The sequence below is a fragment of the Streptomyces humidus genome (genome assembly GCF_014649655.1).
GTDB classification, from domain to species: domain Bacteria; phylum Actinomycetota; class Actinomycetes; order Streptomycetales; family Streptomycetaceae; genus Streptomyces; species Streptomyces humidus.
This window is the reverse complement of the sequence record NZ_BMTL01000010.1, coordinates 57,672-114,159: the sequence shown is the minus strand read 5'-3', so window position 1 is coordinate 114,159 and position 56,488 is coordinate 57,672. Positions and strand designations below refer to the sequence as shown.

Sequence of the window (56,488 nt, the reverse complement as noted above, 5' to 3'; positions counted from 1 at the left end):
GGGCACCGGCATTCACCAAGTTGTGATCTTGGCGGCGGCGGCTACCGTACTGGACAGGACCGTCGTATGTATCGAGGAACCCGAAGTACACCTGCACCCGATCCTGCAAAGAAAGTTCATTAGGTACCTTGCGAACGAAACGAGCAATCAATATTTGATTGCGACCCACTCGGCGCACTTCCTCGATTTCAGCTATGCATCAGTGATCCACGTATCACACAATGGCAACCATACAGAGCTCATTCCCGCGCTAACGCCTGCTTCTCTGTCGACGATCTGCTCAGATCTAGGCTACAGGCCGTCCGACCTGTTGCAAACGAATGCGATCATCTGGGTCGAGGGGCCCTCTGATCGAATTTACCTGAAGCATTGGATCGGTCAAGTTAGTTCCGGGCTAATTGAAGGAATCCACTACTCCATCATGTTTTACGGTGGAGGCTTGCTCAACCATCTAACACCCGAAGATGAAGAAGTGTCGGACTTCATCAACTTGCGGCGTCTTAACAGACGTCTCGCGATTGTGATCGACAGCGACAAAAAGTCCCAGCGGGCTCACGTAAACGCAACCAAGAAACGCGTTTTCGCCGGGTTCGACAAGCCGAACGAGGGGGGGTTCGCATGGGTAACGCAGGGGTACACGATTGAAAATTACGTGCCTTTTGAGATTTTGCGTGCCGCGGTAGCAGACGTTCACCCTCAGGCTAAGGCGTTGCAGTGGCAGGGTGACCAGTGGGTGAACCCATTGGAGGTGCAGAGTCGCTCAGGTAAAGCGATCACTCCAGACAAGAACAAGATCGCACGCAAAGTCTGCGAGAAGTGGACCGAGACTCCGCCTGCCGGTGGACATCTGGGATCTATGGTTCACCGCTGCGTTCAATTCATCCTAGATGCGAATGAGGGTCTAGAGGAGACCGTCTAGCCACAACGCCAAGCCGCTCCGATCCCTATGCGACTCCTCCTTAAGGATCAAGGGCTTTAAATTCCGATTCACGCCATGCCTTACTGGCAGCGGCTAGCTGGGATTCCGATGGAGAATGTGTCAGCGAAGCTAAAAACCCGCGGGAACGCCGATGGCCCGCACCTCTTGGTGCGGGCCATCGATCCTCGCGTGGATCAGCTGATGGGCGGGCTGAAACGCAGAACCCAACCAGGGCTGGGCCGGTGGACGGTGACCTCAACGGCGCGGCCAGTCTTCGTGTATCCGGTGTGCGTGATCTGCAGGAGGTTGGTCCCGACCTCGACACCGAATGCTTCTGCCTCGACGGAAGTCGCCGCATAGAGCGCGACCTCCTCGATCGCTTCGGTCTGCTCGAACCCGGCGTCGCGCATCCGGCTGATGATGCCGCCCAGGCCGGGGTCGGGGTTCTCGACGCCGGCGGCCTCTGCCACGTCCAGAGGGACGTAGGAGTCGGCAAGCTGGACCAGGCGGTCACCGTCGTACATGTGCCTGGCGCGGATCACGGTCTGATCCGTGCTCGCGACACCGAGAAGTTCGGCAACCTGAGAGGGCGCGGTGTCGCGACGAATCGCGGTTTCCACGCGAGGGGTTCCCCCAAGCCGCTTGATCTCGGTCTCGAAGGCACCCCGGCTTTCGCCCGCCTCCCGGCGAGCCGTGCGGTAGCGCTCAGTGGCGTCGCGGACGATCGCGGTATTGCTGCTCACTTCGTTCTTTCCTCTCAGACTGCGGGCAGGTCGATGGGCCACTCGTAGCTGAGCGACCACAGAGTGATGGGCATAACGTGAACGCAGACCTCGACGGCTCTGCCGCTCTCGGTCAGACCAACATGGGTGATCTCGTAGACCAACCTGTCGGCAGACACTCCGAGTGACTCGGCTTCTTCCTTGCTTGGAGGCCGTACGTCGATGGATTCCTGGATCCGGGTCTGCTTGTAACCGAGTTCGGCCAGACGTGACTTGCTGCCGCCGTCCCCGGTGTCCTGCTGCTCAAGCTGCGTATCGAACGCCACGTCACCGGGGAAGTACGACGTTGCCACCTGTACGACCGTGGCATCGGCGCGCATCACCCTGGCCCGGACGAGCGCTTTCGCTGCGTGGTGGATGCCCAGAATCTGAGCAACCCGCTTCGGCGGCCGCTCTCGGCTGATCACGGTTGACGCCCCCGACGTCATCCCGAGCCTGGCGATCTCAGCAGCGAACGCGCCACGCGCGCCAGCCTCTTCCCGAGCCGACTTGATGTAGCGACCCGTACCGTCCCGGTGGATCTTTCCGAGGATCGGGGAGACGAAGGTGCCTTCACCCCTGCGGGAGATGATCAGGCCCTCGTCCTCCAGTACGCGGTAGACGTCGCGCGCGGTCTGGTAGGCGACACCTTCGGACTCCTGGAGTTCCCGCACCTTGGGCAGCGCGGAACCCGGGGGGTAGACCCCCTCCCGAATCTTCGTCCGAAGCTCAGCAGCGAGCCGCTGAACCTTCGGAACCTTGGTCTCCTCCATGCCTGACTCCCTCGATGTGTGACTCACGCGCCCCCAGTCTTACAGAACTAGTCCTAGAAGGATAGTCGGGATCACTTCGGGACCGATCGGACGCGCCACAGACTCTCTGAACTAGTTCTATTGACGCCCGCTCCGGAGCGTGCCTTAATCGTCACAGCGCACCGCAGAACTAGTTCAGCGGAGCGCAGGAGGGGCCCTTTTTGGGCTGCTCCGACCAGGGCGGAAGACGCTGCAAGACCGCCCGCTAAAGCCCAGGTGAAACAGGGTTTCGGCCCGTACTGGGGAGGTGGCCCGGCGACCGCGAGCAACGGCCGGAGAGTGGGGACACGGTCCCCCTTGCAGTGCTTTACCTCGTTGCCCTCGACCGACAGGAGATCCGATACGTCTACGACATCTTTGGGCGTCGCCGTGATGGACCGGCCGGCGTCGCCTGTGCAGTGACTCGGTCCACTCTCTTCAGCCTTCGCGGTGGCTCACGCCGCGCCGGTTGCCTCCCCTGACCGTCCGGTCCCGCGTCCAGCGGAGTCCGTACGGCCGGGGTCGAGGGGAGCCGGATCAACCGACTTCAACGGCGCGCGGCCCCGGTGCTGTAACACCGGGGCCGCTGTTCGGGCCGTTTCACCTGTGAGGGAGACCACGACCCATGGAACACATCGTGACTGTTCAGGACGCTGTTACGGCGTTCGCCGACTTCATGGAACCGACCAGCGCTGAGCTGGCCGCGATCGAGCTGGAGTCCCCCGTCATCGCGGCGGAGGTCGACCTGCTGGACGCGCAGATCATGACCCTTGACCGCCCCGTGAACGAGGTGGACGCGCGCCGGATCCGCCGGGCCCGTAACCGGGTGCTGGCGGCCCGTCGGGACCTGGCCAACGGCCCGGCCGGCGCGCTGCTGCCGGGGGGTGCCGCATGAGCGCCCCGGCCGAGAAGCTGACGGCGGCGCACGCTGAGGTGAAGGCGGAGATCGCCCGGACCGACGCCAAGACGGCGCTGCTGCTCGCGTTCGTCGGCGCGGTCCTGGCTGGCGCGTGGACGATCGCCCGCGATCTGCCGCTGAACGTTCCCGCCGGTATCGCGGGCGGTCTGGGCATGGCGTTGCTGGTCGGCGCGGCCGGTCTGCTGCTGTGGTCGGTGCGGCCGAACCTGGGTGGCCGGCACGGCTTCCCGCTGTGGGCCACCCTCGCCCCGGACGAGATCACCGCCACCGTGAACGGCGGGGACCTCGCGACGGACGTGGCCGGGCTGTCACGGATCGCGGTCGCCAAGTTCACCTGCCTGCGCCGCGCGGTCGACCTGACCATGGCGGGCGGTGCCCTGCTCCTGCTCGCCGTGCTGATCGCGGCGGGAGGTGCTCTGTGAAGGCGCGGACCGTACTGCCCGCCGTCGCGATGACGGCCGTGTCCATGGTGCTCACCCTGGCCGTGGTGATGATGTGGCTGGGCACCGCGATGCCGTGGCCGGTCGCCCTGGTCGTCGGCTTGGGCATCGACGGGGGATGGCTGGCCACCCTCGCCTACGAACGCAGGTTGGCCGCGCAGGGCGACCACAGCCGCGCGGTGACCGTGGTCGGCTGGTGCTTCGGCCTCATCGCCACCGCCGTCCTGGTCGCCCACGCGCTGACGGCCGACCACTCGCGCGGTGCGTGGCTGGCCGTGGCGTGGCTGCCGGTCGCGGCCAAAGCGCTGTGGCTGGTGCACGGATTGTGGGAGCGCACCGCGCTCACCCCGGTCGCGCTGGACGCCATCGCGGGAATCCAGCAGGAAGCCCGCGACGAAGCGGCCGTGGCCCGTGCCCGGCTGCGCGCCGAAGCAGCCACCGAGGAGACCCGGCTGACGGCCGTGACGCAGGCAGGCGCGCGCGTCGCACGCGTGCAGGCCAGGACCGCCGAGACCCTCGCCGGGGCGTGGTCGACGCTGGAGACCGCGCGGCGCGGCGAGGACACCGGACGGGCCCTGACCAGCGTGACGACCCGCGTCACACCCGACGTCACACCCGCGTGGGAGCTGCCCGTGTGGGGCCCGTCGGAGGCGGTCGCCGCGCTCCCGCCGGGCGACGGCAACGCCCTCTCCGACGCGGCTCTCGACGCGCTGGTCGACGAGATCCGGCACAGCGAGACCCCGGCTCTGTCCTACCGCGAGATGGCCATCCGCTTTCGCGCGGCCGGTCACTCCGCCTCTGAGATGCGCCTGCGCGCCGCGTGGAAGCGCGTCGTGGCCTACCCCTCCCGCACTGCACCGTGACTGTCTGAGGAGTCCTCACCATGGGCAACGCCGACACCCGCCGCCTGGACCGTGAGATCAGCAAGACCACCCGCAAGCTGGAAGCGGTCCGCAAGGGCGAGATGTGGCCGCTGACCAGTGCCGAACGCCGCGCCGTGATCGGTGCGCTCGCCGGCGGCTCCTACCGGGTGCTGCGCGGCAAGAGCACCGGCCGCGAGGAGAACCGGTTGGACTCCGTCGCGAGTGCCGCCGAGACCAGGCTGACCGCCGAGCTGACCGCGCTGCACATGGAGCGGCAGCGGATCGTGCGCGAGGCCGCCGCCGCCAAGGCCGCGAGGAAGTCGTCCGGTTGGTGGTGACACCCGCCCACCTCGCCTGAACAGTCCCGCCGGGACGGCCCCGCCCGTCCCGGCCCCCATCCTCCCGCAGCCTTTCCCGCCCCGCCGTGGGGTGTTGAGGAGACTTCCGCATGTCCGAGAACGTCGTTCACCTGCACAAGAACACCACCCCCGCCGCGCCGACCGTGCTCACCGTCGTGCCCGACCCGGCACCGCCGGCCCCGGTGCCGCTGTGGGTGCGCTCCGGCCGCGCCGTGAAGACGGCCGTCACGCACGACCGCACGAAGACCGCCGGCCGCGCGGTCGCCCGCCACTCCCTCTACGTGGCCGGTGGGGCGCGGATCGTGGCGCGCCGCACGTGGGACGGCAAGACCGCCGCCCGCTACGAGCGGTTCATGCGCGCGGCGGAGGCCGCGGGGAACATGGACGCGGCCATGGAGTGGGAGGAGCGCGCCCAGCGCTACCGCGACGCCCGCCACCGCCGCCGCATGGACCTCCTCCACTCCCCCCTCGACGCCGCCAAAGGCCTGGCGGTCGGCACCGGGATGGGCATCGGGTCCCTGGTCGCCCTCGGCATCGTGATGGCCATCGCGAACAAGGACGTCACCGACGTCATCACCCCCATCGCGGCCGTCATCGAGTTCATCAACCTGCTGATCACCATCGTGCAGGTGGTCTGGGGGCCGATGGTCTCTTTGGGCCCGTTTATGGCGCTGCTCGCGCTGTGGGCGGTCGGCAGTAAGCAGCAGGCCGCCCCCGCGTGGGCGATGCCCGCCAACGTCCGCTCGGGCGAGGGCGAGCCGATCACCCCGTCGATCGTGGTCAAGGCCCTGCGCGATCTGGGGGTGCCGGCGCTGCGTAACGCCATCAAGGAGATGGGCGACGCTGGCGCGTCCATGCTGGGTCCGATCCGGATCGCCGGATGCGGCGTGGAGGTCGATGTCACCCTGCCCTCCGGGGTGTCGACGATCGAGGTGCAGAACCGCCGGCGGAAGTTGGCGGAGAACCTGACCCGGCACGAGCATGAGGTGTTCATCACGATTCCGCAGGCCGCGCGGACGGTGCGGCTGTGGGTCGCCGACTCCGGCGCGCTGGATGAGCCGATCGGGCCGTCCCCGCTGGTCACGGACGAGACGATGACCGCCGACTACGCCAAGGGCCGCGCCCCCTGGGGTCAGGACCTGCGCGGCGACGCCGCATCGCTGAGCCTGTATCAGCGCCACCTGCTCATCACCGGATTGTCCAACCAGGGCAAGACCGTCGCCCTGCGCTCCCTCGCCCTGTGGATCGCCCTCGACCGGTCGGTGCAGTTCCTCATAGGCGACCTCAAGGGCGTCGGCGACTGGGCCATGTTCGACGGCCTCGCCTCGACCCTGATCCAAGGGCCGACCGACGAGCACGTCATGCAGGTCACGGAGATGGTCGAGGGCGCGGTGGAGGAGATGAACCGCCGTCTTCAGGCCCCTCCCGGCACCACGTTCCCGCCGCTGATCGTGGTGGTCGACGAGGCGCAGGTGGCGTTCATGTGCCCGGCCAAGGACGAGGACAAGCGGCCCTACGGCGGCTCGAAATCCAACTCCCGCTATTTCATGGCCGTCCGCAAGATCCACAACCAGGGCCGCGCCGTCAACGTCCTGATGTGGCAGGGCACGCAGGACCCCACCGACCAGAACCTTCCCAAGCTGGTCCGCGAGGGCGCGCACACCCGCGCCTCCCTCGCGCTGGGCACCGAGTCACAGGCTCGCATGGCGCTGGGCGACAAGGCGGTCGACGGCGGGGCCGCGCCGAACCTGCTGCGTCCCGGTCTGGACCGGGGAACGCTGGTCGTCGCCTCCGACGGCATCGCCATCCCCGCCGGGCAGGCGTCCATCACGGTGCGCACGCACTACATCGACGACGACGGCGCGACCGCCATCACGGACCGGGCCAAGGCCCTGCGCGACGGCGTCACCACCCTGCACGCCATCGAGACCGGCGAGGACCGCGACCCGCTCGCCGACATCGCCGCCGTCCTCGGAGACGCCTCCCGCGTCCTGACCGCCGACGTCCTCAAGCGGCTCACCGCGTTGAACGCGGACGCCTACGGCCGGTGGACGCCCGGTGACCTCAAGCGCGTGCTGGAGGACGCCGGCGCGGAGCCCTACAAGTCCGATGGCCGCATGGTCGTCGGACGCGACCGGGTCGCCCGCGCCCTCGCCAACCGCGACACCGACGGTTCCGCTTCCGCTCACGGATGAAGGGATGCGGACCCCGCCGGGGCAGGGAGGCAGGGAGAACTCCCTGAATCCCTCCCTGCCCCGCCTCCCTTGCCTTGACCTGCGCTGATGATCTCCCAGGGAGTCAGGGAGGCCCGCAGGTCAACACCCCTGAAACCCCCTCCACAACCCTTCCCCAAGGGGGTGGCTCCGCCTCCCTAACCGACCGCAGAGAGTCATTCCGCATACGCCCTGCACCATTCCGCCGCGCGCCCTGAAGGGGGCCCCATGCGCCGCTCCGACCCGTCCGGCCAACTCGCCCCGCACATCCCAGCCGACGCCTACCACCGCGCCCAGGCCACCGGCCAACCCATCGTCATCGTCGTCCACGCCACCGACCACCACGGCCGCCCGCTCAGCGCGTACTTGTACCCGCTCGCCGTCGCCACCGCAGGCGCGGTCGGTGTCTTCGCCACCGTCGCCGCGCTGCTCGCGCTGCTCGACTTCGCCGTGCACACCGCCGTCTCGATCGCCGCCGCCACCGGCCCGGTCAGCGTCGGCGGGATCACTCTCAAGCTCTTCGGCTCCAAGCGCTGAAAGGAACCCGCGTGTTCGAGATCAGGATCATCTGCGACCCCGCCGACACCGACCGCATCACCGACGCCCTACAGGCCGCATTCAAGACCGGACGGGTCACCGTCCGCCCCTCCCGCGACGGCGAGCGTCAGCGCCTCTACCTCGACGCCGACCACGCCGACGTGTGGCCCGACCCCGAGCAGGCCTACGCCGACGCCCCCAGCATCCACAGCGAACTCGGCTGGATCGCTCACACCCTCGGTACCGCCGCCTGCTACACCAAGCTGGAACGCGGCTTCTACCTGCGCAAGGCCGCCGTCCTCGACCGCATCGCGCTCGCCGACGGTGCCGACTACCGCGACGACGACACCGCCCACGTCGCGGCGAAGTTCCTGGTCGTGCTCGACGACGCACACGCCGACTGCGACCCGCGCGCCTACGTCCGCCAGCAGTACGCCCACTGGGCCACGAACGACCAGTAGCTACGCCAAGGGCGGCCCCTCCCTCTCGCCAAAGAAGCGGGGCCGCCCTTGTCCACCAGCACCCTTCACAGGAACTGGAGACATCCAGCATGACCCATGACGCACAATCCGCGCTGTTACGTGCAGCGCTGGACGCCGCCGAACGCGGATGGCACGTCTTCCCCCTGCGCCCTGGCACCAAGCGCCCCGCCCTCCACGGCGAAGCCTCCTGCCCCGGCACCGGGCCCTGTACCCGCGGGCACCGCAAATGGGAGCAGCGCGCCACCACCGACCCCGACCGCATCCGCGCCACCTGGACGCACGGCCCGTTCAACGTCGGCATCGCTACCGGCCCCTCAGGGCTGCTGGTCGTCGACCTCGACGTGCCCAAGGACAAGGGCAGTTCGGACGCGCCTGACGGCGCGGCAACCTTCGGGGCGCTCTGCGAGCGCGCCGGCCACGCCGTCCCCGCCACCTACCGCACCCGGACCGCGAGCGGCGGGCAGCACCTGTACTTCACCGCCCCGACCGGCGTCCGCCTGACCAACACGGCCGGCACCGTAGGGCCGTTGGTCGACACCCGTGCATGGGGCGGATACGTCGTCGCCGCCGGATCCACCACCCCCGCCGGACCCTACGAAGCCCTGTGCGCCCCTGAGACGGCCCCACTGCCCCTCTGGATCCAAAGCATCCTGCAACCCGCCCCCCGGGCGTCTCAGCGCCCCTCGTGGCCCGTGACGACGCAATCCCGAACATACGCGGATGTAGCACTCGCCAACGAGACGCGGAACGTGGCTATGGCCCAACACGGGGCGCGGGAAGCGACGTTGTTCCGAGCCGCCCGCGCCGTGGGGCGGTTCGTCGCGTGGGGCGACCTCCCCCGCCACACAGTCGAGCAGGCTCTTCAGGAGGCGGGTGAGGCGGCCGGGCTGTCCGCGTCCGAGTGCCGCTCCACCCTGCGCAGCGCCCTGGACTGGTCCATCGCCCACAACCAGCGCAGGGGGAATGCGGCATGAGCACCCCTCCACGCCCCCTCCTGAAGAGCATCACCCCCACTCCCACCGGGCCGGACGCCGCTACACAGCCTGTGGACGCGACGGCGGTAGGCAATCCGAAGGGCGTCGCCGAAGGCGTCCCCATTGCTGTTCGCTCTGACCCGCGCCATGGCGACGGCCGGTACCCCGTGGCGTGGCTGCGCATCAGCGCCCCGGCCCGGTACGGCGCGACGCCCACGGCCGCGTCGCGGTGCCTGTGCGGGTGGGACCGCCGCGCCGTCGGTCAGGCCCGCGTGCTCGCCCTGATCGAGGCGCACACCGCCCACCGAGACCTCTGTCCGTTGCGCAACCCCCAGGAAGGCAGGGCCGCCGCGTGATGGACACCCGCACCACCGACACCGAGGAACTGCCCGCACCTTCCAACCCCCTGGCCGTCGCCCGCCGCCTCCTGCCCGACTGGCAGAACGAGGACGGCAGGCTCGTATGCCGGCGCTGGCGCGCCTCCTGGATGCGCTGGACCGGCACTTGCTGGCGCGAGCTGGACGAAGCGCAGGTGCGCAAGGCCATGTACGAGCGGCTTGAGCACACCGTCTACAGCGCCCCCGGCAAGGACGGCCAGCCCGAACAGCGCGACTGGGCCCCGACGAAGCAGAAGATCAGCAACCTTCTCGACGCCCTCGGAGCGCTCACCCTCCTGCCCACCGACACCGACGCCCCCATCTGGCTCGACACCGACGCCGAGCAGGACGACGGAACCATCGTGGCCTGTGAAAACGGGCTCCTCAGGATCCGTGAGCGGACACTGCTGCCACACGGGCCGGGGTTCTTCAACCTCGTCTCCGTCCCCTTCGCCTACGACCCCGCCGCGACCGCACCGACCTGGGAACGCTTCCTGGCGCAGATCTGGCCCGACGACCCCGACGCCATCGCGGCCCTACAGGAATGGTTCGGCTACGTGCTGTCCGGCCGCACCGACCAGCAAAAGATCCTGCTCATCGTCGGACCCTCCCGGTCCGGCAAAGGCACCATCGCACGCGTCCTCAAAGAGCTGGTCGGAAAGGAGAACCTCGCCGGACCCACCCTCGCCGGCCTAGGCACGAACTTCGGACTGGCCACCCTGGTCGGCAAGCCGCTCGCCGTCATCTCCGACGCCCGTCTGTCCGGCAACGACAGCAGCCAAGTCGTCGAACGGCTGCTCACCATCTCCGGTGAGGACACCATCGACGTCGACCGCAAATACCGCCAACAGTGGACCGGCCGACTGCCCACCCGCCTGATGCTGCTGTCCAACGAACTGCCGCACTTCGGCGACTCCTCCGGCGTGATCGCCAAGCGGTTCGTCCTGCTGAACATGCGGGTCTCGTGGCTGGGCAAGGAAGACACCACCCTCACCGACCGCCTCGCCGCCGAGATGCCCGGAATCCTCAACTGGGCCCTCGACGGCCTCGCCCGACTCCAGCGCACCGGCCGGATCACGGAACCGAAGTCGAGCCGTGAAGCAGTCACGACCATGCAGGACACCGCCTCACCCACCAGCGCGTTCGTCCGCGAACGCTGCGCCACTGGACCCACGTGCAGCGTGCCCGTGGACACCCTGTGGAACGTCTGGCGCGAGTGGGCCGAAGACAACGGCGTACGCCCCGGCACCAAGCAGATCTTCGGCCGCAACCTCCTCTCCGTCGTCCCCCAGCTCAACCGCTCCCGGCCCCGCGACGCGTACGGCCGGCAAGTGGTCACCTACACCGGGATCACGGTCAACGTGTCCGAACCACATTTGCCTGAGTCGCGACTCATCGCGTCTCAGCGCGACTCAAGACCCCTCTGAGAGCCGCTGAGTGCCGATGAGTCGCGACTCACAGGAATGTGCATCCAACTTTCGGAGGACGCAGTGACACACCCGCTCCTTCAAGAGACCGGCCCCCGCGCCGCACTGCGCAACGGCCTCCCCGACCGGTATCTCAACCCCGACGACGTAGCCGAGATCTTCGACGTGCCAGTCGAGACCGTCTACCAGTGGCGCAAGAAGCGCACCGGGCCGCCTGGGTTCCGCATCGGCAAACACGTGCGCTACGACCCCGCCGACGTACGCGCGTACGTCGACCAGCGCAAAGCCGAGGACGCGGCAGCAGCGTAGGCCCGCCTCCACCACCCCACCGAGCAGGGAGAGCCGCGCACACGGCTCTCCCTGCTGCATGTCGACGAGAGGACAACTGCCACATGGCAGGCCACATCCAAGACCGATGGTTCAAAACCGTCTCCGGTCCCGACGGTCGCCCCCTCAGGTCCCAAACCAACCGCCATGGAACGGGTCTGCGGTATCGGGCCCGGTACGTCGGTCCGGACGGCACCGAGAAGAGCAAATCGTTCCGCGACAAGGAACTACGACTCGCCAAGCAATGGCTTGCGCAGGTCGAAGCAGACATGACCCGCGGTCAGTACATCGACCCCCGCGCCTCCCGGATCACGTTCCGGCAGTACGCAGAACGGTGGGTGCGGACGCATACGGGCGAGATCAACAGCCGTGAGGCTGCGGAACGTCGGCTCCGTCTGCACGCCTACCCGCACATCGGGTCGCGCCCTCTCGGCTCGTTCAAGCCCGAGCACATCCGGGCCTGGATCGCCGACTTGGAGGCCACGGTGCCGGCCGAGTCTCACCGCCGCATCATCGTCGGCACCGTCTCAGCGGCCCTGAGCGCGGCGGTCGACGACGGGCTGCTGAGCAAGAACCCCTGCCGCGCCCGCACGGTGCAGCTCCCGAAGCCCGGAAGGCCCCACGTGACGCCCTGGACGACCGCGCAGGTCTTCGGGGTGCGGGATGCCCTCGACCGCCGCCTACGGGCCGCTGTGGACGTCGGGGCGGGGTGCGGACTGCGCCAAGGCGAGATCTTCGGACTGTCCGTCGATGAACTCGACTACGAGCGCGGTTGGCTGCACGTCGGCCACCAACTCAAGCGCATCCGCGGTAAGTACGTGTTCGCGCTGCCGAAGGGTGGCAAGGTCCGGGACGTGCCGCTTCCCCAAGCTGTGGCGACGGCGCTTCGGGACCACGTGAAGGCGTTCCCTTCGGTCGACGTCACGCTTCCCTGGCGCACGCCGGACGGCCCCCTCGTGACGAAACGGCTCGTGTTCAGCGGTGTCGAGGGCCGGCACGTGCGCGTGAGTCACGTCAATGACCACCACTGGAAGCCCGCTTTGGCTGCTGCCGGCGTCATCCCTCAGGCAGAAGCCGGCGAGCGGTACGCGTCGGCGCGGGAGCACGGCATGCACGCTCTCAGGCACTTCTACGCCTCCGTACTGCTGGACGCGGGCGAGAGCATCCGGGCCCTGAGTTCGTACCTCGGTCACGCCGATCCTGGGTTCACGCTGCGGACGTACACGCACCTGATGCCGAGCAGCGAGGGGCGAACCCGGAAGGCGGTCGACAGGCTCTATCTGGCGTCCGATCCACAAGATCACGGCCCAGAGACGGCCCAGGCTGCCTGAGACGGCCCCGACGAGCGACAAAGGCGCTGGTCGGAACCGTTTCGGGCCGGATCACGCACACTTCATCTACTTCTGGCCCCTGTACACGGGCCAGGCGATCCCCATCGACTCCTGGCGCTCCCGGATGTGGCTGGACACCTGGGTCTAGCAGGGCAGACACGCGACGATGACCACGACGGGCACTCCGCCGTCGTAGTCGTTGTCGGTCGTCGCACGACCCCCGGGACTCACGCAGCCACACCGGCCTCACGGCTCGCAGGCTGACCGGGTAATGAGGTCATGCCGGACACGATGGCGGCGAGCCGACCCGACCGCACCGGGCACAGGATGTCGGGTCCGGCACAGTGGGACTTCCCTAGCGTGGAGAGCAGTTGAGGGAAGGACGGCCAGGAGTGCTGGAGCGCCTGAATCAGGCCATGGACTACATCGAGGACCACCTCGACGAGCCCATCGACGCGGCTGAGCTGGCCCGTATCGCCATGACGTCGGAGTACCACTTCCGGCGGATGTTCTCCGCGCTGGCGGGCATCCCGCTCTCCGAGTACATCCGCCGCCGGCGGCTGACGCTCTCCGGGGCCGAAGTGCTCGCCGGGGAGCGGACGCTGCTCGATGTCGCGGTGCGGTACGGGTACAGCTCGGGCGAGGCCTTCGCGCGTGCCTTTCGCGCCGTGCACGGGGTCGGCCCCGGCGAGGCGCGGCGGACGGGCGCGGCGCTGCACTCCCAGCCGCGGATGTCCTTCCGGCTGATCGTCGAAGGGAGCGGCAGCATGCGGTACCGGGTGGTGGAGAGGGACGGGTTCAGGCTCGTCGGCAGGGGGACACGGGTCCCGCTGGTCTACGAGGGCATGAACCCGGCCATCGTGGAGTTCGTCAGGAGCATCGGCAAGGAGACGCTGGGGCGCTGGAAGGAGTACGCGGGCGGGGAGCCCGGCGGTGTCGTGGCCGCCGTCAGCAACCATTCCGCGGACGATGCGGAGGGCACCGAGATCGACTACTTCCACGGGGTGGTGAGCGACGCGGAGGTGCCCGGCGCTTCGGACAGCCTTGACGTCGAGCCGGGGACGTGGGCGGTGTTCGAGTCCTCGGGCCCGTTCCCGCTGGCGGTGCAGTACCTCTGGCGGGACGTGTACACGCAGTGGTTCCCGTCGAACCCGTACCGGAGCCGGCCGGGTCCGTCGCTCTCGCGCACGCGGGTGTCCGAGGACGGCACGCACGCGGACGCGGAGGTGTGGATTCCGGTGGAGCGAGTCGGCGGCTGAACCCCGACGCCGGCCACGGCTTGCCGAGTCGCCCGCCGTATTCGTGCAGCCGCTTGTTCGGCTTACGCCCCCGCGAATGATCGAGGTACGGCAGAACGGTCTCCTGTCCGGCGCTGGTGCCCCGGTCGGAGCGGTGCATCATCCACAGAGAACTGGGTTTGATCCATGTCAAGCCGCGTTCACAGCTGACCCGGCGGGTAGCCGTGTCGTCCTCTTTCACTCGTTCGAGCGGTGCATGAGTGGCCTCCGCCGCTGGGCAGCCGTTCATCTGCGGCCCATCACGCCTGTACTCCGAAGCATGTTCCCGTTGGGCCGTCCGGCCCATTGCCCAGGCGAGTCCGGATGCCCAGAACCCTGCGGGGCGTTTCGCTGGTCTTTGGCGGTCAGCGGACAAAAGATGGGTGGACAGATCGTGAGAATCACAGCGATCCCGATGTCCGGTGGGAGTGCGCTCGCTGCGCCCATCGATCTGAACGGGACCGGGCGCTATGTGCACTGGGGTGTCATCCAGTTGTCCGTCGCGAACCTCGTGGTCATCGGCTTGATGGTGGTTGTCTTCGTGGCTGCCCTGCTGTTGCCCTTCCCCAGAGGCCGCAGATGAGCGGCCGGAGTGAGGGCGGCGCGACAGCGGAGCCGTACGAGAGCGTGTCCGCCGGGAGAGGCTGGACCGGAGCGGTCCGGCGGAGGGCGGTCACGGCTCTGCCCCCGGACAAGTTGCTGCCGGACACCCAGCCGGCGTACATGGCCTCGTGGATCTACGTCTTCGGCGTGCTCACCGTCGCCTCGCTGATCGTGGTGCTCGCCACCGGCGGGGTGCTCGCGTTGAAGGGGCCCGCGTGGTGGCACGTCTCCGCGACCGGGAAGTACGTGAACAGCCTGCACCTGTGGAGTGTCGAGCTGTTCATGTTCTTCATGGTCATCCACCTGTGGGGCAAGTTCTTCATGGCCGCCTGGCGCGGCCGGCGGGCGCTGACATGGGTCACCGGCGCGGTGTGCTTCCTCGCCTCGATCGGCACGGCCTTCACCGGCTACCTGGTCCAGCAGAACTTCGATTCGCAGTGGATCGCGGGGCAGGCCAAGGACGGGCTCAACTCGGTCGGTATCGGCGCGTTCTTCAATGTGCTGGACTTCGGGCAGATGCTGATGTGGCACATCGTGCTGCTCCCGTTCGTCCTCGGTCTGCTCACCGCCTGGCACATCCTGCTGGTCCGGTTGCGTGGAATCGTGCCGCCCATCGGGGCGACGGTTCCCGCAGAGAGCAGCGCGGTCTCGCCCTCGCCGGGGGGAACCGCGTAATGAGCCGACGACACGGGAAGTCCTCAGTGCCTGACCCAGCCGCGTTCCCCACCCGGCCGTACGACCTGGTCAAGGAGTTCACGGTCGCCTTGGTGGTGGTGGGGCTCCTCACCGTTGTTCTGGCCGCCGTCTTCTCGTCACCCGACGTCAAGCCGGTGACCCTGGCCTCGTGGTCGCGGGCAGCCGGCACGGACTTCACGGCAACGGCCGTGGCGGAACTCGGCGGCACCAGCGGAACGGCTGAGTACGGGCCGCCGTACAACCACACGCCCGGTGCGGCGCAGAAACTCGGCCCGGTAGGGCTGCAGAGCGCCGCAGGAGTCCGCATCCCGGTGGACACCGCCGAGGACTTCGTGCTTCGCCCCCTGACCAACGCTCCTGAACCGCCTGCCGTCAGAAGGGCCCTCGCGACCTGGGCCGCAGCTCCGGCCTCCCGGCAACAGGCATGGACCAAGGCCTACTCCGACGCACTGGCCAAGTCGCCCGGCGGCAACCCCGTCAAGGTCGCCGAAGGCGACTACGGCCCGGTGCCCGTCCTCACCGCGCGCCTTCTCGACCTGGCCGAATCGGGCTCCCTGGACGGGCAGTTGCAGGCCGACGGCAAGTTCTACCAGACGGATTACACCCTCCCTCTGCTCTTCCTCTCCGACGGCGCCCACCTGGAATCGCTGGCCCGTGCCGAGCACCTGGGCGGCGACCAGTGGGGCATGATGAACGAGACCGGAAACTACCCGGGCCAGGCGTGGCTGTGGCTCTACACGTTCTGGTACCAGATCGAACCGTTCAAGTCGTCCGGCAACGCTGACGCCCTGATCTGGGGCCTGATGGCCCTGCTCAGCCTGGGGCTGATGCTGATCCCCTTCATCCCGGGCGTGCGGTCCATCCCGCGCTGGACACGAGTGCACCGCTTGATCTGGCGCTCGTACCACCGTGATCAGGACGGTGCGGTGAGGCCCAAGGGGTCGGGAGGCTGAGGGTCGACCGCGAGGCACGTTGCCGTGACTCCTCCCCCTCGTGAACGAGGGGGTTCTCGCCGCTTTCTTGGCGTGCGGGATCGTCAGGCCCCCAATCCGGCATCCCGGAGGGGACCCTCGGGTACGGCACCGGCGCGTGGAGTCGCATCGGCGGCCGGAGTTCATGTACGTGGCCGGATACGCGGGGCTAACGATTGCGGAAACTGATGCACCGCAGGCCGGCCTTTGCGCTTACTGTGAGCCGGAGAAGAGCTTTCTGAACGCGTTCAGAAAACGCGGGCCGGGAAAGCCGCAACGGGGAGGGGTTCACAGATGCGCAAGGGGGCCAAGGCGGCCGTGATCGGCTCGGTCTTCGCCGTGATGGTGGGCGGGGCCGGGTACGGGGCCTTCAACATCGTGAACGCGCTGGACGGGGGCGGGGCCGCCGGGCCCGGGGACGGTGAACCGGCGGCCGTGAAGAGCGGGCCGCCGAGCGGGTCCGAGGTGAAGGACACCAGCGCCGCGTTCTTCGCGGCCTGGGCGAAGGGGCAGGCCTCCGTGGCCGCCGATCTCACCAACAACGCGGCCAGGGCCGAGCCGCTGCTCGCCTCCTACGGCGCCGCGCACATCACCGGAGTGAAGATCACGCCGGGCGCGGCGTCGGGCGCCGTCGTGCCCTACCGGGTCGAGGCGACGGTGTCGTTCGGGGGCAAGTCCAAGCCGCTCTCCTACGCGAGCCGGCTGACGGTCGTGCGGGGCGTGACGACCGGCAAGGCGCTGGTGGACTGGCAGCCGTCGGTCGTCCACCCGCAGCTGAAGAACATGGACGACACGCTCGTCACGGGCGCGTCGTCGGCGCCGCCGATCGAGGCGGTCGACCGCGACGGCAAGGTGCTGACCAAGGAGAAGTACCCCTCCCTGGGGCCGATCCTGGACCAGCTGCGCGCCAAGTACGGCGACAAGGCGGGCGGCAGGCCCGGCGTCGAGCTGACGGTCAGGCACGCGGCCCCGGGCTCGGCCGACACCGCGCTGCTGACCTTGGCCGAGGGCCGGCCCGGCAAGCTCCGCACCACGCTCAGCGCGGGGGTGCAGGCGGCCGCCGAGAAGGCGGTGCAGAAGTACGCCCAGTCCTCGGCGGTGGCGGTCAAGCCCAGCACCGGCGAGGTGCTGGCGGTCGCCAACAACCGCACCGACGGCTGGAACGCCGCCTTCCTGGGCGAGGTCGCGCCCGGCTCCACCATGAAGATCGTCAGCGCGGCCACCCTCATCGACAAGGGGCTCACCAGCGCGAACGGGCCCGCGCCGTGTCCGTCCTCGGCCGTCTCGGACAGCCAGACCTTCCACAACCTCAAGGGCATGAGGGCGAACGAGAACGCCACGCTCTCCGAGAGCTTCGCCCGCTCCTGCAACACGGCCTTCGTGAAGTTCGCGGACGACGTCCAGGACGGCTGGCTGAACGCCGAGGCCCGGGACAAGTTCGGGATCGGCCTCGACTGGAAGACCGGCATCCCCTCCTTCGACGGCTCGGTGCCGGTCTCCACCGGCCCGGACACCGCGGCCGGCCTGATCGGCCAGGGCCAGGTGCAGATGAACCCGCTGAACATGGCGTCGGTGACGGCGACCGCGATGACGGGCACGTTCCGCCAGCCGGTGATCGTCCCGCTCAGCCTCGACGGCCGCGAACCGGCGCAGGCGCGCGGGCTGTCGCCGAGCACCGTGCAGCAGCTGCGCTCGATGATGAACCGCACCGCGACCAGCGGCACCGCGGCCGACGTGATGGCCGGGCTCAGCGGCCGGATCGGCGCGAAGACCGGCTCCGCCGAGGTCGACGGGCGGGCCAGGTCCGACAGTTGGTTCACCGGTTACCGCGACGACGTCGCGGCGGCGGCGATGACCCAGGACGGCGGCCACGGCGTCGACGCGTCCGGCCCGCTCGTGGCGGAGGTGCTGCGGGCCGGCTGAACACCGCCGCACACGCGGGGCCTCAAGGGACGGGCGGGGGCCGGGCGGGGCCGGACAAGGGCGGGCGTCCGGTCGGGCGGCGGCGAAATCGGCGGACGGAAGCGAGCCTTGCGGGGTGGCTGACGTCACACGTGACGTCGCGTCCCCCGTGGGGACTCTAGGGTGGTAGCCGTCATTGGGGTCAACGAGGGCAACGAGGGCGCTGGGGCTGGGGGGAGAGCCCCTGGGGATCCGGAGGATCTGGCAGTGGGCAAGAGAAGGCGCGTCGAAGAACGAGGCAACAAGCGGCGTCCCGCCGTGGTCGGCGGGATGATCGCCGTCGTGGTCGGCGGCGCCGGGCTCGGCGTCTACGCGCTGTACGGCGGAGCGGCGGCCGACGACGGCTCGGCCGCGGCGGCCAACGGCAAGCAGGTGCCGCGGGTCCGGGCCGACGCGCCGTCGGCCACCGAGGCGAAGGCCCTGGCGGCCCGGTTCCTGACGGCATGGCAGAAGGGCGAGGCGGCCCGGGCGGCGGCCGTCACCGACGACTCGGCGGCCGCCACCGCCCTGCTGACCGGCTACACCAAGGACGCCCACATCACGGACGTCACCCTCACCGCGGGCAAGGCCGCCGGCGTCAGGGTCCCGTTCTCCGTGAAGGCCACGGTGAAGTACAAGGACATCGGCAAGCCGCTGGCGTACGACAGCGCGCTCACCGTGGTGCGCAACCCGAAGAACGGCAAGGCGCAGGTCGACTGGCACGCGTCCGTCGTCCACCCCGACCTCCAGGACGGCGACACGCTCGTCACCGGCGACTCCGGCACCCCGCCGGTCAAGGCCGTCGACCGCGACGGCGGCGAGCTGACGGCCGCGAAGTACCCCTCGCTGGGCACGGTGCTGGACGGGCTGCGGGAGAAGTACGGCAAGAAGGCCGGCGGCAAGGCGGGCGTGGAGCTCCAGGTGGTCCGCGGAAAGGCGTCGAAGGCGAAGAAGGCCTCCGACAAGACGCTGCTGGAGCTCAGCGAGGGCACCCCCGGCACCGTGCGGACGACGCTGAACCCGGCCCTCCAGGCCGCCGCAGAACGGCAGGTGGCGAAGACGGCGCGCTCGTCGGTGGTGGTGCTGCGGCCCTCGACGGGCGAGATACTCGCGGTGGCCAACGCGAGCCGCGGCTTCAACACGGCGTTCAACGGCTCGCTCGCGCCCGGCTCCACGATGAAGGTCATCACGTCGTCGCTGCTCATAGACAAGGGGCTGGCGTCGGCGGGCAAGACCCACCCCTGCCCGAAGACGTTCACCTACGGCGGGTGGAAGTTCCACAACGACGACGACTTCGAGATCAAGGGCGGCTCGTTCAAGGCGAGCTTCGCGCGCTCGTGCAACACGGCCTTCATCAGCCAGGCCCCCGAGCTGAGCGACGACAGCCTGACCAAGCAGGCCCAGCAGGTGTTCGGCCTGTCGATGAACAACTGGGCGATCGGCGTCCCGTCCTTCGACGGCTCGGTGCCGGTGCAGTCCAAGGCGCAGATGGCGGCTTCCCTCATCGGGCAGGGCGGGGTGCGGATGAACCCGCTGAACATGGCGTCGGTCGCCGCCACCGTGAAGTCGGGCGCCTTCCACCAGCCGTACCTGGTCGCCCCGTCGGTGGACGGCCGCACGCTGGCGTCGGCCTCGCGCACGCTGTCGCCGTCCACTCTGTCGCAGTTGCGCGAGCTGATGAACTACACGGCCGCGGCCGGCACCGCCGCCGAGGCGATGTCCGGCCTGGGCCCCGACTACGGCGCCAAGACGGGTTCGGCCGAGGTCGACAACCAGGACAAGCCCAACGGCTGGTTCACCGCCTACCGCGGGGATCTGGCGGCCGCGGGCGTCGTCCAGGCGGGCGGCCACGGCGGCGACACGGCCGGCCCGATCGTGGCGTCCCTGCTGCGGATGGGCGGCTGAGAGCCCGGCTAGCGCGGGACGGGCTGCTGGGCCGTCGCCATGTAGGTGCGGCGCAGGAAGCGCAGCAGCGTCTTCGACTCGAACTGGACGACCGAGACGTCGTGCGCGGAGTGGAACTCGACCACGGTCTGCACGCGCCCGCACGGCCAGACCCGCACCTCGCCGGTGCCGGCCGGGGCGCGCAGGCCCTGTTCCAGGAGGGTGCGGGAGAACGTCCACTCCCGGCGGTCGGGCAGCCCGACGCGCACGGAGCGAGGTTGCTCCGGGTCGTAGCGCAGGACGACCGGCACGGCCGTGTCCTCCGCGACCCGGTCGCCGTCGGTGACGATGTGGGCTCGCGCGTACTGTTCGACTACAGACATCGACCGGCCCTCTCACGCAGCGTGACCTGTGCGGAAGTCATGCATCCGCTTCCTCTCCAATGTCGCATATTTTGCGGATTGCGCCCTCCCGGACCGACATATCTCATCTGTGCGATACACGGACCCGAGCAGACCCGAGGGGACCCGACCCCGGGCCGGCGGCGGGCGGCCGGTCTCTCGAACGGGACGCATTCCTCGCTCTTGCGAATGGTTCGCATTAAGCCACTATCATCATCGGGTGCACGTACCCGACGGATTCATCAACGCCCCGACGTCCGCCGTGACCGGAGTGGTCGCCGCCGGCGCCATCGCCGTCAGCCTGCGCGGCGCGCGCCGCGAGCTCGACGACCGGACCGCGCCGCTCGCCGGTCTCGTCGCGGCGTTCATCTTCGCCGTGCAGATGCTGAACTTCCCCGTCGCCGCGGGGACCAGCGGCCATCTGCTCGGCGGCGCGCTCGCCGCGATACTCGTGGGTCCCTTCACCGGGATCCTGTGCGTCTCCGTGGTCCTGCTGATGCAGGGCATCCTCTTCGCCGACGGCGGGCTCACCGCCCTCGGCGTGAACATCACCGACATGGCGATCGTGACGACGGTCGTGTCGTACGCGGTGTTCCGCGGCCTGGTGAAGGTGCTGCCCCGCGGCCGCCGCTCCCTCACGGCCGCCTCCTTCGTCGCCGCCCTGCTGTCCGTGCCCGCCGCCGCCGTGGCCTTCACGCTCGTCTACTGGATCGGCGGCACCACCGACGTGGCGATCGGCAAGGTGGCCGGCGCGATGATCGGCGTGCACGTCCTGATCGGCGTCGGCGAGGCCGCGATCACCGCGCTGACGGTGGGCGCCGTCGTCGCCGTCCGGCCGGACCTCGTGCACGGCGCGCGCGATCTGCGGCAGCGGCTCCGGCTGCGGGTGAACGGCGAACTCGTCGACGCCCCGGCGGACGACGGGACGCGCACGGCGCCCGTGGCCGCCCGCGCCTCGCGGCGCACGCTGTGGGTGACCGGCCTGGTCACCTCCCTCGTCCTGGCCGGCTTCGTCAGCTTCTATGCCTCCGCGAACCCCGACGGCCTGGAGAAAGTCGCCGCCGACCACGGCATCGACAAGAGGACGGAGAAGCACGCCTCCTCCGACTCCCCGCTCGCCGACTACGGCGTCAAGGACGTCGCCGACGCCCGCCTCTCGGGCGGCCTGGCGGGGGTGATCGGCGTCGGCACCACCGTCGTCGCGGGCAGCGCGGTGTTCTGGGCGGTGCGCCGACGCCGCACGGGCGACGTGGCCGCGGCCTCCACGAGCGGCGTCTGACGCCATGGGAGCGGGACACGCGCACCGGCTCTACCGGCACGGACACTCGCCCGTGCACGGCCTGCCGCCGCACACCAAGCTCGCCGCCGCCTTCGGGTTCGTGGTCGTCGTCGTGTCGACGCCGCGGGAGGCGATGTGGGCGTTCGGCCTGTACGCCGTCCTGCTCGCCGCCGTCGCGCACCGCGCGCGCGTGCCGGCCGGCTTCCTGCTGAAGCGGCTGCTGATCGAGGTGCCGTTCGTCGCGTTCGCCGTGCTCATGCCCTTCGTGGCCGAGGGCGAGCGGGTGGACGTCCTCGGACTCTCCCTCAGCGTCAACGGTCTGTGGGGCGCCTGGAACGTCCTCGCGAAGGGCACCCTGGGGGTCGCCGCCTCCGTCCTGCTGGCGTCCACCACGGAGCTGCGCGAGCTGCTGCTCGGCCTGCAACGGCTGCGGCTGCCCCCGCTGTTGGTGCAGATCGCCTCCTTCATGATCCGCTATGGCGACGTCATCACGGACGAGATGCGGCGCATGCGGGTCGCCCGGGAGTCGCGCGGCTTCGAGGCGCGGGGCGTGCGGCACTGGGGGGTGCTCGCGAAGTCGGCGGGCGCGCTGTTCATCCGCTCCTACGAGCGCGGGGAGCGCGTGCACCTGGCCATGATCAGCCGCGGCTACGCCGGCTCGATGCCGGTGATCGACGAGGCGACCGCGACCCGGGCGCAGTGGTCGTACGCACTGACCCTCCCGTTCGCCGCCCTCGTCGTCTGCATGCTGGGATGGACCCTGTGACTGACCCTGTGACCGACGTTTCCCTGGACGTCTCCGGCCTCGCCTTCGCCTATCCCGACGGCCACCAGGCCCTGTTCGGCGTGGACTTCACCGTCGCGCGCGGCGAACGGGTCGCGCTGCTCGGGCCGAACGGCGCCGGCAAGACGACCCTGGTGCTGCATCTCAACGGCATCCTGAGCGGTGGGGCCGGCACGGTGACGGTGGCCGGGCTGCCGGTCGGCCGGCAGCACATGGCCGAGATCCGGCGCAGGGTCGGCATCGTCTTCCAGGACCCGGACGACCAGCTGTTCATGCCGACCGTGCGCGAGGACGTGGCGTTCGGACCGGCGGCGGCCGGGCTGAAGGGGGCCGCCCTGGAGGCGCGCGTCGACCACGCCCTCGCACAGGTGGGCATGGCCGAGTTCAAGGACCGTCCGCCGCACCATCTCTCCTTCGGCCAGCGGCGGCGCGTGGCGGTCGCGACGGTGCTCGCGATGGAGCCCGAGATCCTCGTCCTGGACGAGCCGTCCTCCAACCTCGACCCGGCCTCTCGCCGCGAACTGGCCGACATCCTGAGGTCGTTGGACGTCACGGTGCTCATGGTCACGCACGACCTGCCGTACGCCCTCGAGCTGTGCCCGCGCGCCCTGATCCTCAGCGAGGGCGTGATCGCGGCGGACGGCAGGACCGGCGACCTGCTCGCCGACGAGGCTCTCATGAGCGCGCACCGGCTGGAGCTGCCCTTCGGGTTCGACCCGCGCTCCGTGACACTGGGCGCGTGACGAACGGCGGACCCACCGCCGATGACTCGCGCTCCTCGGCGAGCACCTTGCCCCGCGCTCTGCTCACGTCCGGGTAACGATCGTTCTCGGCCGGCGGGGCGAAGGAATCGCAGGCTTGCCGGGGGCGTTCCCCGAGGAGTCGAAGGAGATCTCCGAGAGGACGTGCGGGCGTGGACGTGAACGGTGCGGTGGCCGAGGGCTTCGAGCCGGTCCGGGAGGCGTTCGTCCGCAACTTCGAGACGCTCGGGGACCGGGGCGCGGCGGTGGCCGTCTACCGGGACGGGCACAAGGTCGTCGACCTGTGGGGCGGCGCGCGGGACGTGGACGGCGAGGCCGGGACGGCCCCCTGGGAACAGGGCACCGCCCAGATCGTGCGGTCGGCGACCAAGGGCGTCGTCGCCGCCGGCCTCCTGCTGCTGCACCAGCGCGGCGAGCTGGACCTGGACGCGCCGGTCGGGTCGTACTGGCCGGAGTACAAGGCGGCCGGCAAGGAACGCACGCTCGTACGGCATCTGCTCGCGCACCGCGCCGGTGTGCCGGTGCTGGACCGGCCGCTGACCCCCGCCGAGGCCGCCGACCCCGATCTCGGCGCGGCGGCGGTCGCGGCGCAGACGCCCGTCTGGGAGCCGGGCGCCGACCACGGCTACCACGCGCAGACGTACAGCTGGCTGACCGGCGAGCTGGTGCGGCGGATCACCGGGCGGCCCGTCGGGGAGTGGATCGCCGACGAGATCGCCGGGCCGGTCGGGGCCGCCCTGTGGCTCGGGCTGCCGGCGGCGCAGCGCGCGCGGGTGGGGCGCGTGGGGCAGGTGGAGGCGCCGGCGCAGAGCGGCGCGCTCAAGACCCGGCCCAAGCCCGCCGTGGCCGCCGCCTACGCCGACCCGCACTCGCTCACCCGCCGTGCCTTCGCCGCGATCACCCCGCTGCCCGACGAGAACGACCCCGCCTACCGGGCCGCGGCCCTGCCCGCCTCCAACGGCATCGCCACCGCCGACGGCCTGGCCCGCTTCTACGCCTCGCTGATCGGTGAGGTCGACGGCGGGACACGGCTGCTGCGGCCCGAGACGACGGCGCTCGCGCGCGGCGAGCAGTCGTCCGGCCCGGACCGGGTGCTCGTGGTGAACACCCGCTTCGGCCTCGGCCACATGCTGCACAGCGCCGCGTCCCCCCTGCTCTCCCCCGCCTCCTTCGGCCACCCGGGCCGCGGCGGCGCCCTCGGCCTGGCCGACCCGGAGTCGGGGATCGCCTTCGGCTACGTCACCAACGGCTTCCGGACGAGCGTGACGGCGGACCCCCGCGCCCAGGCCCTGCTCCGTGCCCTGCGCACGGCGACGACCGCGCGCTGACACGCCCGACGCGGCCGTGCCGCCTGCCGCCGGCCGCCTACAGACGTCCGGGCCTCCGCGGCTAGACGTTGATCGAGTGGGACGTCCGCCCGGAGGCGTCGTCGATCTCCAGATGAGCCTTGGTCAGCAGCTGCATGGCGATCTCGTTGAGCGCGCGGGCGCCCGCGATCTCCTCCCCGACCCGGGGCTGGTTGGCGTCCACGGTGTGCCGTGAGGCATGTCCGTGCGCCCGGATCTCGGTCCCGTCCGGCAGACGCACCAGCGCGACCGCCCGTGTGTGCCGTTCGTCCTCCTCGAACTCCAACTCGACATGCCAGCCGACCGTGGTGTGCATGACGGCCATGACGATCACCTCCGAAGCTCCTGCTTCCAGAGTGCTCCTCCAGCCCGACACCCGCACCCACACCCACGCCCGCACGCTCCGCCCACGCACCCCGCCCGCCACTGAAGCGTGACGGGAGGGACGACGAAGCGCCCGGCCCCGGGGAGGGGTCGGGCGCTTCGCCTTCAGGCCGGGACGGCCCGGGTGGGGCTGTCAGTCACGGCCGCCGTGGTGACGGTCGTCGCGGTCGTGACGGCCGCCGTCGTGACGGTCGTCGCGGTCGTGCCGCCAGCCGCCGTGACGGCCGTGGCCCCAGGACTCGACGTCCACGACCCAGCGGCGGTCGTTGCGCAGGGTGGCGGTGTCGGAGTAGTTGTCCCACACCTCGCGGTGGCGGTCCTGGAACAGGTCGGAGCGGGTGTCGCGGCCCTCACCGGTGTGGACGCGGACGGTGGCGCGGGGCGCCAGCCGGTAGTGGCGGAAGGTGTAGGTCTCGCCGCGCTCGTCCGAGAGGGTCCACCCGTCCAGGTTGACCACGTGGCGGGTGGTGTTGGTCAGCTCGACCCACTCCCTGTTCAGCGAGCGGGCGGAGCGGTCGTTTCGGCCCGGTGCGTCGTACTGCACGGCACTGATCTCCACCTTCGGCCGGTCCTGGCGGGGGTGGTGGTCGGCCGCGGAGGCCGGCAGCGCCACCGTCCCGACGACGGCCGCGGCGATCGCGGCGGCGGCGAGACAGCGAGCGGAAACAGTGTTAACGGACACAAGGTCTCCTTGCGTGGTGCGGGTCACGGCCCGAATCGGCCGCATGGCCAAGACTCGACCACCGGCCGCCGTCAGCGCGCCTGATTGGCACCGCACGTTACGAACCGTCCACATTCCGGTGACAGTAGGCTTCCATGTCCATATATGTACTGAACGCTCCGAATCATTGGCAGCACTGCCCTGCGGGCCCCTGCCGCCGCCGGGCGTCACCCGAAAGTGGGTCACAGAGCGGACGAGGAAAAAGGAGGAAAAAGCAGGACGGACGAAGAAAAAGCCGGTGACGGCCCCGTGTCTCCACGGAACCCTCACCGGCGGTCTCTCTCAGGCGGTCTCGCGCCTCAGGCGCGCACCAGCTCCCGGTCGTCGTCCTTGGCGTCGCCGTCCTGGGCGCCGGCGGCCGTGCCCTGCGTCTTCAGGCTCTCGCCCTCGACGTCGACGTCGGGCAACACGCGGTCCAGCCACTTCGGCAGCCACCACGCCCTCTTGCCCAGCAGGGCCAGGACGGCCGGCACGATGGCCATGCGCACGATGAACGCGTCGAAGAAGACGGCGCTCGCGAGGCCGAAGCCGATCGTCTTGATGATCGCCTCGCTGGAGCTGATGAAGCCGCCGAAGACGGCCATCATGATGACCGCGGCGGCGGCCACCACCTTCGCGCTGTACCGGAAACCGGTCACCACGGCCTGACTCGGGCTCTCGCCGTGGACGTACGCCTCGCGCATCCGGGTCACGAGGAACACCTCGTAGTCCATCGCGAGGCCGAAGACCACGCCCACCATGAAGATCGGCGTCATCGACATGACCGGCCCGGTCTCCTCGACGCCGATCAGGCCGCCGAGCCAGCCCCACTGGAACACCGCGACGACGGCGCCGAGCGCGGCGAGCACGCTGAGCAGGAAGCCGAGGGCCGCCTTCAGCGGGACCAGGATCGAGCGGAAGACCACGATCAGCAGCAGGAAGGCCAGGCCGACGACCAGAGCGAGGTACGGGACGAGCGCGTCGTTGAGCTTCTGCGAGAAGTCGATGTTCATCGCGGTGGTGCCGGTGACGAGCACCTGCGCGCCCGTGCCGGACCGGATCCCGGCGCCCTGGTCGCGGATGGCGTGGACCAGGTCCTCCGTCTGCGCCGAGGAGGGCTTGGAGCCGGGTATCACGGTGATCGTCGCGGTGTCGCCGGCCTTGTTGAAGGCGGGCGGGGTCACCGTCACGACGCCCTTGAGACCCTTGATGCCGTCGGTCACCGAGGCGGCCGCCGCCTGCGGGTCGTCGCTCTTGCGGGCGTCGACCACGATCAGCAGCGGGCCGTTGAAGCCGGGGCCGAAGCCCTCCGAGAGCAGGTCGTAGGCCCGGCGCTGGGTGGTGGACGTCGGCTGTGAACCGTCGTCGGGCAGGCCCAGCTGCAACTGACCGGCCGGGACGGCGATCGCGCCCAGCCCGACCACGCCGAGCAGCAGCACGGCGGCCGGCCGCCGGACGACGAAGCTCGCCCAGCGCACGCCCAGGCCGGGCCTGGTCTGCCGGGAGGCGGCCGACGGGCCGGACGCCTCGGCCTCGGACCCGCGCGACCGGCGCTTCTCGCCCGTCGCCCGGACCTTCTTGCCGGCGAAACCGAGCAGCGCGGGAATCATGGTCAGCGCGATGAGGACGGCGACGACGACCGTGCCCGCCGCGGCGAGGCCCATCTTGGACAGCATCGGCACGCCGACGACCGAGAGGCCGGCGAGGGCGATCACGACCGTGAGACCGGCGAAGACGACCGCCGAGCCGGCGGTGCCGGTGGCACGTCCGACCGCTTCCTCGCGGTCGCGGCCCTCGGCCAGCTCGCTGCGGTAGCGGGAGACGATGAAGAGGGCGTAGTCGATGCCGACCGCGAGCCCGATCATCAGGGCGAGCGTGGAGGTGTTGTCGCCGAGGTCGAGCGCCTTGGCGAGGGCGGTGATGCCGGAGACGCCGATGCCGACGCCGACGATCGCCGTCAGCAGCGGCAGTCCGGCCGCGACGAGCGAGCCCAGGGTGACGACGAGGACGACCGCGGCGATGGCGAGGCCGATGATCTCGCCCGTCGCTCCCGGCTCGGCCCCGGCCTGCAGCGCGTCACCGCCGACGTCGACGGTGAGCCCGGCGGCCCGAGCGTCGTCCGCGGCCTTCTCCAGGGCGTCACGGGTCGCGTCGGCCAGCTCCATGCCGGGCGCGTCGTAGCGGACCGAGGCGTAGGCGACCGTCGCGTCCTTGCTCACGGCGCGCGTCGTGAACGGGTCGGCGACGGAGACGACCTCGGAGCCGCCGCTCAGGGCCTTGACGGTCCTGTCGACGGTCGCCCGGTTGGCGGCGTCCGTCATCTTCTGGCCCTTGGGGGCCTTGAAGACGATGCGCCCGGTCGCGCCGTCGGCGCTCGCCCCGGGGAAACGCTGTTCCAGCAGGTCGAAGGCCTTCTGAGCCTCGACGCCCGGAATGGAGAAGGAGGTGGCGCCCGGTGCGGGCGCGGTCGCGGCGCCGACTCCGGCGAGGGTCAGCAGGGCGACCCACATGAGGGCGATGAAGCCGCGTCGCCTGAAGGCGAATCGGCCGAGTTTGTAGAGGAACGTGGCCACGGAGGCGTACTCCCGGTCAGGTCGTGTGCGTGCAGGGCAGGGTTGACCAACCCGGCGCGAGGCAGGGGTGATCGGCCCGACGACGTGAGCGGTGACGTCAGGGTGGGCGGACCGTGGGGACGGTCAGGGGGTGGGTGCGCCGAGGGCGGGGAGGACCACGGCGTCGATGTACGAAAGGAGGAACGCCTGGGTCGGCGGCTGCTCGTCGAGCATGGTGCGGGCGGCGAACGCGCCGATCATCATGTGCGGCACGAACTGCAGCGCCGGGCAGTCCGCACGGACCTCGCCCCGGTCGACCGCTCGTTGCAGCACGCGGCCGAACTCCGCCATCTCCGGCTCGACGAGGTGCTCCTTGAAGGCCTTCAGCAGGTCCGGGTTACCGTGGACCGCCATGGCCAGACCCCTCATCAGCGCGGAGCTCTGCTCCATCTCGCAGTCGTCCGAACGCAGGGTGAGGGCGTGCAGGTCACCCCGGAGCGTTCCGGTGTCGACCTCGCCGACGGAGCCGCCCGGCTTGCCGTGGCGGACCGCCTTGGCCACCAGTTCGGCCTTGCCGCCCCACTGGCGGTAGAGCGTGGCCTTGCTGGACCGGGTGCGAGCGGCGACGGCGTCCATGGTGAGGGCGTCGTAGCCGACTTCGCGGAGCAGTTCGAGCACGGCTTCGTACAGCTCCGCCTCGCGCTCGGGGGTGATGCGGCTGCGACGCGCCGTTGCGAACTCAGTCATCCCGCTCCCCTTCCCCCTCCGACTCCGGACCGAACCGAGCCGGACCCGACACGGTTCCTCATGCGTACATCCCGAATCTAGCGCACTTCCTTGCGAAACGAAACCGTTTCGTACGTGCGCTGCCTCACGCGCGCCCGGTTCCGCACACATGTCATAAGTTGCCCGGGTCCATCCCCCGGAAAAGCATGGGGAGGTGAGCTATCTGCGCCTGCCCCATCTCCATGGTGACCTGTTGTGCTTCGTGGCCGAGGACGACCTCTGGCTGGCCCCGCTGGCCGAGCCGGGCCGAGCCTGGCGGCTCACCGTCGACCGCACGAAGGCCGGACACCCCCGCTTCTCCCCCGACGGCCGCATGATCGCCTACACGAGCTGGCGCAGTCTCGTCCCGGAGATCCATCTCGTGCCGGTGGAGGGCGGTCCGGGACGGCGGCTGACCTACTGGGGCAGCTCCGACACGCGGGTCTGCGGCTGGGCGCCCCCGGACGCCGACGGAAACGCCGACATCCTCGCCGTCGCCTCCCACGGCGAGCCCTTCTCCTACTTCACCTGGGCCTACAAGGTCACCCCCGACGGCTCCCCGGGCCGCAAGCTCCCCTGGGGCCCGGTCTCCGACCTCCAGGTCGCCGAGCTCGACGGCGAACGCCGCACGCTCCTGCTCACCGGCACCCCACCGCACGAGCCGGCAGCCTGGAAACGCTACCGGGGCGGCGCCACCGGCCGGCTGTGGCTGCACGGGCGACGGCTCCTGGAGGGCCTCGAAGGCCATCTCGCCAGCCCGCTCCTCGTCGGCGGCCGGATCGCGTTCCTCTCCGACCACGAAGGCGTCGGCAACCTCTACTCCTGCGCCCACGACGGCTCCGACCTGCGCCGGCACACCGATCACGACGCCTTCTACGCCCGGCACGCCGCCGGCGACGGCACCCGGGTGGTGTACCAGTGCGGCGGGGACCTGTGGATCGTCGACGACCTCGCCGCGGGCTCCGAGCCGCGCCGGATCGACGTGCGCCTCAACGGGCCGCGCGCGGGCCGCCGCCCCTACCAGATCCCGGCCGCCCAGCACGTGGACGGCATCTCCGTCGACGAGACCGGCCGGGCCGGCGCGGTCGTCGTCCGCGGCAGCCTGTACTGGCTCACCCACCGCGACGGACCCGCCCGGACGATCACCGACACCCCCGGAGTGCGGGTGCGGCTGCCGGAGATGCTCGGCACCCGCGGACAGGTCGCCTATGTGACGGACGCGGACGGCGAGGACGCCGTCGAGGTCGCCGATCTGCCCCGGGCCACGGGCCGGCGCGCGCCCCGCCGGCTGGCCTCCGGCAGGCTCGGCCGGGTGCTGGAGACGGCGGCCGACCCGCAGGGCGAACGGCTCGCCGTCGCCTCGCACGACGGCCGGCTGCTGCTCGTCGACCTCACCGAGGGGGAGGGGGACGCGGGAGACGCGGGCGGCGACGAGGTCATCGAGCTGATCGCGTCGGCCAACGGGCCCGTCCGCGACCTGGCCTTCTCGCCGGACGGGGGCTGGCTGACCTGGTCGCATCCCGGGATCGGGCGCTCCCTGCGCCAGATCAAGATGGCCCGAATGAAGGACCGGTCGGTCATCGACGTCACCGACGGCCGCTTCGAGGACGAGAACCCGGTGTTCACCCGGGACGGCCGGTACCTCGCCTTCCTCTCCTGGCGCGGCTTCGACCCGGTCTACGACGTGCACACCGGCGACCTGTCCTTCCCGCTGGGCTGCCGCCCCTACCTCGTGCCCCTCTCCTCCGCGACGCCCTCGCCCTTCGCGCTGACCCCGGAAGGCCGTCCGGCCGCCGGCGGGCTGGACCCGCTGGAGGACGACGGCGACGGCGCCGACGGGACGGTGACCGTGGAGACCGAAGGGCTGGCCAGCCGCGTCACCCCCTTCCCCGTCATCGCCTCCAAGTACTCGGCCCTGTGCCCGGTGGCGGGCGGCGGACTGGTGTGGCTGCGCTGGCCGATCTCGGGGGCGCTCGGCGAGACGTTCGCCAACCCGGACGACACGAGCGGACGGCCGACGCTGGAGCACTTCCACGTCGGCAAGGCGAAGAAGTCCGAACTCGTCGGCGACCTCGACTGGTTCGCGCCGAGCGGGGACGGCACCCGGCTGGTGGTGGTCGACGAGGGCGACCTGCGGGCGGTGCCGTCCACCGAGTCCGGCGACCCGGACTCCACGGTCTGGATCGACCTGCGGCGCATCCTGCACGAGGTGGACCCGGGCGCCGAGTGGCGGCAGTCCTACGACGAGGCCGGCCGGCTGATCCGCGCCTACTTCTGGGACCCCGGCATGTGCGGGATCGACTGGGACGCGATCCTCGACCAGTACCGCCCGCTGGTCGAACGGGTCGCCTCACCCGACGAGTTCGCGGACCTGCTGCGCGAGGTGCTGGGCGAGCTGGGCACCTCCCACGCGTACGTCACCGCCGCCCGCCGCAACGAGGGACCGCCCCACTACCAGCGCCTCCAGGGCCTCCTCGGCGCCAACCTCGTGCGCAGGGACGGCGGTTGGACGGTCCGGCGGATCCTGCCCGGCGACTCCTCCGACTCCAGGGCGCGTTCGCCGCTGGCCGGCACCGGGATCCGGGCGGGCGCGGTCCTCACCCACGTGGACGGCCGGGAGGTCGACCCGGTGACCGGCCCCTACCCGCTGCTGGCCGGCGCGGGCGGCACCACGGTGGAGCTCACGCTGGCCCCCGCGGAGGGCGGGACGGGCCGGCCCCGCCGGGTGGCCGTCGTCCCGCTCGTCGACGAGCGCCCCCTGCGCTACCAGGACTGGGTCACCAAACGACGCGCGGTGGTGAGGGAGTTGAGCGGCGGCCGGTGCGGCTACCTGCACATCCCGGACATGGGCGGCTCGGGCTGGGCCCAGTTCAACCGCGACCTGCGGATGGAGGTGTCACGGCCCGCGCTGATCGTGGACGTGCGCGGCAACGCGGGCGGTCACATCAGCGAACTGGTGGTGGAGAAGCTGACCCGCATGATCCTGGGCTGGGACCTCACCCGCGACGCCCAGCCGGTGTCGTACGCCTCCAACGCCCCGCGCGGGCCGGTGGTGGCGCTGGCGGACGAGGCGACCTCCTCCGACGGCGACATGATCACGGCCGCCTTCAAACTGCTCGGGCTGGGCCCGGTGGTCGGCCAGCGCACCTGGGGCGGCGTCGTCGGCATGACCGGCCGGCACCAGCTCGGCGACGGCACCGTCATCACCGTCCCGATGAACGCGGCCTGGTTCGACGCGTACGGCTGGTCGGTGGAGAACAGGGGCGTCGCACCCGACCTGGAGATCCTGCGCACGCCCCTCGACTGGGCCGAGGGCCGTCACGCCCAACTCGACGACGCCGTACGGCTGGCCCTGGACCTGCTCGACGCGAAACCTCCGGCGACCCCGCCCGGCTACGCCGACGTCCCCGACCGGTCACGCCCGAAACTGCCCCCGCGCACGACCTGAGCGCGGACGCGACGAGGGCGACGCGGGAGACGACACGAGGAGGGGCGCCCCGGGCCCGGGGCGCCCCCTGCTCATCGTTCACCGACCGCCGGAGCGGGGTGTCAGAAGCTCTCTTCGTCGAAGCCGACGCGCTCGTGCTCGCGCTCCTGCGGGCTGCGGCGCTCCGACGCCTCGTGCTCCGGACGCATGCGCTCCGACGACTCACGCTCCGGACGCATGCGCTCCGCGTCCTCGCCCGGACGCCGCTTGCCGCGCTGCTGGACCTGCTCCTTGGCCTGCTGGGCCTTCTGCTGGGCCTTCTGCTGCCACTGCTCGGGCTGGTCCTGGAACTTGTCCTTCATACCCATGTGGGTTCACTCCTGTGGGAGATGAGGGGGTGAGAGCCCCGTGGTGGGGCCTCGACCAGACTCACACGGGCGGTCACGCCACGCATGTCGATCAACCACGCTGCGTAGCCCTGGCCTGTTCGTCGGCGGAACCGCCCGCTCCCACCAGCCCGGTCCGCATCCCCTGCAACCGCGGTGCGAAGCGCTTCATCTCGCGCCGGCCGACGGTCCCGATGATCCCGGGCAGATACCCGCGCACCGCCTGCATCCCGCGCAGCCACCCCTGCCCGTACACGTGCGCGGAACGCCGCTCGATGCCGGCCACGATCCGGTCGACGGCCGGCCCCAGCGGGTACGTCTTGTTCGACGGCCACGGCAGCCGCTGCCTCAACTCCCGCATCACCGCGTCCTGGTCGGCCCCGCGCACCATGTCGGTGTCGGTCCAGGACAGATACCCGACGCCCACGCCGACGCCCTGGTGGCCGACCTCCGCGCGCAGACTGTGCGCGAACGCCTCCACGCCCGACTTGGACGCGCAGTACGCGGTCATCATCGGAGCCGGCGTGATCGCGGCGAGCGAGGCGATCTGCAGCAGATAGCCGCGGCTCTCCCGCAACAGCGGCAGGAAGGCGCGGGCCGTGACGGCCGAGCCGATCAGGTTGACCTCGATGACCCGCCGCCAGGAGTCCGGGTCGGAGTCCGCGAACGGACCGCCGTTGGCCACACCGGCGTTGGCCACCACGACGTCCACCTTGCCGAAGCGCTCCTTCACCTCCGCCGCCACGCGGGCCATCGCCTCGTGGTCGGTCACGTCGGCGTACCAGTGGCCGCTGTCGCCGTGCAGCCGCTCGGACACCTGCTTCAGCGCGTCCGGCTCCAGACCGACCAGCGCGACCTTCGCGCCGCGCGCGGAGAGCTTGCGGGCGAGCAGCTCCCCGACGCCCCGCGCCGCCCCGGTGACCACGACGACCTGTCCCTCGAGTTCGACCCTGCTCATGCGCCCTCCTCCTTCGACTGCGTGTACGTGGTGACGAGTTCCCGGATCCGTCCGGTGACCAGGTCCGGCGCCTCGACCGGCGTCATGTGGCCGACGCCGGGAAGTTCGGTGACGCCCAGGGAGTGCGGGAGCGCAGCGGCGATCCGGTGCGCGTGCACCGGCGGCGTCATCCGGTCGCCGGCGCCCACCAGCACCGCCGTCGGCACGCTCAACCGCCCCACGCCCTGGTCGAGATCGAGCAGGAACAGCACGTCGGACCAGGCGTGCCGCACCCGGCGCGGGCAGGCGTGCACGATCCGGGCGCACGCCTCCACCATGTGCGGGGCCGCTCCGGCGCCCATCGTCGCGTACTTCAGGATCCGCATCGCGACCGGCGTGACCGGCCCGAGGGGCGCCCTGGACCCGAGGACCCGCCGGGTCAGCCAGGTCCGCAGCCCGCCCGGCCGCAGCGGGACGACGGTGGACTCGGCGACCAGCCGCGAGGCGCCGGTGCTGCACAGCAGGACCGCGGCCGCGTGCTCCCGGAAGGCGTCCCGGCCGGCCGCCGCCAGCACCGTCATCCCGCCCATGGAGTGACCGGCGATCACCGCCCTCTCCCCGGGTGCGAGCGTCGCCCGCAGGACGGCTTCCAGGTCGTCGGCGAGGGCGTCCGTGCTGCACGCCGGGCTCGCCGGGGTGCGTCCGTGCCCGCGCTGGTCGTACGCGATCACGCGGTGGTCGACGGCGAGTTCGCGGATCTGGGCCGCCCAGAACGCCGTCGAGCAGGTCCAGCCGTGGGCGAGGACGACGGCGGGCGCGGCCTCGGCCCCCGAGGCCGGGCCGTGGATCTCCACGTGCAGACGGGCGCCGTCGGCGGAGACGGCGGTCAGCTCACGGACGGAGGCGACGTCACCGACGGAGGTCACGCCGTCACCCCCTCGTCCTCGGCGGCCTGCGCCTGACCGTCCTGCGCCTCGGACTGTGCCTGGGCGGGCTGCTCCTGGGCGGCCTTCGGCCGGGCGGACGCGCGCACGACCTCGTACTCCGCGAGGTCCACTCGGCGCGTGGCCCGCCGGAACTCGGCCGTGGTGCCGGGCCAGACGGTGGTGTTGCGGCCGTTCGCGTCCAGGTACCAGCTGGTGCAGCCGCCCGTGCTCCACACCGTCCGCTTCATACGGTCCTGCACCCGGCGGTTCCAGGCGTGCACGGCGCTCGGGCGGGCGTCCAGCGCGGCACGGCCTCCGAGGACGTCGAGCTGACGCAGGTAGTCGGCCATGTAGTTCAGCTGGGACTCGATCATCAGGATCATGGAGGAGTTCCCGAGACCGGTGTTCGGGCCGATGATCGTCATCCAGTTGGGGAACCCGGCGGCGGACGCGCCCCGCAGGGCCTGCATGCCGCCCTTCCAGCTCTCCGCGAGCGTCCGCCCGTCCGCGCCCACCACCCGGTCGGCGATCGGCATGTCCGTGACGTGGAACCCGGTGCCGAACACGATCACGTCGGCCTCCGCCTCGGTGCCGTCGGCGGCGACCAGGGTGGACCCGCGCACCTCGCTCAGGCCGCTCGCGACGACGTCCACGTTGGGGCGCGTGAGGGCGGGATAGTAGGTGCTGGACAGCAGGATCCGCTTGCAGCCGATGCGGTAGCCGGGGGTGAGCTTGGCGCGCAGGGCCGGGTCCTTGACGGCGCGGGCCATGTTGCGCCTGGCGAGCCGCTCGACGAAGCCGAGTTCGTTCGGGTGCTTGGTGAACGCCTGCACCTGGAGCTCACGGATGCCCCACAGCAGGCCGCGCCGCAGCCGGGCGGTCGCGGGCAGCGCCCGGTGCAGAGCTCGCTCCGCACCGCTGACGGCCCGGTCGACGCGGGGCATCACCCACGGCGGGGTGCGCTGGAAGAGGGTCAGCCGGGAGACGTCGGGCTGGATGGCCGGCACGATCTGGACGGCCGAGGCGCCGGTGCCGACCACGGCGACCCGCTTGCCGGCGAGGTCGTGGCCGTGGTCCCAGCGGGCCGAGTGGAAGACCTTGCCGGGGAAGGCGTCCAGGCCGGGGACCGCCGGGATCTTCGGATCGGACAGCGGCCCGGTGGCCGACACGACGACGTCGGCGAAGTAGCGTCCGGCGCTGGTCTCGACGTCCCAGCGCAGCTCCCGCGCGTCCCAGGTCATCCGCAGCACCTCGGAGTCGAGCCGCAGGTGCGGCCGCAGCCCGAACACGTCCGTCACGTGCTCCAGGTAGGCGCGGATGTGCTCCTGGCCGGAGAAGGCGCGCGGCCAGTCCGGGTTGGGCGCGAAGGAGAAGGAGTAGAGGTGGGACGGCACGTCACAGGCGCACCCCGGGTAGCTGTTGTCCCGCCAGGTCCCGCCCACGCTGCCCGCCCGTTCCAGGATCACGAAGTCCGTGATCCCCTCCCGGCGCAGCCGCACGGCGGCCCCCAGTCCGCCGAAGCCGGACCCGATCACCGCCACCCGTACGTGTTCGGTCATCCCGACACCTCCCAGCCGTGCCACACACGCGACTCTGCCAGTGAACACTGGCGCAATGGGAGCGTAGAACAGGCCCGTACCGATGGGTAGGGGCCCGGGAGAGGGAAAGTCACCCGCGGCACAACATAAGCTTCGCCCGTGACGGAGAAGCGCGAGTACCGGACGGAGGAGCTGGCCGCCCAGGCCGGCATCACCGTGCGCACCCTGCGCTTCTACCGCGAGCGCAAACTGCTCGCACCGCCCCGGCGCGAGGGCCGCATCGCCTGGTACGACGACCACCACCTGGCCCGGCTGCGGACGATCTCCGCCCTCCTGGAACGCGGCCACACCCTCACCGGCATCGCCGAACTGGCCGACGCCCTGGACCAGGGCAGCGACGTGGCCGAGCTGATCGGCGTCGGCGGCCCCACCGAGGAGGAGCCCGTCCGCCTCACCCCCGAGGAACTCGCCGCCCGCTTCGAGGGCCAGGTCACCCCCGAGAACCTCGCCGCCGCCCTCGACCTCGGCTACCTGGGCACCGACGGCGACGAGATCGTCCACATCAGCCGACGGCTCCTGGACGTGTCCTCCGCCCTCGTCGCCGAGGGGATCCCGCTCGCCGACGTCCTGGCGGCGGGCGTCCGCGTCCGCGAACACGCCGACGCCCTCGCCGGACTTTTCACCGACCTGATCCTGCGCCACGCCGCCGAGAAGGACCTGCCCCGCCTGCGCCCCCTGGCCCGCAGCGTGGTGGAGGCGGAACTGTCCCTGGCACTGGACCGACGGCTGCGGCGGGAGACCCCGGCGCAGGAGACCTGAGAACCGGCTGGATTCACTGACCCGCGAGGTCGTAGACGACGGTCACCGGGGCGTGGTCCGACCAGCGCTCGGCGTGCGTGGCCGCCCGCTCCACCAGCCCCTTGACGGCCTTGCCCGCGAGGCCGGGCGTCGAGACGTGGTAGTCGATCCTCCAGCCCGAGTCGTTGTCGAACGCCCGCCCCCGGTACGACCACCAGGTGTACGGGCCCTCCAGGTCCGGGTGCAGCTCCCGCACGACGTCCACGTAGCCGCCGTCCGCCGGGGCGAGGACCCTGCTCAGCCACTCCCGCTCCTCGGGCAGGAAGCCGGAGCTCTTCTGGTTGGCGCGCCAGTTCTTCAGGTCGGCCTGCCGGTGGGCGATGTTCCAGTCGCCGCAGACCAGGACCTCGCGGCCGTCGGCGGCGGCGCGTTCGCGCAGCTCCTTGAGGTGGGCGAGGAACTGGTCCATGAAGCGGACCTTCTCGTCCTGCCGTTCGGTGCCGACCTCGCCGGAGGGCAGGTAGAGAGAGGCGACCGTCACACCCGGCAGGTCGGCCTCCACGTAGCGGCCGCTGCCGTCGAACTCGGACGAGCCGAAGCCGACGCGGACGGCGTCGGGCTCACGGCGGGTGTAGAGGGAGACGCCCGCCCGGCCCTTCGCGGCGGCCGGCGCGTGCGTGACGTGCCAGCCCTCGGGGGCCCGGACCGTCTCCGGCAGCTGCTCCGGCTCGGCCCGCACCTCCTGGAGGCACAGCACATCGGCGGAGGTGTCCGCGAGCCACTCCACGAAGCCCTTCTTCGCGGCGGCACGCAGTCCATTGACGTTCACGGAGGTCACCGTCAGCACAACACTCTCCTAGACCTCACAGGCGACCCGGCAGGAAGGACCCCTCGTCCGAGGTCACGGTCAGCACCCCGGCACGATACCGGCCCGAGCCCACCGGCCGGACGCGGGCCGCAGGCCGCGGGCCACATGCCGCAGGCCACGAGCCGCAGGCCGTGCGGCATGTACCGCGGGACGCGCGCGTACTGCATGCGGCGGGCACGTACTGTGTGGGGCGTGAAAATACGTCCGGTCCCCTTCGACCACCCCGACGCGGTCAAGCTCAACGACGAGGTCCAGGCCGAGTACCACGAGCGCTACGGCGACGGCGGCGACGCGACCGTCCTCGCGCCCGCCGACTTCCGGCCGCCCCGCGGCGTCTACCTCGTCGCCTACGACGAGACCGACCGCCCGGTGGCCACCGGCGGCTGGCGCAGCCAGGACGAGAACGGCGAGGGCAACCAGGACGGCGACGCCGAGCTGAAGAGGATGTTCGTGGTCCGGGACATGCGCGGGCGCGGTCTGGCGCGGCGGATGCTCGCCGCGCTGGAGGAGGACGCACGCGGCGCCGGCCGCGTCCGGATGGTGCTGGAGACCGGCACCGAGCAGCCGGAGGCCATCGCCCTGTACACCTCCAGCGGCTACGAGCCGTGCACGAAGTTCGGCTACTACCGCGCGTACGAGTCGAGCCGCTGCTTCGCAAAGCCCCTCAGCTCCTGAGGTAGGCCGGCACCGCGAGGACCGAGCAGTGCGGGTGAACCGGCCGAGGGTGGGCAGGGCGGCGGAGGTGTGTCATGTGACGCTCAGAGTCCTGACCGCCTCCCTCACCACGACGGCAGCGGCCCCGCGCCTCACGCCGGGCCGCGGACACGGCGCCCGCGGCGCGGGGAAAACCCGGTGGCGGGCACGGACCGTCAAGGACGAGTATGCGACGCATGGATGACCGCCCCGCGCGATGGAGCACGGCAACCACCTTCCCCGACATGTGGGTCGACCCGGACGACGACCCCCGCGACACGCAAGGGCCGGGTCCGGAGGGGGAGTCGGCGACGCTGCGGGACTTCCTGACGGGCTATCGCCTGACGTTGCGGATGAAGTGCGAGGGCCTGGACGCCGAGCAGTTGGCCCGCCGGTCGGTGCCGCCGTCGACGATGTCGTTGCTCGGCCTGGTCCGGCACCTCGCCGAGGTGGAGCGGGACTGGCGCAACTGGATCACCGACGGCGATCCGCTGCCGAGGCTGTACGGCGAGAAGGACGCGGACTTTCACGGGGCGCTCGCGGAGCAGGCCCTGGTGGACGCCGCGTTCTCGGACCTGGAGCGCGAGCAGTCCGCGACCGACGCCGCACTGGCCGAGCACCCCGATCTGAGCGAGCGGGTGGGCGACGAGAGGATCGCCGTCCGGGAGCTGATGGTGCACCGGATCGAGGAGTACGCCCGCCACTGCGGCCACGCCGACCTCCTGCGCGAGCGCGTCGACGGAAGGGTCGGCCAGTGAGCCCGCCGATGGCGCACGCGCACCCGTCGGGCCTCGGTCACCCGAATCGCACCAACGCCGGTGCCGGCGCCCCGGGGCCAACCGTCATTCACGCAACAGGGCCTGACCGGACGGCGGCACCGTCAAAGCCGTAGACCACTGACGTCCATCGACCCGAACACCTTGGAACAGACTCCGGAAACGACGAAGATCCCGCCGATCATGAAGATCGGCGGGATCTCGTCAACCGCTCCCGAGTCAACTCAAGAACAGTCGTGCAGTGGACCTGTGGGGATTTGAACCCCAGACCCCCTCGATGCGAACGAGGTGCGCTACCAGACTGCGCCACAGGCCCTTGCAACGAGTGAAACTCTAGCACCCCCATCGGCCTGCTTGGAAATCCGTTCCCCGAGGCCGGGCAGGGGCGCGGGGAGGCCTCATTCGTTGGCGGCCAGGGGTCGCTCGCCGTCCTCGTACTGGTCGAACAGCGGGGTGCGGCCGCGTTCGCGCGAGCGCCGGGCCGAGGCCGCGCGCCGTGCGTCGCTGCGCTCGCCGCCCTCCTCGGACCTGTCCTCCGCGCGGTCCGCAGATTCCGGTTCCCCGGCCGGGTCGTCCCCTGCGTCGGCCGCCTCCTGGTCCGGCGCGACGGAGCTCGACCGGGCCGAACTCCAGGCGTCGGGCGCCGCGAGATCCACGTCGGACGTGGCGCGCGGGGCGACCGGTGCGGTCACGTAGGTGGGCAGCGGGACCGGGACCGGGTCCCAGCTCTCGCCGTGCCCGGGGCGGCGCTGCCGCTCGCGCTGCTGGTCGACCCACTCCGCGTGGTCGGTCTGCTCGACGAGCGCCCTGCGGTCCGCGGCCAGCGCCAGCAGGCCCGGGTCGGTCTCCGGTTCGGCGTCCTCGTGCGGCTCCTCTGCGCCGGCGTCGGAGCCGGTGTCGAGGGACGACGTGCTCGCCGGGGCCGGGGACGGGGACGGGGCCCGCCGGGGCCGCTGGCGCTCGCGCAGCCGCTGCGCGGCGACCTCGGCGCGCCTGCGGTCCATCTGGTACGCAAAACGGCGGTGCTCCTGGGCGCGCAGATAGGCGATGTACGCACTGAGCAGGACGGCGGGCACGCCGGGCGCCCAGAGGAAGGCGAGGCCGCCGACCGCCGCGACGATCGCGCCGAGCGTGAAGGCGAGGAAGAGCATCACCGTGGTGCGCCGACGGCGTGCGAGCGCCTTCGAGCGCTGGGCGCGCGCGGCGGACGCCTGCGCGGAGGACGTGCGCCGCGCCGACGGCCGTGCGGAGGAGGGGTGCCGTGCGACCGGCACACGTCGACCCGCCGGGGCCGCGCCGCCCTCGCGCGCGGACGCGGAGGCTGCGGAACTCGCGGGAGCGTGCGACCCGGCGGAAGCGGCCGCAAGGGCGTGGGCCGACGCCGACGCCGACACCGACGGGGTCGGAGCGGATCCGGAGGCCGCGGCCGCGGACTGCGCGGCGGCGTGGTCGCGGGCCGGCCCGGCGCCCTGTTCGCGCGGTTCGCGCCCGGAGTCGGATCCCGGTTCACGCACCGCCTCGCGCGCCCCCTCGGGACGTCCCGATCCGCGTTCGTGCCCGCGTTCGTGACCTCGCTCGTGCACCGGCGCCTTCGCCTGGGGCCGGGTCGGCGGCATGACGAAGCCCCGGACGTCCACCGATTCGGTGACGGCGTCCGGAGCGTCGGCGCCGGGCTCCCCCTCGGCGGAGCGCGCCCGCAGGTCCTTGGCGTACCGGCGCTCCATTCCCGCCCGTCCGGACAGCAGCCGGATGGCGGTGCTGAAGCGTTCCGTGGGACGAGCCTCGTTCAGCTCGTCCTGCCTACGGAGCCACATGGGCACCAAGTAGGCGGCCCAGGCCCCGACGATGACTGCGTAGATGAGGCCGCTGCTGCTCACGCCTCACACCGTAGAGGGGTTTACGTGAGGCCATCCGCCAATTGAGCCGGTGTGTCGCACGATCCGGCTGATATTTCGAACTTTTTTTGTGATCGATGCGATCAGCGGGCCGCCAGAGGTGCGAATTCCACGCCCCGGACAGTCACCACTCGATCACTGTCGAACATTTATTCAATCGAACAAATCGAACACTTATTCAATTCCCGGGATCCCGGTGATTCCCCGCGGCATTGCCCGGCGTGTTCATGGGCGCGCTCCGGTCGGTGGCCCGGAACTCGCCGGGCGCTGTCCGGGAGCGCGAGCGCCGCCAGCGGCTCAGCAGGCCCTCCGGAACCTCCTCCGACGTGAGGGCGAACACGAGGTGATCGCGCCAGGCGCCGTCGATGTGGAGATAGCGCGGACGCAGCCCTTCCTCGCGGAATCCGAGTTTCTCCACGACCCGGCGGCTGGGGCCGTTCTCGGGTCGAATGCAGACCTCGATGCGGTGCAGTCCGACGGTGCGGAAACAGTGGTCCACGACCAGGGCCACGGCCGTCGGCATCACCCCGCGCCCGGCGACCGACTCGTCCACCCAGTAGCCGACATGCCCCGAGCACATGGACCCCCAGGTGATCCCGGCGACCGTCAACTGCCCGACGAGCCGCCCCTGGTACTCGATGACGAAGGGCAGCATCCGCCCGGCGTTCGCCTCGGTCCGCAGGTGCCGGACCATCTGGCGGTACGTCGGCCGGTGCGCGATCGGCCCGCTGGGCGCGGGCGGCGGGATGGTGGCCTCCCAGGGGCGCAGCCAGTCCCGGTTGCGCCGGTTGACCTCGCGCCAGGCCCGCTGGTCGCGCAGCTTTATCGGCCGCAGGACGATGTCGCCGTCCCGCAGCTCGACGGGCCAGGATGGGCTGTTCAGCTCGCACCTCCCTGGCTCGGTCCCGGATGGTCGCCGCCGCGGATCTGGTCGACGGCGTGGATCAGCAGCGGTTCCAGGACGGCCAGACCGTCCTTCACCCCGCCGGTGGAGCCGGGCAGGTTGACGATCAGGGTGCCGCCCGCCACTCCGGCCAGCCCCCGCGAGAGGGCCGCGGTGGGCACCTTCTCCCGGCCGTACGCCCTGATGGCCTCGGCGATGCCCGGCACCTCCCGGTCGATGAGCGCGCGGGTCGCCTCGGGTGTGCGGTCGGTGGGCGAGATCCCGGTGCCGCCGGTGGTGACGACGACGTCGTACCCGGCCTCGACGGCGGCCCGCAGGGCGGCCTCCACCGGCTCCCCGTCGGGAACCGCCCACGGGCCGTCGACGGCGAAGCCGAAGCCGCGCAGGCCCTCGGCGACCAGGGGGCCGCCCCGGTCCTCGTAGACCCCGGCGGCGGCCCGGTTGGAGGCGGTCACGACCAGCGCGCCGTAGGGAGCGAGGAGGGCGGCGCCGAGGGACGCGTCGAGTGTCATGACCGTCTCCAGTCACCCGACTTGCCGCCCGTCTTCTCCTCCACGCGCACGTCCGTGATCACCGCTTCCTTGTCGACGGCCTTCACCATGTCGATCACGGTGAGCGCGGCGACGGAGACCGCGGTGAGGGCCTCCATCTCGACGCCCGTGCGGTCCGTCGTCTTCACCGTGGCGGTGATCTCCACGGCGTCGTCCGCGACCGACAGTTCCAGTTTCACACCGGAGACGGCGAGAGGGTGGCACAGCGGGATGAGGTCCGGGGTGCGCTTGGCGCCCATGATGCCCGCGATGCGCGCGGTGGCCAGCGCGTCACCCTTGGGCACCCCTTCGCCGCGCAGCAGCTCGACGACCCGGGGCGAGACGAGGACCCGCCCGCCGGCCCGCGCGGTGCGTGCGGTGACGTCCTTGCCGGACACGTCGACCATGCGCGCTGCGCCCGCGTCGTCGATGTGCGTCAGTCGGTCCTTCTCAGGGGGTCCGGGGGTTTCCCCCCGGGAATGCACAGTCATGCTGGTGGCGCTCCCGGTCCGGGCCCGGCGCGGTGCGGCGCACGGGCCTGTTGTGCGCGACACGGTACCCCCAACCAGGAGCGCTCAGCCGAGCAGGACGACCTCGACCTCGACGCCGGGCTCGACGGACTCCACGTCCTCGGGGACGACAATCAGCGAGTCGGCGTGCGCGAGGGCCGCGACCAGGTGGGAGCCGGCGCCGCCGACCGGGCGCACGGAGCCCCCGGTGTGCACCGCGCGCAGGAACTGTCTGCGGCCCTTCGGCGAGGTCAGCGCCTTGTCGGCGGTCAACTTCGCGCGCGTGGTGGGCCGGTGGACGTCCGGGAGTCCCATGAGGGTGCGGATGGCGGGGCGGACGAACAGCTCGAAGGACACGTACGACGACACCGGGTTGCCGGGCAGGGCCAGCAGGGGGGTGTGGTCGGGGCCCACGGAACCGAAGCCCTGGGGCTTGCCCGGCTGCATGGCGAGCTTGCGGAACTCGACGCCGCCGCCCGCCTCGTCCTCGTCGCCGACGTGCTCCAGCGCCTCCTTGACGACGTCGTAGGCCCCGACGCTCACCCCGCCGGTGGTGACGACGAGGTCGGCGCGCACGAGCTGGTCCTCGATCGTGGAGCGCAGCGTGTCGGCGTCGTCGGCGACCGCGCCCACCCGGTAGGCGATGGCGCCGGCGTCCCGGGCGGCGGCCGTGAGGGCGAAGCTGTTGGAGTCGTAGATCTGGCCGCTGCCCAGCTTTTCGCCGGGCTGGACGAGTTCGCTGCCGGTGGACATCACGACCACACGCGGGCGCGGGCGCACCCGCACGGAGGCGCGGCCGATCGCCGCGAGCAGGGCGATCTGGGGCGGTCCGAGGACGGTTCCGGCGTCGAGGGCGCGGTCGCCCGCCTTCACGTCGCTGCCCTGGGCGCGCACGTGCGCGCGTGCGTCGGCGGGCCGGTACACGCGCACGTGCCCGGATGCCTGCTCGGGGGCGAGGCTGCGGGCGCGCATCTGGCTGACCGGGCCCTCTCCGAGCCCTCCGTCGGTCCACTCCACGGGGACGACGGCCTCGGCGCCGGGCGGCAGCGGGGCGCCGGTCATGATGCGGGCGGCCTGGCCCGGCCCGACGTGGAGCCGGTCGGCCGCCTGTCCCGCCGCGACGTCGCCGACGACCTCCAGAGCGGCCGGGAACTCCTCGCTCGCGCCGGCGACGTCCGCGACCCGCACCGCGTAGCCGTCCATGGAGCTGTTGTCGAAGGGCGGCAGAGAGACCGGAACCGTGACGTCCTCGACGAGGACGCAGCCCTGGGCATCGGGCAGCTGCAGCTCGATGGGCTCCAGTGGGCGGACGGTGGCGAGGATGTCCTCCAGGTGCTCGTCCACCGACCAGAGGCGGTCCTCGGCGGCGGGACGGGGCGCGGCGGTGCTCAAAGTGGCTGCATCTCCTCGGTGACGTAACTACGGAGCCAGGACCGGAAGTCCGGACCCAGATCTTCACGTTCGCACGCGAGTCTGACAATGGCACGCAGGTAGTCGCCCCGGTCGCCGGTGTCATAGCGGCGGCCCTTGAAGACGACGCCGTGGACGGGGCCGCCGACCTTCTCGTCCTGCGCGAGCTGCTGGAGGGCGTCGGTGAGCTGGATCTCGCCGCCGCGGCCGGGCTCGGTCTCGCGCAGGACGGCGAACACGCTCGGGTCGAGCACATAGCGGCCGATGATCGCGTAGTTCGACGGGGCGTCAGCCGGGTCCGGCTTCTCCACGAGGCCGGTCACCTTGACGACGTCGCTGTCCACGGTGGTGTCCACGGCCGCGCAGCCGTAGAGGTGGATCTGCTCGGGGCCGACCTCCATGAGCGCCACGACGCTGCCGCCGTGCTGCTCCTGGACCTCGATCATGCGCTGGAGCAGCGGGTCACGGGGGTCGATCAGGTCGTCGCCGAGGAGGACGGCGAAGGGCTCCTGCCCGACGTGCGGGGCGGCGCACAGGACGGCGTGGCCGAGGCCCCTGGGGTCGCCCTGGCGCACGTAGTGCATGGTGGCGAGGTCACTGGACTGCTGGACCTTGGCGAGGCGAGCGGCGTCGCCCTTCTTCTGCAGGGCCGACTCGAGTTCGTAGTTGCGGTCGAAGTGGTCCTCCAGGGGCCGCTTGTTGCGGCCGGTGACCATGAGGACGTCGTCGAGGCCGGCGGAGACGGCCTCCTCGACCACGTACTGGATAGCGGGCTTGTCCACGACCGGCAGCATCTCCTTGGGAGTGGCCTTGGTCGCCGGCAGGAACCGGGTGCCGAGGCCGGCCGCGGGGATGACAGCCTTGCTGATCCTGGGGTGCGACTGAGTCATGCCGGTCACCTTATCCGCTGACTTTGAGGCGAATCTGTGGATCTGGCCAATTCATGATCATATGAACTTACAAAAGCTGTGTGAGAGCAATGTACGACTGGTGCGGGAGCGAAGTATGAGTCACCTCGAAGGTGGACCAGAGCCTGACAAACGGATGTTGCGCCGAGGACTCCTCGACGCGAGGAACAGGTTGACGACGGATGACCTGCGTTCCGCCGCCCTCGCGCTGGCCGAGCGCGCCCTGGAGCTGCCCGAGCTGGCGCGGGCGCGCACGGTGGCGGCGTACGTCTCGGTGGGCGCCGAGCCCGGCACCCCTGCGCTGCTGGACGCGCTGGTCGCCCGGGGCGTGCGCGTGCTGCTTCCCGCCCTGCTGCCCGACAACGACCTGGACTGGGGCGCGTACGCCGGCGAGGGCTCTCTCGCACCGGTCCAACACGGCGGGAAGACAACCCTCTTGGAGCCCGCCGGCGAGCGCCTCGGACCGGACGCCGTGGCCGGCGCCGACGTCGTGCTGCTGCCCGGTCTCGCGGTCGACGCGCGCGGTGTGCGGCTCGGCCGCGGAGGCGGGTCGTACGACCGTGTGCTGACCCGGCTGGCCGCCCGCGGGGCCACCCCCTTCCTGCTGGTGCTCCTGTACGACGCCGAGGTCGTCGAGCACGTCCCGGACGAGGCGCACGACCGGCCGGTGCAGGCCGCCGTGACGCCGTCGGCGGTCCGCCGCTTCACCGCGGCCCGGCCCTGACGTGGAAGGGCCCTCCACACGCGCGCACCGACAGCGTCCGCGCGTGTGGAGGGCCCCTTCGCCGTTCGCCCGCTCAGGGCTTGAGGACCAGCGTGTCCGTGGCGCCGTTCTCGACCGCTTTCTCGGAGAAGGACCAGTCGAGCAGCTCGCCGTCGGCCCACGTGCCCGTCTGATCGGTGTAGTGGGCGCTGAAGGCGTGCCCCGAGGCGCCGCTGAGGTTGATCCACTTCGACTTGTCCAGGTCGGCGAGGTTGACCACCATGCGCATCGAAGGCACCCACACCACCCCGTAGCCGCCGGCCGCGTTCCAGCCGGTCGCGTTGACCGAGGCCTCACCGCCGCTGAGCTTCCACGGGCCGCGGTTGAGGATGTACTGCAGGAAGCCGGGGCCGCTGGTGCCCAGGGTCTGGTTCTTCAGGAACAGACGGTGCAGCCGTCCCCAGCTCCACGTGTCGATGTCCTTGCCGAGCTTGGCGGTCAGCTCCCAGCGGGCGTCGATCATGGCCCGCTCGAACAGCTTGTCCCGGTCGTGGTCGGCGCCCGGGCGGGTGCCCGTGGCGGGCGTCGTCCACCACTCGCTGTTCTTCTTGTCGAGGAGCCGGTTCACGACCTCGAACCAGCGGTCGCCGCCGTCCGGCTGCGCCTGGTCGGCGTCGCGCTGGCCGCACTCGCGGACCTTCTTGGTGTCGTCGACCGGGCCCGTGGTGTTGACCGGGTCGACCCACAGGCACTGGTCCTCGACGCGCAGCTCCTTGGGCAGCTTGTTGCCGAAGGCCAGCTTGAGGACGTTGCGCCAGACCGCGTTGAAGTAGGCGGCCGCGGCCGAGTCGGCGTCCTGGGTGAAGTCCCAGTTCTCCAGCAGCTTCTGCGCGTCCCGGACGTCCTGGTCCTGAAGGTTGATCTTCTTCAGCAGGGGCACGAGCTGCTTCGCGATCTCGCTGGCGTCGTCCAGCTGCATCTGCCGCATGTCGTCGGTGGAGATCTTGCCGCCGCCCTTGATCTTGCTCTTGATCAGGTCGGTGATCCGCTGGCTCCGCGTGCCGTAGCCCCAGTCCGTGGTGAGGGTGTACGGGTACTTGTCCTTGTCGACCACGGCCTGGTTGGCGGTGACGATGTACCCGCGCGGGGGGTCGAACTCGTTGGGCAGTTCCTTGAAGTCGATGTAGCCGGTCCACCGGTACCCCGACTTCCAGCCGGGTGTCGGGACGGAGCCGTCCATGCCCTTCGCGCGCGTGGGGATCTTGCCGGGCAGCTGGTAGCCGATGTGGCCCGCGGTGTCGGCGTAGACCAGGTTCTGCGAGGGCACGTCGAACTTCTCGGCCGCCTTGCGGAAGCCCTCCCAGTCCTTCGCCTTGTCCAGGAGGAAGACGGCGTCCATGGAGGTGCCGGGCTGCAGCGCGGTCCACTTCAGCGCGACGGCGTAACCGTCGCCGCGGTCGGGCGCCGCGGTGTCGACGGTGGCCTTCTTGCCGACCTTGACGAGTTCGTCGTCGCGGTCGGACAGCAGCGGCATCCCGTCCTGGGTCTGCCGGACGACGATCTTCTTCGCGGAGCCGCCGGCCACCTTGATGGTCTCGTCGCGCCTGACGAACGGCTTGACCTTGTTGTCGTACTGGTAGCCGTCGGCGCCGGAGAGCTTCTCCAGGTAGAGGTCGGTGACGTCGGCGCCGGAGTTCGTCATGCCCCAGGCGATGTCCGCGTTGTGGCCGATGATCACACCGGGCATGCCCGCGAAGGTGTAGCCGGAGACGTCGTACGCGCACTTGCTGGAGACGCTGCGGCAGTGCAGGCCCATCTGGTACCAGACGGACGGCAGCGAGGCCGACAGGTGCGGGTCGTTGGCCAGCAGCGGCTTCTTGGTGATCGTGTGCGTCCCGGCGACGACCCAGGAGTTGGATCCGATGCCGTTGCCGTTCACTCCGACGGCCGTGGGCAGGTCGTCCAGGACGCGGTAGAGGCCCGAGAGCTGGCTCTGCGCAGCCGAGCCCGAGCCGCTGCCCCCGCCCGTGCCACTGCCCGTACCCGTGCCACTGCCACTGCCACTGCCACTGCCGGACGAGTCGCCCGAGCCGCTGCCCGAGCCCTCCCCGTCGCCGCCCCCGAAGGTCTTGGTCGCCTCGTCGTACCGGCCGTCCTGGACGATCGGCTGGTTGCGGCTGTACGGATACTGCGGGTACAGGTCGGCGATCTGCTGCGGGCCCAGCCGGCTGGTCATCAGGGCGCGGTCGATCTCGTCCTGCATGTTGCCGCGCAGGTCCCAGGCCATCGCCTTCAGCCACGACACCGAGTCGACCGGGGTCCACTCGGCGGGCTTGTAGTCGTTGGTGAAGCCCAGGGCCGCGTACTCCAGGGAGATGTCCGCGCCGTCCTTGCCCTTCAGGTACGCGTTGACGCCTTTGGCGTAGGCCTGGAGGTACTTCTTGGTGTCGGGCGACAGGACCGTGTCGTACTCCTGCCGGGCGACGCGGTCCCAGCCCAGGGTGCGCAGGAACTCGTCGTTGTCGACCTGGCTCTTGCCGAACATCTCCGACAGCCGTCCGGACGTCAGGTGCCGGCGCACGTCCATCTCGTAGAACCGGTCCTGCGCCTGGACGAAGCCCTGCGCCATGAACAGGTCCTCGTCGGTGTCGGCGTAGATCTGCGGGACGCCGTAGCCGTCCCGTTTCACGTCGACGGGCCCGGACAGGCCCTCGAGCGTGAGCGAACCCTTGGTCTGCGGGAAGGACGCGCGGACCGTGCTGATGGACCAGTAGGCCCCGTAGGCCACGCCACCGATGATGGCCAGCACCAGCACAAGCACGATCAAACGGGCTTTGCGCCCCTTCTTCCTGCCGGACTTGACGGGCTTGTCACCCGATGTGGCGGTGGTGTTGGGGGGCATCGCTGTCCTTGCTGTCCTAACGCGAGCGGCACGGCGGGCTGTCCTTTTGAATGAGCGCTGGAGCAACCATAGGCGCAGGGGTTCGCACGACTTGACGCGGAGTCGGGTACGCGCGCGGAAGGGTGTTCGGTCTCGCGCTCGCCGAGCGTCAAGAAATCGTCAAGAGTTAGGTAAGGTAATGAAGTAGTTGGACCGGGGCGCACACCGCTTCGTGTCCGATGTATCCGATGCACATGTGCGCCCGCGCGCCACGCGCGCGCGCCGGTGAAAGGGAACCGCCGCTGACTGTCCACCACCTCAACCAGCTCCTGCTCGTCTGCTCGCTCGTCCTGCTCATCGCCGTCGCGGCGGTCCGGATCTCCTCGCGCAGCGGGCTGCCCAGCCTGCTCGTCTACCTGGGCATCGGCATCGCCATGGGCCAGGACGGCATCGGCGACGTCCACTTCGACAACGCCGAACTGACGCAGGTCATCGGCTACGCCGCCCTGGTCGTGATCCTCGCCGAGGGCGGCCTCGGCACGAAGTGGAAGGAGATCGAACCGGCCCTGCCTTCGGCCACGGCGCTGGCACTGGCCGGAGTGGCGGTCAGCGTCGGCGTCACCGCCTCGGCCGCGCACTTCGTGACGGGTCTGGAGTGGCGGCAGGCGCTGATCATCGGCGCGGTGGTGTCCTCGACGGACGCGGCGGCGGTCTTCTCCGTGCTGCGCAAGATCCCCCTGCCCTCGCGCGTGACGGGCACCCTGGAGGCCGAGTCCGGCTTCAACGACGCCCCGGTGGTCATCCTGGTCGTCGCCTTCTCCACGGCCGGCCCGGTCGACCACTGGTACCTGCTGCTGGGCGAGATAGCGCTGGAGCTGGCCATCGGCGCCGCCATCGGCCTGGCGGTCGGCTGGCTGGGCTCCTGGGGCCTCAGGCACGTCGCCCTGCCCGCCTCCGGCCTCTACCCGATCGCCGTCATGGCCATCGCCATCACCGCCTACGCGGCGGGCTCCCTGGCGCACGGCAGCGGCTTCCTGGGCGTCTACCTCGCCTCGATGGTCATGGGCAACGCCAAACTGCCGCACTGGCCCGCCACGCGCGGGTTCGCCGACGGCCTCGGCTGGATCGCCCAGATCGGCATGTTCGTCCTGCTCGGCCTGCTGGTCACCCCGCACGAGCTGGGCGACGACGTGCTGCCCGCGCTCGTCATCGGCCTGGTGCTCACCATGGTGGCCCGCCCGGTCAGCGTCTTCCTGTGCCTGACGCCCTTCCGGGTGCCCTGGCAGGAGCAGACCCTGATGTCCTGGGCCGGCCTGCGCGGCGCCGTGCCCATCATCCTGGCGACGATCCCCATGGTGAACGGCGTCGACGGGAGCCGCCGGATCTTCAACATCGTCTTCGTCCTGGTCGTCGTCTACACCCTGGTCCAGGGGCCGACGCTGCCCTGGCTGGCGCGCACGCTGCGTCTGGGCGGGGATCCGGAGGCCGCCGACCTCGGCGTCGAGTCGGCGCCTCTGGAGCGGCTGCGCGGGCACCTGCTGTCCGTCGCGATCCCGGAGGAGTCGAAGATGCACGGCGTCGAGGTCAACGAACTGCGGCTGCCGGCCGGGTCCGCCGTCACCCTCGTCGTGCGGGACGGAGCCTCGTTCGTCCCGCTGCCGTCGACCGTCCTGCGGCGCGGCGACGAACTCCTCGTCGTGGCCACCGACCCGGTCCGCGACGCCGCGGAGAAGCGCCTGCGGGCCGTCGGGCACGGCGGCAAACTCGCCGGATGGCTGGGCACGGGTGGCGACGTGCGTTGAGTGCGCGTTTCATACCGTTCACACCCCCTTCATTCACAGGCAGCCGGGCGTGCGGTGCTCCTTTTCACAGGCCTTGCACACCCTGATCCCTGTAAGGTGAAGGGGCACTTTGATCGAACCAACTCTGCCTGACGCAGAGCTGGCGCGACCGTATGGCGGCCGGACACCTCCTGGAGCGGACTCCGGCATCTACCGCAGCACGCGCAAGAGGACAGCTCTCGGCGCCCCCCGCACGGGCGCGCTACCAGGCGGCAGAAAGGCACGGGCCGTGGCATCCACGGTCACCACCGAGCCGTCGAAGGACTCGTCGGCCTCCTCCCGCCCGGGATACGGGCAGCTGCTGCGCACCCGCGGCGCCTGGACGTTCCTGCTGCCCGGCTTCGCCGCCCGTCAGCCGTTCGCGATGCTCACCCTCTCCATCGTGCTGCTCGTGCAGCACACCACCGGCTCGTACGGGGCCGCCGGCGCCGCCGCGGCCGTCACCGGCGTCTCCATGGCCCTGTGCGCGCCCTCCAGCGGGCGGCTCGCCGACCGCTACGGGCAGCGGGCGGTACTGATCCCCGGCGTGCTCGTGCACACCGCGTCGGGGATCGCCCTCACGGTCCTGGCCCTCGCCCACGCGCCCCTGTGGGCGCTGTTCGCGGCCGCCGTGCCCACGGGCGCCTCGGTGCCGCAGATCGGGCCCATGGTGCGGGCCCGGTGGGGCGTGAAGCTGAAGGGCTCGCCCCTGATGACCACCGCGGCGGCCTTCGAGTCCGTCACGGACGAGCTCACCTTCGTCTTCGGCCCGCTGCTGGCGACCGCCCTGTGCACCGCCGTGAACCCCGCCGCCGGCCTGATCGCCGAGGCCGCGCTGACCCTGCTCGGCGGTCTGCTGTTCGCCGCGCAGAAGAGCACCCAGCCCCAGGTCGCCCCCGCGGGGCACAAGCACGTGGAACACGCCTCGGCTCTGCGCGTCCCCGGTGTGCGCGTGCTGATCGCGACCTTCCTCGGCATCGGCTCCGTCTTCGGCGGCATGCAGGTCTCGCTGGCCGCGTTCTCCGAGTCGATCGGCGAGCCCGGCCTGAACGGCGTCCTGTACGGCACGTTCGCCGCGGGCAACATGCTCTCCGGCCTGGTCTGCGGCGCGATCGCCTGGAAGGCCGCCCCGCAGCGGCGCATGACCGTGGCCTACGCGGCCCTCGCGCTCGTCGCCTCCGGCCTGTGGGCCGCACACTCCGTGCCCGTCCTGGCGGGCCTCGGCCTGCTGGTCGGCGTGTGCATCGCGCCCGCGCTGATCACCGGTTACACGCTGGTCGAGGGTCTGGTCCCGGCCGGGGCCCGCACCGAGGCGTTCACCTGGCTGACGGGCGCGGTGGCGCTCGGGCAGGCGGCCGCCGTCACCGTCGCCGGCCGGCTGGAGGACAGCGTCGGGGACGGCGCCGGTTTCCTGGTGCCGATGGGCGGCACCGTGCCGGCCCTGGCGGTCCTGCTGGCGCTGCGTTCGCGGCTGGCGACGCGGCCGCGCGCGCATACCGTCGCACGTGGCGTCGGTCACCGCGAGCCGGTGACAGTGGACTGATCCCCGGGAATGCGTCAAGATAGACCGTCGTTAGCACTCACTGAGTGAGAGTGCCAGGAGGAAGACAGTGCCGACCTACCAGTACCAGTGCACCGAGTGCGGCGAGGGCCTCGAGGCGGTGCAGAAGTTCACCGACGACGCTCTGACCGAGTGCCCGAACTGCGGTGGCCGCCTCAAGAAGGTGTTCTCCGCCGTCGGCATCGTCTTCAAGGGCTCCGGCTTCTACCGCAACGACAGCCGCGGCTCCTCGTCGAGCAGCTCGCCGGCGTCGTCGAAGCCGTCGGCCACCGATGCGAAGCCGAGTTCGACCACGTCGTCGTCCTCGTCGCCCTCGTCGTCTTCGTCCGACTCGAAGTCGTCGAGCACCGGCACCTCGGCCGGCAGCAGCTCCGCCGCATAAGGACCCTGCCCACGGGACCCTGTCGTCGTCCGACGGCGGGGTCCTGCGGCATGCCCGACGGCTGAGTCCCGGGCATCGCTGCGGCCGCGTCCCGGGCCTCGCGCGGCCGGGCTCCCGAGTGCCCTGCCGCAGGGCACTCGGCATTCCTCCACGGTGCCGGGCTGGCCTAGGGTGCCGGACATGGCGAACAAGGCAGCGAACGCGGAGATCGGCGTGATCGGCGGATCCGGTCTCTACTCGTTCCTCGACGACGTGACCGAGATCCAGGTCGACACCCCCTACGGACCGCCCAGCGACTCCCTCTTCCTCGGCGAGACCGCCGGCCGGCGGGTCGCCTTCCTCCCCCGGCACGGACGCGGACACCATCTGCCGCCGCACCGGATCAACTACCGGGCCAACATGTGGGCGTTGCGGTCCCTCGGCGTGCGCCAGGTCCTCGGCCCGTGCGCGGTGGGCGGTCTGCGCCCCGAGTACGGGCCCGGCACCCTGATCGTGCCCGACCAGCTCGTCGACCGTACGAAGTCGCGGCCCGGGACGTACTTCGACGGACTGCCTCTGCCCGACGGCACCGTGCCCCAGGTGGTGCACGTGTCGCTGGCCGACCCGTACTGCCCCGCCGGACGCGCGGCGGCGCTGAAGGCGGCACGCGGCCGGCAGTGGGAGCCGGTGGACGGCGGGACGCTGGTCGTGATCGAGGGACCGAGGTTCTCGACCCGTGCCGAATCGTTGTGGCACCAGGCTCAGGGCTGGTCGGCGGTGGGGATGACGGGGCATCCGGAGGCCGCGCTCGCCCGGGAACTGGAGCTCTGCTACACGTCGTTGAACCTCGTCACCGATCTGGACGCGGGTGCCGAGAGCGGTGAGGGCGTGTCGCACGAGGAGGTGATGAGGGTGTTCGCGGCCAAGGTGGACCGCCTCCGGGAGGTGCTGTTCGACACGCTCGCCGCACTCCCCGCGAACACCGAGCGGGACTGCTTGTGCACGAACGCCCTGGGCGGACTGAACCCGGGGTTCGAGCTGCCTTAGCCGGTCGGGGCGTCGAGGGGGCCCAGGGTCAGGGGTTCGGGCTGCCTCGGCGGGTCGGCTTTCGGGGCCGGGGGCTGGTGAAGCGGCGATGGGACGTGGCGGACGGCGGCGGGGCGAAAGCGGTCGACGGCGCGGAGCGGGGTGGGGCGGTGAGCGGACGGCGTCGTGAAGTTGGACTGGGCGGGCGGGGTCAGGCGGGCGGGGTGAGCGGGGCCGGTCGGCGTGCGAGTGGCGGAACTCCTCGTTCGGGCGGCGGAGTTATCCACAAACCACGGGTGGTCCACCGGCTCCGACGGACGACGGCGTGAGGGCTCATCGTGGCTGTGCAAGCCCGTCCAGGCCCTTCCAAGCCCGTCCAAGTCCTTCAAAGCCCGTCCGTCCTCGCAGGTGGTGGTCCCGTGTCCGCTCTTCCTCCCTCCCCTCCGCTCGTCCTCCCGTCCGCGCCGTGCCCGCCCGGTGCGGAGACGCCCGCGACGTGCGAGGTCCCTGTCTTCGACCCGGTGCGCGTGGGCCACGGCCGGTATCGGATCGGCCGGCTGGTCCGGAGCCGAAGGCGCGCCCTCGCGTTCGGACTCGCCGTCACCGCCGCCGCGCTCGTGGCCGCGAGTGCCCGCGACGATCCCGCCCGTGGACACCCGGACGGTGACGTGCGCGGAGGCTCCCCCTCCCGCGCGCGATCGTCCACGCACACTCCCGCGCCCGCCTCCCGTACCGCCGAGAAGGTGACGGCTCCGGTGCGCATCGCCGACGCGGCCACCGTCCGGCTGCTGCGCCCCGGTGACCGGGTCGACGTCATCGCGGTCGAGCAGGCCGCGACGGGCGGGACGAGCGGCGGCAGAGGCGACGAGGCCCGCGTCGTCGCGCGCGGGGCGCTCGTGACGAAGGTGCCCGAGCCGTTGGACGCCTCGGCCTCCGCCTCCGCCCTGGCCTCCGGCGCCCTGGGGGAGAACGGCGCCCTGGTCGTCCTGTCGGTGCCCCGGTCGACCGCGGCGCGCCTTGCGGGCGCGAGCGCGACGGGCCGGCTGGCGGTGACCCTGTGGTGAGGTCGGTCCGCTCGTCGGAGCGACCGCACTGGACACACCCGCCCGGCCTTGACGTAGGTTGCGGAGCTGCTTGTTCCACAACCTGTTCATGTGAGGAGTGTCCCCGAGGTGAGCGAAAAGAAGGCAAGCGTTCTGCAGGGCTTCAAGGCCTTCCTGATGCGTGGGAACGTCGTCGATCTGGCAGTCGCGGTGGTGATCGGCGCGGCCTTCACGAACATCGTCAACTCGGTGGTGAAGGGGATCATCAACCCGGTCATCGGCACGATCGGCACCAAGAACCTGGACAGCTACTACTCCTGCATCAAGGGCCCGTGCGGCAGTACGGGCGACAGCGCGACCGGCGTGCGGATCCTGTGGGGCTCCGTCCTCGGCGCGACCCTCACCTTCGTGATCACGGCGGCCGTCGTGTACTTCCTGATGGTGCTGCCCATGTCGAAGTACCTGGCCGTGGTGGAAGCGCGCAGGAAGGCCAAGGAAGGCACGCGGGAGGTCATGGACGTGACCGAGTTGGAGGTGCTCAAGGAGATCCGCGACGAGCTGGTCGCCCAGCGGGGCCCGGGCGGCAGCCGCCGGTAGCGCCATGGTCCCGTCCGGCCCACCGGGTTCGGATCCGGGTTCACCTGCGGGTCCCGGTCGCGGCCCAGGTACGCGTCCGGATCCCGCTCCCGGCCCGGGTGCGGGTTCGGATTCCGGCCCGGGTTCAGATGTGGTGGGGCGGCTTCTCGTCGAGGAAGCGCTTCAGGTCGGCGGCGCTGTCGCCGCCGACCGCCGGCCGCTCGCCCCACCCGCGGTCGGTGTCGTCCGAGGACTGCCGGTCCAGCGGGTCATCGAAGATCAGCGCGGCCTTCGGGTCACGCGGCTCGGGGGCGGAGGGGGTGCTCATGCGTCCAGGCTACGCTCACGCCCGCGATCACCAAGCACGACGACGAGTGCCGCCCCACAGGTCGACCAGCCCGCTCACCGCCCTGTCGATCTCCAGGGCACACTCGTACAGCTCGTCGCGCGGCCTGCCCCAGGGGTCCGGGATGTCGTCCTCGGCCGGCGGGACGGGGGCCGCGGCGCCGCGGCGGGTTGCCGCGGCCTGCACCACGGCGCCGAGTTCACCCCCGCTCCCCGCACCCTCTCCGGCCGCGAGGCGCACGAACTCCTTCAGGGTGAAACAGCGCCGCATCGCGGACGGCGCGAGGCGGACCGCTGCCTCCCGGTGCTCCCGCGCGAGCCCGAGAACCAGCGCGGCGCCTTCCACGAGCTGCGCGGTGAGCGGGCGAGAGGCGAATCCGAAGGCGTCGCCGCCGAGCTCCTCCAGGACCGCCTGGGTGGTGCCCTCCATACGGGAGCGATGCCACGCCTCGGTGCCGGCGCTCTCCGGCCGCAGGACCGCGCCAGGCGGCAGCCTCGCCGCCAGCAGGCGCTCGGCGAGCACCGAGCGGTGCACGTTTCCGGTACAGACGAAAAGGATCCGAGTCATTTCCCGTCCGTGGGATTCGTCAGCGCGGAAGCGCC

General features: G+C 71.1%; 56 protein-coding genes, 1 tRNA gene and 1 pseudogene (2 of these 58 only partly in view). 34 read left to right on the top strand and 24 right to left on the bottom strand.

The genetic code is table 11. From position 1 onward, the window contains the following. Positions 1-919: the 3' portion of an AAA family ATPase gene (locus IE239_RS13985; RefSeq protein WP_190149605.1), read on the top strand. It extends 812 nt beyond the left edge of the window; only the last 919 of its 1,731 coding nucleotides appear in the window; its start codon lies beyond the left edge, outside the window; its stop codon occupies positions 917-919. 194 nt (positions 920-1,113) lie between these two features. Here IE239_RS13985 and IE239_RS13980 read toward each other — a convergent pair whose 3' ends face one another. Further along, positions 1,114-1,662 carry a UTRA domain-containing protein gene (locus tag IE239_RS13980; RefSeq protein WP_190149604.1) on the bottom strand — a complete coding sequence of 183 codons (549 nt, stop codon included), beginning with the start codon at positions 1,660-1,662 and terminating at the stop codon, positions 1,114-1,116. A 14-nt stretch (positions 1,663-1,676) separates the two neighbouring features. Next, positions 1,677-2,453, bottom strand: coding sequence for a GntR family transcriptional regulator (locus tag IE239_RS13975; RefSeq protein WP_190149603.1), 777 nt, complete (start codon positions 2,451-2,453; stop codon positions 1,677-1,679). Between the two features lie 643 nt (positions 2,454-3,096). Between IE239_RS13975 and IE239_RS13970 the strand changes: the two genes are divergently transcribed. From IE239_RS13970 to IE239_RS13910, 13 genes are all read left to right on the top strand, one after another. After that, positions 3,097-3,366 carry a DUF6284 family protein gene (locus IE239_RS13970; protein ID WP_190149602.1) on the top strand — a complete coding sequence of 90 codons (270 nt, stop codon included), beginning with the start codon at positions 3,097-3,099 and terminating at the stop codon, positions 3,364-3,366. After that, positions 3,363-3,812 (top strand): Pycsar system effector family protein, encoded by a 450-nt coding sequence (locus IE239_RS13965; protein WP_190149601.1) that lies wholly within the window; start codon positions 3,363-3,365, stop codon positions 3,810-3,812. The genes IE239_RS13970 and IE239_RS13965 overlap by 4 nt, the downstream gene beginning before the upstream one ends. Next, positions 3,809-4,693: a protein spdB gene (locus tag IE239_RS13960; protein ID WP_308435392.1), complete on the top strand. Its 885-nt coding sequence runs from the start codon at positions 3,809-3,811 to the stop codon at positions 4,691-4,693. The genes IE239_RS13965 and IE239_RS13960 overlap by 4 nt, the downstream gene beginning before the upstream one ends. Positions 4,694-4,713: 20 nt before the next feature. Then, a complete protein-coding gene (locus IE239_RS13955) occupies positions 4,714-5,031 on the top strand; it encodes a hypothetical protein (RefSeq protein ID WP_190149600.1) in 318 nt (105 codons plus the stop codon). A 110-nt stretch (positions 5,032-5,141) separates the two neighbouring features. Further along, complete coding sequence (locus tag IE239_RS13950; RefSeq protein ID WP_190149599.1) at positions 5,142-7,247, top strand: FtsK/SpoIIIE domain-containing protein; 2,106 nt, start codon at positions 5,142-5,144, stop codon at positions 7,245-7,247. 246 nt (positions 7,248-7,493) lie between these two features. Beyond that, positions 7,494-7,802, top strand: a complete 309-nt coding sequence (locus tag IE239_RS13945; RefSeq protein ID WP_190149598.1) for a hypothetical protein — start codon at positions 7,494-7,496, stop codon at positions 7,800-7,802. A gap of 11 nt (positions 7,803-7,813) precedes the next feature. Continuing rightward, positions 7,814-8,263 (top strand): hypothetical protein, encoded by a 450-nt coding sequence (locus IE239_RS13940; RefSeq protein WP_190149597.1) that lies wholly within the window; start codon positions 7,814-7,816, stop codon positions 8,261-8,263. Between the two features lie 89 nt (positions 8,264-8,352). Continuing rightward, positions 8,353-9,258: a bifunctional DNA primase/polymerase gene (locus IE239_RS13935; protein ID WP_190149596.1), complete on the top strand. Its 906-nt coding sequence runs from the start codon at positions 8,353-8,355 to the stop codon at positions 9,256-9,258. Next, entirely contained in the window at positions 9,255-9,614 is a 360-nt protein-coding gene (locus IE239_RS42055; protein ID WP_229878085.1) for a hypothetical protein, read from the top strand. The genes IE239_RS13935 and IE239_RS42055 overlap by 4 nt, the downstream gene beginning before the upstream one ends. Continuing rightward, positions 9,614-11,062, top strand: coding sequence for a DNA primase family protein (locus IE239_RS13925; RefSeq protein WP_190149729.1), 1,449 nt, complete (start codon positions 9,614-9,616; stop codon positions 11,060-11,062). Before IE239_RS42055 ends, IE239_RS13925 begins: the two co-directional genes overlap by 1 nt. A 36-nt stretch (positions 11,063-11,098) precedes the next feature. After that, positions 11,099-11,371 carry a helix-turn-helix transcriptional regulator gene (locus tag IE239_RS13920; protein WP_190149595.1) on the top strand — a complete coding sequence of 91 codons (273 nt, stop codon included), beginning with the start codon at positions 11,099-11,101 and terminating at the stop codon, positions 11,369-11,371. Between the two features lie 83 nt (positions 11,372-11,454). Then, on the top strand, positions 11,455-12,720 hold the full coding sequence (locus tag IE239_RS13915) for a tyrosine-type recombinase/integrase (RefSeq protein ID WP_190149594.1): 1,266 nt from the start codon (positions 11,455-11,457) through the stop codon (positions 12,718-12,720). Positions 12,721-13,112: 392 nt separating this feature from the next. Further along, on the top strand, positions 13,113-13,979 hold the full coding sequence (locus tag IE239_RS13910; RefSeq protein ID WP_190149593.1) for a helix-turn-helix domain-containing protein: 867 nt from the start codon (positions 13,113-13,115) through the stop codon (positions 13,977-13,979). Between the two features lie 103 nt (positions 13,980-14,082). Here IE239_RS13910 and IE239_RS42960 read toward each other — a convergent pair. Next, a pseudogene (locus IE239_RS42960) lies at positions 14,083-14,247 on the bottom strand (DUF4291 family protein); the annotation flags it as partial. Positions 14,248-14,376: 129 nt separating this feature from the next. Here IE239_RS42960 and IE239_RS13900 point away from each other — a divergent pair. The 5 genes from IE239_RS13900 (at position 14,377) to IE239_RS13880 (ending at position 20,113) form a co-directional block, all read left to right on the top strand. Next, positions 14,377-14,580 carry a hypothetical protein gene (locus tag IE239_RS13900; protein ID WP_190149592.1) on the top strand — a complete coding sequence of 68 codons (204 nt, stop codon included), beginning with the start codon at positions 14,377-14,379 and terminating at the stop codon, positions 14,578-14,580. Beyond that, positions 14,577-15,275: a cytochrome b N-terminal domain-containing protein gene (locus IE239_RS13895; RefSeq protein WP_190149591.1), complete on the top strand. Its 699-nt coding sequence runs from the start codon at positions 14,577-14,579 to the stop codon at positions 15,273-15,275. The genes IE239_RS13900 and IE239_RS13895 overlap by 4 nt, the downstream gene beginning before the upstream one ends. A 26-nt stretch (positions 15,276-15,301) precedes the next feature. Next, the gene (locus IE239_RS13890) at positions 15,302-16,249 is read left to right on the top strand and encodes a hypothetical protein (protein WP_229878084.1); all 948 of its coding nucleotides are present in this window, start codon (positions 15,302-15,304) and stop codon (positions 16,247-16,249) included. A gap of 312 nt (positions 16,250-16,561) precedes the next feature. Then, positions 16,562-18,190, top strand: coding sequence for a penicillin-binding transpeptidase domain-containing protein (locus IE239_RS13885; RefSeq protein WP_190149589.1), 1,629 nt, complete (start codon positions 16,562-16,564; stop codon positions 18,188-18,190). A 246-nt stretch (positions 18,191-18,436) separates the two neighbouring features. Next, on the top strand, positions 18,437-20,113 hold the full coding sequence (locus IE239_RS13880) for a penicillin-binding transpeptidase domain-containing protein (RefSeq protein ID WP_190149588.1): 1,677 nt from the start codon (positions 18,437-18,439) through the stop codon (positions 20,111-20,113). Between the two features lie 8 nt (positions 20,114-20,121). On the opposite strand, the gene IE239_RS13875 is transcribed toward IE239_RS13880, so the two are convergent. Then, positions 20,122-20,475, bottom strand: coding sequence for an SsgA family sporulation/cell division regulator (locus IE239_RS13875; protein WP_190149587.1), 354 nt, complete (start codon positions 20,473-20,475; stop codon positions 20,122-20,124). A gap of 238 nt (positions 20,476-20,713) precedes the next feature. On the opposite strand from IE239_RS13875, the gene IE239_RS13870 reads away from it, so the two are divergent. From IE239_RS13870 to IE239_RS13855, 4 genes are all read left to right on the top strand, one after another. Next, a complete protein-coding gene (locus tag IE239_RS13870; RefSeq protein ID WP_190149586.1) occupies positions 20,714-21,772 on the top strand; it encodes an energy-coupling factor ABC transporter permease in 1,059 nt (352 codons plus the stop codon). A 4-nt stretch (positions 21,773-21,776) separates the two neighbouring features. After that, positions 21,777-22,538 (top strand): cobalt ECF transporter T component CbiQ, encoded by a 762-nt coding sequence (cbiQ, locus tag IE239_RS13865; protein ID WP_190149585.1) that lies wholly within the window; start codon positions 21,777-21,779, stop codon positions 22,536-22,538. Then, positions 22,526-23,299 (top strand): energy-coupling factor ABC transporter ATP-binding protein, encoded by a 774-nt coding sequence (locus IE239_RS13860; protein ID WP_190149584.1) that lies wholly within the window; start codon positions 22,526-22,528, stop codon positions 23,297-23,299. Before cbiQ ends, IE239_RS13860 begins: the two co-directional genes overlap by 13 nt. A gap of 170 nt (positions 23,300-23,469) precedes the next feature. Continuing rightward, a complete protein-coding gene (locus IE239_RS13855) occupies positions 23,470-24,645 on the top strand; it encodes a serine hydrolase domain-containing protein (protein WP_190149583.1) in 1,176 nt (391 codons plus the stop codon). A gap of 61 nt (positions 24,646-24,706) precedes the next feature. Here the strand turns inward: IE239_RS13855 and IE239_RS13850 are convergent, their stop codons facing one another. From IE239_RS13850 to IE239_RS13835, 4 genes are all read right to left on the bottom strand, one after another. After that, complete coding sequence (locus tag IE239_RS13850; RefSeq protein ID WP_229878083.1) at positions 24,707-24,988, bottom strand: DUF1876 domain-containing protein; 282 nt, start codon at positions 24,986-24,988, stop codon at positions 24,707-24,709. A gap of 192 nt (positions 24,989-25,180) precedes the next feature. After that, on the bottom strand, positions 25,181-25,774 hold the full coding sequence (locus IE239_RS13845; protein ID WP_190149582.1) for a lamin tail domain-containing protein: 594 nt from the start codon (positions 25,772-25,774) through the stop codon (positions 25,181-25,183). Positions 25,775-26,067: 293 nt separating this feature from the next. Continuing rightward, positions 26,068-28,320 carry an MMPL family transporter gene (locus IE239_RS13840; protein WP_190149581.1) on the bottom strand — a complete coding sequence of 751 codons (2,253 nt, stop codon included), beginning with the start codon at positions 28,318-28,320 and terminating at the stop codon, positions 26,068-26,070. Positions 28,321-28,443: 123 nt separating this feature from the next. Then, entirely contained in the window at positions 28,444-29,046 is a 603-nt protein-coding gene (locus tag IE239_RS13835) for a TetR/AcrR family transcriptional regulator (RefSeq protein WP_190149580.1), read from the bottom strand. Positions 29,047-29,239: 193 nt separating this feature from the next. On the opposite strand from IE239_RS13835, the gene IE239_RS13830 reads away from it, so the two are divergent. Then, positions 29,240-32,512, top strand: a complete 3,273-nt coding sequence (locus IE239_RS13830) for a S41 family peptidase (RefSeq protein WP_190149579.1) — start codon at positions 29,240-29,242, stop codon at positions 32,510-32,512. 101 nt (positions 32,513-32,613) lie between these two features. On the opposite strand, the gene IE239_RS13825 is transcribed toward IE239_RS13830, so the two are convergent. From IE239_RS13825 to IE239_RS13810, 4 genes are all read right to left on the bottom strand, one after another. Next, a complete protein-coding gene (locus tag IE239_RS13825; RefSeq protein WP_190149742.1) occupies positions 32,614-32,859 on the bottom strand; it encodes a hypothetical protein in 246 nt (81 codons plus the stop codon). Positions 32,860-32,950: 91 nt separating this feature from the next. Next, positions 32,951-33,835: an SDR family oxidoreductase gene (locus IE239_RS13820; RefSeq protein ID WP_190149578.1), complete on the bottom strand. Its 885-nt coding sequence runs from the start codon at positions 33,833-33,835 to the stop codon at positions 32,951-32,953. Further along, the gene (locus IE239_RS13815; RefSeq protein WP_190149577.1) at positions 33,832-34,740 is read right to left on the bottom strand and encodes an alpha/beta fold hydrolase; all 909 of its coding nucleotides are present in this window, start codon (positions 34,738-34,740) and stop codon (positions 33,832-33,834) included. Before IE239_RS13815 ends, IE239_RS13820 begins: the two co-directional genes overlap by 4 nt. Next, a complete protein-coding gene (locus IE239_RS13810; protein WP_229878082.1) occupies positions 34,737-36,299 on the bottom strand; it encodes a flavin-containing monooxygenase in 1,563 nt (520 codons plus the stop codon). Before IE239_RS13810 ends, IE239_RS13815 begins: the two co-directional genes overlap by 4 nt. A 138-nt stretch (positions 36,300-36,437) precedes the next feature. Here IE239_RS13810 and IE239_RS13805 point away from each other — a divergent pair, with 138 nt between their 5' ends. Next, positions 36,438-37,097, top strand: coding sequence for a MerR family transcriptional regulator (locus tag IE239_RS13805; protein ID WP_190149576.1), 660 nt, complete (start codon positions 36,438-36,440; stop codon positions 37,095-37,097). Between the two features lie 13 nt (positions 37,098-37,110). Here the strand turns inward: IE239_RS13805 and IE239_RS13800 are convergent, their stop codons facing one another. Beyond that, on the bottom strand, positions 37,111-37,923 hold the full coding sequence (locus IE239_RS13800; RefSeq protein ID WP_190149575.1) for an exodeoxyribonuclease III: 813 nt from the start codon (positions 37,921-37,923) through the stop codon (positions 37,111-37,113). A gap of 213 nt (positions 37,924-38,136) precedes the next feature. On the opposite strand from IE239_RS13800, the gene IE239_RS13795 reads away from it, so the two are divergent. Together IE239_RS13795 and IE239_RS13790 are read left to right on the top strand one after the other, a co-directional pair. Then, the gene (locus tag IE239_RS13795; RefSeq protein ID WP_190149574.1) at positions 38,137-38,619 is read left to right on the top strand and encodes a GNAT family N-acetyltransferase; all 483 of its coding nucleotides are present in this window, start codon (positions 38,137-38,139) and stop codon (positions 38,617-38,619) included. 215 nt (positions 38,620-38,834) lie between these two features. Then, a complete protein-coding gene (locus IE239_RS13790) occupies positions 38,835-39,395 on the top strand; it encodes a DinB family protein (protein ID WP_190149573.1) in 561 nt (186 codons plus the stop codon). 260 nt (positions 39,396-39,655) lie between these two features. On the opposite strand, the gene IE239_RS13785 is transcribed toward IE239_RS13790, so the two are convergent. The 7 genes from IE239_RS13785 to galU all read right to left on the bottom strand — a co-directional run bounded on the left by IE239_RS13785 (position 39,656) and on the right by galU (position 45,551). After that, positions 39,656-39,729, bottom strand: a tRNA-Ala gene (locus IE239_RS13785). An 82-nt stretch (positions 39,730-39,811) separates the two neighbouring features. Continuing rightward, positions 39,812-41,290: a divisome protein SepX/GlpR gene (sepX, locus tag IE239_RS13780; protein WP_190149572.1), complete on the bottom strand. Its 1,479-nt coding sequence runs from the start codon at positions 41,288-41,290 to the stop codon at positions 39,812-39,814. Positions 41,291-41,486: 196 nt separating this feature from the next. After that, the gene (locus tag IE239_RS13775; protein WP_190149727.1) at positions 41,487-42,191 is read right to left on the bottom strand and encodes a GNAT family N-acetyltransferase; all 705 of its coding nucleotides are present in this window, start codon (positions 42,189-42,191) and stop codon (positions 41,487-41,489) included. Continuing rightward, positions 42,188-42,724, bottom strand: coding sequence for a MogA/MoaB family molybdenum cofactor biosynthesis protein (locus IE239_RS13770; RefSeq protein WP_190149571.1), 537 nt, complete (start codon positions 42,722-42,724; stop codon positions 42,188-42,190). The genes IE239_RS13775 and IE239_RS13770 overlap by 4 nt, the downstream gene beginning before the upstream one ends. Beyond that, positions 42,721-43,233 (bottom strand): cyclic pyranopterin monophosphate synthase MoaC, encoded by a 513-nt coding sequence (gene moaC / locus IE239_RS13765; RefSeq protein ID WP_190149570.1) that lies wholly within the window; start codon positions 43,231-43,233, stop codon positions 42,721-42,723. Before moaC ends, IE239_RS13770 begins: the two co-directional genes overlap by 4 nt. Before the next feature lie 84 nt (positions 43,234-43,317). After that, on the bottom strand, positions 43,318-44,643 hold the full coding sequence (gene glp, locus IE239_RS13760) for a molybdotransferase-like divisome protein Glp (RefSeq protein WP_190149569.1): 1,326 nt from the start codon (positions 44,641-44,643) through the stop codon (positions 43,318-43,320). Continuing rightward, positions 44,640-45,551, bottom strand: coding sequence for a UTP--glucose-1-phosphate uridylyltransferase GalU (galU, locus tag IE239_RS13755; protein WP_190149568.1), 912 nt, complete (start codon positions 45,549-45,551; stop codon positions 44,640-44,642). The genes glp and galU overlap by 4 nt, the downstream gene beginning before the upstream one ends. Before the next feature lie 115 nt (positions 45,552-45,666). Here galU and IE239_RS13750 point away from each other — a divergent pair, with 115 nt between their 5' ends. Further along, the gene (locus IE239_RS13750) at positions 45,667-46,293 is read left to right on the top strand and encodes a 5-formyltetrahydrofolate cyclo-ligase (protein WP_190149567.1); all 627 of its coding nucleotides are present in this window, start codon (positions 45,667-45,669) and stop codon (positions 46,291-46,293) included. 73 nt (positions 46,294-46,366) lie between these two features. On the opposite strand, the gene IE239_RS13745 is transcribed toward IE239_RS13750, so the two are convergent. After that, positions 46,367-49,174 (bottom strand): penicillin acylase family protein, encoded by a 2,808-nt coding sequence (locus IE239_RS13745; RefSeq protein ID WP_190149566.1) that lies wholly within the window; start codon positions 49,172-49,174, stop codon positions 46,367-46,369. A 218-nt stretch (positions 49,175-49,392) separates the two neighbouring features. Between IE239_RS13745 and IE239_RS13740 the strand changes: the two genes are divergently transcribed. From IE239_RS13740 to IE239_RS13715, 6 genes are all read left to right on the top strand, one after another. Further along, a complete protein-coding gene (locus IE239_RS13740) occupies positions 49,393-50,955 on the top strand; it encodes a potassium/proton antiporter (protein WP_373308096.1) in 1,563 nt (520 codons plus the stop codon). A 268-nt stretch (positions 50,956-51,223) separates the two neighbouring features. After that, entirely contained in the window at positions 51,224-52,516 is a 1,293-nt protein-coding gene (locus IE239_RS13735; RefSeq protein ID WP_190149565.1) for an MFS transporter, read from the top strand. A gap of 67 nt (positions 52,517-52,583) precedes the next feature. Then, complete coding sequence (locus tag IE239_RS13730) at positions 52,584-52,916, top strand: FmdB family zinc ribbon protein (protein ID WP_190149564.1); 333 nt, start codon at positions 52,584-52,586, stop codon at positions 52,914-52,916. Positions 52,917-53,096: 180 nt separating this feature from the next. Beyond that, on the top strand, positions 53,097-53,942 hold the full coding sequence (locus IE239_RS13725; RefSeq protein ID WP_190149563.1) for an S-methyl-5'-thioadenosine phosphorylase: 846 nt from the start codon (positions 53,097-53,099) through the stop codon (positions 53,940-53,942). Positions 53,943-54,340: 398 nt separating this feature from the next. After that, complete coding sequence (locus IE239_RS13720; RefSeq protein WP_190149562.1) at positions 54,341-54,985, top strand: RcpC/CpaB family pilus assembly protein; 645 nt, start codon at positions 54,341-54,343, stop codon at positions 54,983-54,985. A 108-nt stretch (positions 54,986-55,093) separates the two neighbouring features. Further along, the gene (locus tag IE239_RS13715) at positions 55,094-55,561 is read left to right on the top strand and encodes a large conductance mechanosensitive channel protein MscL (protein WP_190149561.1); all 468 of its coding nucleotides are present in this window, start codon (positions 55,094-55,096) and stop codon (positions 55,559-55,561) included. Between the two features lie 124 nt (positions 55,562-55,685). Here the strand turns inward: IE239_RS13715 and IE239_RS13710 are convergent, their stop codons facing one another. The 3 genes in view from IE239_RS13710 to IE239_RS13700 are tightly spaced (at most 27 nt apart) and all read right to left on the bottom strand, a layout consistent with a single transcriptional unit that may run on beyond the window. Continuing rightward, on the bottom strand, positions 55,686-55,868 hold the full coding sequence (locus IE239_RS13710) for a hypothetical protein (RefSeq protein ID WP_190149560.1): 183 nt from the start codon (positions 55,866-55,868) through the stop codon (positions 55,686-55,688). A 27-nt stretch (positions 55,869-55,895) separates the two neighbouring features. Beyond that, a complete protein-coding gene (locus tag IE239_RS13705; RefSeq protein WP_190149559.1) occupies positions 55,896-56,453 on the bottom strand; it encodes an arsenate reductase/protein-tyrosine-phosphatase family protein in 558 nt (185 codons plus the stop codon). Continuing rightward, positions 56,450-56,488, bottom strand: partial view of a tyrosine-protein kinase domain-containing protein gene (locus IE239_RS13700; protein ID WP_190149558.1) — the 3' portion only. 1,437 nt of this gene lie beyond the right edge of the window; 39 of the gene's 1,476 nt are visible here — the last part of the coding sequence; its start codon lies off the right edge, out of view — the gene reads right to left on this strand; the stop codon is at positions 56,450-56,452. Before IE239_RS13700 ends, IE239_RS13705 begins: the two co-directional genes overlap by 4 nt.

Bases quoted from the DNA above. Each gene is read 5' to 3' on its own strand.
- IE239_RS13975 (WP_190149603.1), bottom strand. From the start codon at position 2,453: ATGGAGGAGACCAAGGTTCCGAAGGTTCAGCGGCTCGCTGCTGAGCTT.
- IE239_RS13970 (WP_190149602.1), top strand. From the start codon at position 3,097: ATGGAACACATCGTGACTGTTCAGGACGCTGTTACGGCGTTCGCCGAC.
- IE239_RS13965 (WP_190149601.1), top strand. From the start codon at position 3,363: ATGAGCGCCCCGGCCGAGAAGCTGACGGCGGCGCACGCTGAGGTGAAG.
- IE239_RS13955 (WP_190149600.1), top strand. From the start codon at position 4,714: ATGGGCAACGCCGACACCCGCCGCCTGGACCGTGAGATCAGCAAGACC.
- IE239_RS13950 (WP_190149599.1), top strand. From the start codon at position 5,142: ATGTCCGAGAACGTCGTTCACCTGCACAAGAACACCACCCCCGCCGCG.
- IE239_RS13945 (WP_190149598.1), top strand. From the start codon at position 7,494: ATGCGCCGCTCCGACCCGTCCGGCCAACTCGCCCCGCACATCCCAGCC.
- IE239_RS13935 (WP_190149596.1), top strand. From the start codon at position 8,353: ATGACCCATGACGCACAATCCGCGCTGTTACGTGCAGCGCTGGACGCC.
- IE239_RS42055 (WP_229878085.1), top strand. From the start codon at position 9,255: ATGAGCACCCCTCCACGCCCCCTCCTGAAGAGCATCACCCCCACTCCC.
- IE239_RS13925 (WP_190149729.1), top strand. From the start codon at position 9,614: ATGGACACCCGCACCACCGACACCGAGGAACTGCCCGCACCTTCCAAC.
- IE239_RS13920 (WP_190149595.1), top strand. From the start codon at position 11,099: ATGTGCATCCAACTTTCGGAGGACGCAGTGACACACCCGCTCCTTCAA.
- IE239_RS13915 (WP_190149594.1), top strand. From the start codon at position 11,455: ATGGCAGGCCACATCCAAGACCGATGGTTCAAAACCGTCTCCGGTCCC.
- IE239_RS13900 (WP_190149592.1), top strand. From the start codon at position 14,377: ATGGGTGGACAGATCGTGAGAATCACAGCGATCCCGATGTCCGGTGGG.
- IE239_RS13895 (WP_190149591.1), top strand. From the start codon at position 14,577: ATGAGCGGCCGGAGTGAGGGCGGCGCGACAGCGGAGCCGTACGAGAGC.
- IE239_RS13885 (WP_190149589.1), top strand. From the start codon at position 16,562: ATGCGCAAGGGGGCCAAGGCGGCCGTGATCGGCTCGGTCTTCGCCGTG.
- IE239_RS13875 (WP_190149587.1), bottom strand. From the start codon at position 20,475: ATGTCTGTAGTCGAACAGTACGCGCGAGCCCACATCGTCACCGACGGC.
- cbiQ (WP_190149585.1), top strand. From the start codon at position 21,777: ATGGGAGCGGGACACGCGCACCGGCTCTACCGGCACGGACACTCGCCC.
- IE239_RS13860 (WP_190149584.1), top strand. From the start codon at position 22,526: ATGGACCCTGTGACTGACCCTGTGACCGACGTTTCCCTGGACGTCTCC.
- IE239_RS13850 (WP_229878083.1), bottom strand. From the start codon at position 24,988: ATGGCCGTCATGCACACCACGGTCGGCTGGCATGTCGAGTTGGAGTTC.
- IE239_RS13845 (WP_190149582.1), bottom strand. From the start codon at position 25,774: ATGCGGCCGATTCGGGCCGTGACCCGCACCACGCAAGGAGACCTTGTG.
- IE239_RS13835 (WP_190149580.1), bottom strand. From the start codon at position 29,046: ATGACTGAGTTCGCAACGGCGCGTCGCAGCCGCATCACCCCCGAGCGC.
- IE239_RS13825 (WP_190149742.1), bottom strand. From the start codon at position 32,859: ATGGGTATGAAGGACAAGTTCCAGGACCAGCCCGAGCAGTGGCAGCAG.
- IE239_RS13820 (WP_190149578.1), bottom strand. From the start codon at position 33,835: ATGAGCAGGGTCGAACTCGAGGGACAGGTCGTCGTGGTCACCGGGGCG.
- IE239_RS13810 (WP_229878082.1), bottom strand. From the start codon at position 36,299: ATGACCGAACACGTACGGGTGGCGGTGATCGGGTCCGGCTTCGGCGGA.
- IE239_RS13790 (WP_190149573.1), top strand. From the start codon at position 38,835: ATGGATGACCGCCCCGCGCGATGGAGCACGGCAACCACCTTCCCCGAC.
- IE239_RS13770 (WP_190149571.1), bottom strand. From the start codon at position 42,724: ATGACACTCGACGCGTCCCTCGGCGCCGCCCTCCTCGCTCCCTACGGC.
- moaC (WP_190149570.1), bottom strand. From the start codon at position 43,233: ATGACTGTGCATTCCCGGGGGGAAACCCCCGGACCCCCTGAGAAGGAC.
- galU (WP_190149568.1), bottom strand. From the start codon at position 45,551: ATGACTCAGTCGCACCCCAGGATCAGCAAGGCTGTCATCCCCGCGGCC.
- IE239_RS13750 (WP_190149567.1), top strand. From the start codon at position 45,667: ATGAGTCACCTCGAAGGTGGACCAGAGCCTGACAAACGGATGTTGCGC.
- IE239_RS13745 (WP_190149566.1), bottom strand. From the start codon at position 49,174: ATGCCCCCCAACACCACCGCCACATCGGGTGACAAGCCCGTCAAGTCC.
- IE239_RS13740 (WP_373308096.1), top strand. From the start codon at position 49,393: ATGTATCCGATGCACATGTGCGCCCGCGCGCCACGCGCGCGCGCCGGT.
- IE239_RS13725 (WP_190149563.1), top strand. From the start codon at position 53,097: ATGGCGAACAAGGCAGCGAACGCGGAGATCGGCGTGATCGGCGGATCC.
- IE239_RS13710 (WP_190149560.1), bottom strand. From the start codon at position 55,868: ATGAGCACCCCCTCCGCCCCCGAGCCGCGTGACCCGAAGGCCGCGCTG.
- IE239_RS13705 (WP_190149559.1), bottom strand. From the start codon at position 56,453: ATGACTCGGATCCTTTTCGTCTGTACCGGAAACGTGCACCGCTCGGTG.